This window comes from Segatella copri (genome assembly GCF_019249765.2).
GTDB classification, from domain to species: Bacteria; Bacteroidota; Bacteroidia; order Bacteroidales; family Bacteroidaceae; genus Prevotella; species Prevotella copri_K.
This window is the reverse complement of record NZ_CP152484.1, coordinates 3,383,701-3,441,371: the sequence shown is the minus strand read 5'-3', so window position 1 is coordinate 3,441,371 and position 57,671 is coordinate 3,383,701. Positions and strand designations below refer to the sequence as shown.

49 protein-coding genes and 2 pseudogenes are annotated in these 57,671 nt (G+C 44.3%); 21 read left to right on the top strand and 30 right to left on the bottom strand.

The window, feature by feature from the left end; all coding sequences use genetic code 11:
• Nucleotides 1-66: 66 nt before the first annotated feature.
• The 4 genes and pseudogenes from KUA46_RS14515 to proB form a co-directional block, all read left to right on the top strand.
• The gene (locus KUA46_RS14515; RefSeq protein WP_006847541.1) at nt 67-849 is read left to right on the top strand and encodes a pyrroline-5-carboxylate reductase family protein; all 783 of its coding nucleotides are present in this window, start codon (nt 67-69) and stop codon (nt 847-849) included.
• A gap of 196 nt (nt 850-1,045) precedes the next feature.
• Nucleotides 1,046-1,600, top strand: a complete 555-nt coding sequence (locus tag KUA46_RS14510) for a helix-turn-helix domain-containing protein (protein ID WP_218487857.1) — start codon at nt 1,046-1,048, stop codon at nt 1,598-1,600.
• A gap of 10 nt (nt 1,601-1,610) precedes the next feature.
• Entirely contained in the window at nt 1,611-3,272 is a 1,662-nt protein-coding gene (locus tag KUA46_RS14505) for an AMP-binding protein (RefSeq protein ID WP_218487858.1), read from the top strand.
• Between the two features lie 63 nt (nt 3,273-3,335).
• Nucleotides 3,336-4,106 (top strand): annotated as a pseudogene (gene proB, locus KUA46_RS14500) (glutamate 5-kinase); the annotation flags it as partial.
• Nucleotides 4,107-4,213: 107 nt separating this feature from the next.
• On the opposite strand, the gene KUA46_RS14495 reads toward proB, so the two are convergent.
• Nucleotides 4,214-6,394, bottom strand: coding sequence for an alpha-galactosidase (locus KUA46_RS14495; RefSeq protein ID WP_218487859.1), 2,181 nt, complete (start codon nt 6,392-6,394; stop codon nt 4,214-4,216).
• A gap of 350 nt (nt 6,395-6,744) precedes the next feature.
• Between KUA46_RS14495 and KUA46_RS14490 the strand changes: the two genes are divergently transcribed.
• The 10 genes from KUA46_RS14490 to KUA46_RS14445 all read left to right on the top strand — a co-directional run bounded on the left by KUA46_RS14490 (nt 6,745) and on the right by KUA46_RS14445 (nt 18,612).
• The gene (locus KUA46_RS14490) at nt 6,745-8,361 is read left to right on the top strand and encodes a DUF6377 domain-containing protein (protein ID WP_218487860.1); all 1,617 of its coding nucleotides are present in this window, start codon (nt 6,745-6,747) and stop codon (nt 8,359-8,361) included.
• Between the two features lie 118 nt (nt 8,362-8,479).
• A complete protein-coding gene (locus tag KUA46_RS14485; RefSeq protein WP_218487861.1) occupies nt 8,480-9,616 on the top strand; it encodes an AAA family ATPase in 1,137 nt (378 codons plus the stop codon).
• Between the two features lie 91 nt (nt 9,617-9,707).
• The gene (locus KUA46_RS14480) at nt 9,708-9,884 is read left to right on the top strand and encodes a hypothetical protein (RefSeq protein ID WP_006847554.1); all 177 of its coding nucleotides are present in this window, start codon (nt 9,708-9,710) and stop codon (nt 9,882-9,884) included.
• Nucleotides 9,885-10,358: 474 nt separating this feature from the next.
• Nucleotides 10,359-11,516 carry a PDDEXK nuclease domain-containing protein gene (locus tag KUA46_RS14475; RefSeq protein ID WP_254970255.1) on the top strand — a complete coding sequence of 386 codons (1,158 nt, stop codon included), beginning with the start codon at nt 10,359-10,361 and terminating at the stop codon, nt 11,514-11,516.
• A 233-nt stretch (nt 11,517-11,749) separates the two neighbouring features.
• On the top strand, nt 11,750-13,036 hold the full coding sequence (locus KUA46_RS14470) for a glutamate-5-semialdehyde dehydrogenase (protein WP_218487862.1): 1,287 nt from the start codon (nt 11,750-11,752) through the stop codon (nt 13,034-13,036).
• Entirely contained in the window at nt 13,017-13,139 is a 123-nt protein-coding gene (locus KUA46_RS14465) for a hypothetical protein (RefSeq protein ID WP_256625105.1), read from the top strand. The genes KUA46_RS14470 and KUA46_RS14465 overlap by 20 nt, the downstream gene beginning before the upstream one ends.
• Nucleotides 13,123-14,085 carry an acetylornithine carbamoyltransferase gene (locus KUA46_RS14460; protein WP_218487863.1) on the top strand — a complete coding sequence of 321 codons (963 nt, stop codon included), beginning with the start codon at nt 13,123-13,125 and terminating at the stop codon, nt 14,083-14,085. Before KUA46_RS14465 ends, KUA46_RS14460 begins: the two co-directional genes overlap by 17 nt.
• Before the next feature lie 175 nt (nt 14,086-14,260).
• The gene (locus KUA46_RS14455; protein ID WP_218487864.1) at nt 14,261-15,289 is read left to right on the top strand and encodes a Rid family hydrolase; all 1,029 of its coding nucleotides are present in this window, start codon (nt 14,261-14,263) and stop codon (nt 15,287-15,289) included.
• A 114-nt stretch (nt 15,290-15,403) separates the two neighbouring features.
• Nucleotides 15,404-17,098 carry a DUF6057 family protein gene (locus KUA46_RS14450; RefSeq protein WP_218487865.1) on the top strand — a complete coding sequence of 565 codons (1,695 nt, stop codon included), beginning with the start codon at nt 15,404-15,406 and terminating at the stop codon, nt 17,096-17,098.
• A gap of 38 nt (nt 17,099-17,136) precedes the next feature.
• Nucleotides 17,137-18,612, top strand: coding sequence for a TolB family protein (locus KUA46_RS14445; protein WP_218487866.1), 1,476 nt, complete (start codon nt 17,137-17,139; stop codon nt 18,610-18,612).
• 252 nt (nt 18,613-18,864) lie between these two features.
• Here the strand turns inward: KUA46_RS14445 and KUA46_RS14440 are convergent, their stop codons facing one another.
• From KUA46_RS14440 to KUA46_RS14395, 10 genes are all read right to left on the bottom strand, one after another.
• Nucleotides 18,865-20,322 carry a TolB family protein gene (locus tag KUA46_RS14440; protein ID WP_420377706.1) on the bottom strand — a complete coding sequence of 486 codons (1,458 nt, stop codon included), beginning with the start codon at nt 20,320-20,322 and terminating at the stop codon, nt 18,865-18,867.
• Nucleotides 20,323-20,440: 118 nt separating this feature from the next.
• Nucleotides 20,441-21,334 carry a DUF6057 family protein gene (locus KUA46_RS14435; RefSeq protein ID WP_434725802.1) on the bottom strand — a complete coding sequence of 298 codons (894 nt, stop codon included), beginning with the start codon at nt 21,332-21,334 and terminating at the stop codon, nt 20,441-20,443.
• A 15-nt stretch (nt 21,335-21,349) separates the two neighbouring features.
• On the bottom strand, nt 21,350-22,927 hold the full coding sequence (locus tag KUA46_RS14430; protein ID WP_218487981.1) for an IS1634 family transposase: 1,578 nt from the start codon (nt 22,925-22,927) through the stop codon (nt 21,350-21,352).
• An 81-nt stretch (nt 22,928-23,008) separates the two neighbouring features.
• Nucleotides 23,009-24,262, bottom strand: a complete 1,254-nt coding sequence (locus KUA46_RS14425) for a DUF6057 family protein (RefSeq protein WP_434725801.1) — start codon at nt 24,260-24,262, stop codon at nt 23,009-23,011.
• A 27-nt stretch (nt 24,263-24,289) separates the two neighbouring features.
• Complete coding sequence (locus tag KUA46_RS14420; RefSeq protein ID WP_218487903.1) at nt 24,290-25,759, bottom strand: TolB family protein; 1,470 nt, start codon at nt 25,757-25,759, stop codon at nt 24,290-24,292.
• Nucleotides 25,756-27,297 (bottom strand): DUF6057 family protein, encoded by a 1,542-nt coding sequence (locus tag KUA46_RS14415; protein WP_218487904.1) that lies wholly within the window; start codon nt 27,295-27,297, stop codon nt 25,756-25,758. The genes KUA46_RS14420 and KUA46_RS14415 overlap by 4 nt, the downstream gene beginning before the upstream one ends.
• Nucleotides 27,298-27,385: 88 nt before the next feature.
• Nucleotides 27,386-27,970 (bottom strand): DUF4369 domain-containing protein, encoded by a 585-nt coding sequence (locus KUA46_RS14410; protein ID WP_218487905.1) that lies wholly within the window; start codon nt 27,968-27,970, stop codon nt 27,386-27,388.
• 626 nt (nt 27,971-28,596) lie between these two features.
• Nucleotides 28,597-29,529 (bottom strand): Rpn family recombination-promoting nuclease/putative transposase, encoded by a 933-nt coding sequence (locus KUA46_RS14405; RefSeq protein ID WP_218487906.1) that lies wholly within the window; start codon nt 29,527-29,529, stop codon nt 28,597-28,599.
• A gap of 364 nt (nt 29,530-29,893) precedes the next feature.
• Nucleotides 29,894-30,064 carry a hypothetical protein gene (locus tag KUA46_RS14400; protein ID WP_218487907.1) on the bottom strand — a complete coding sequence of 57 codons (171 nt, stop codon included), beginning with the start codon at nt 30,062-30,064 and terminating at the stop codon, nt 29,894-29,896.
• Nucleotides 30,065-30,116: 52 nt separating this feature from the next.
• Nucleotides 30,117-30,452: a hypothetical protein gene (locus KUA46_RS14395; RefSeq protein WP_218487908.1), complete on the bottom strand. Its 336-nt coding sequence runs from the start codon at nt 30,450-30,452 to the stop codon at nt 30,117-30,119.
• A 206-nt stretch (nt 30,453-30,658) separates the two neighbouring features.
• Between KUA46_RS14395 and KUA46_RS14390 the strand changes: the two genes are divergently transcribed.
• Nucleotides 30,659-31,915: an ATP-binding protein gene (locus tag KUA46_RS14390; RefSeq protein ID WP_218416268.1), complete on the top strand. Its 1,257-nt coding sequence runs from the start codon at nt 30,659-30,661 to the stop codon at nt 31,913-31,915.
• Here the strand turns inward: KUA46_RS14390 and KUA46_RS14385 are convergent.
• From KUA46_RS14385 to rpmH, 13 genes and pseudogenes are all read right to left on the bottom strand, one after another.
• Nucleotides 31,873-32,871, bottom strand: a complete 999-nt coding sequence (locus KUA46_RS14385; protein ID WP_218487909.1) for a PDDEXK nuclease domain-containing protein — start codon at nt 32,869-32,871, stop codon at nt 31,873-31,875. The genes KUA46_RS14390 and KUA46_RS14385 overlap by 43 nt on opposite strands.
• A gap of 172 nt (nt 32,872-33,043) precedes the next feature.
• Complete coding sequence (locus KUA46_RS14380) at nt 33,044-33,748, bottom strand: hypothetical protein (protein ID WP_217326553.1); 705 nt, start codon at nt 33,746-33,748, stop codon at nt 33,044-33,046.
• 55 nt (nt 33,749-33,803) lie between these two features.
• Entirely contained in the window at nt 33,804-34,652 is an 849-nt protein-coding gene (locus KUA46_RS14375; RefSeq protein WP_022121104.1) for a hypothetical protein, read from the bottom strand.
• Between the two features lie 36 nt (nt 34,653-34,688).
• Nucleotides 34,689-36,494, bottom strand: a complete 1,806-nt coding sequence (locus KUA46_RS14370; RefSeq protein ID WP_022121103.1) for a RagB/SusD family nutrient uptake outer membrane protein — start codon at nt 36,492-36,494, stop codon at nt 34,689-34,691.
• A 13-nt stretch (nt 36,495-36,507) separates the two neighbouring features.
• Complete coding sequence (locus KUA46_RS14365) at nt 36,508-38,742, bottom strand: SusC/RagA family TonB-linked outer membrane protein (RefSeq protein WP_256625110.1); 2,235 nt, start codon at nt 38,740-38,742, stop codon at nt 36,508-36,510.
• 35 nt (nt 38,743-38,777) lie between these two features.
• Nucleotides 38,778-39,998 (bottom strand): hypothetical protein, encoded by a 1,221-nt coding sequence (locus tag KUA46_RS14360; RefSeq protein WP_434725800.1) that lies wholly within the window; start codon nt 39,996-39,998, stop codon nt 38,778-38,780.
• Nucleotides 39,998-40,243: a hypothetical protein gene (locus KUA46_RS14355; RefSeq protein WP_218487983.1), complete on the bottom strand. Its 246-nt coding sequence runs from the start codon at nt 40,241-40,243 to the stop codon at nt 39,998-40,000. Before KUA46_RS14355 ends, KUA46_RS14360 begins: the two co-directional genes overlap by 1 nt.
• Before the next feature lie 165 nt (nt 40,244-40,408).
• Nucleotides 40,409-41,416: pseudogene (locus tag KUA46_RS14350) on the bottom strand (TonB-dependent receptor plug domain-containing protein); the annotation flags it as partial.
• Nucleotides 41,417-41,835: 419 nt separating this feature from the next.
• Complete coding sequence (locus tag KUA46_RS14345; protein WP_218487121.1) at nt 41,836-42,984, bottom strand: 1-acyl-sn-glycerol-3-phosphate acyltransferase; 1,149 nt, start codon at nt 42,982-42,984, stop codon at nt 41,836-41,838.
• Between the two features lie 163 nt (nt 42,985-43,147).
• Nucleotides 43,148-44,143 carry a D-alanine--D-alanine ligase gene (locus KUA46_RS14340; protein WP_218487122.1) on the bottom strand — a complete coding sequence of 332 codons (996 nt, stop codon included), beginning with the start codon at nt 44,141-44,143 and terminating at the stop codon, nt 43,148-43,150.
• A gap of 5 nt (nt 44,144-44,148) precedes the next feature.
• A complete protein-coding gene (locus KUA46_RS14335; protein ID WP_218416314.1) occupies nt 44,149-45,207 on the bottom strand; it encodes an RluA family pseudouridine synthase in 1,059 nt (352 codons plus the stop codon).
• A 148-nt stretch (nt 45,208-45,355) separates the two neighbouring features.
• On the bottom strand, nt 45,356-46,090 hold the full coding sequence (locus tag KUA46_RS14330; RefSeq protein WP_218487123.1) for a PASTA domain-containing protein: 735 nt from the start codon (nt 46,088-46,090) through the stop codon (nt 45,356-45,358).
• A gap of 225 nt (nt 46,091-46,315) precedes the next feature.
• Nucleotides 46,316-46,471 (bottom strand): 50S ribosomal protein L34, encoded by a 156-nt coding sequence (gene rpmH, locus KUA46_RS14325; RefSeq protein ID WP_004351099.1) that lies wholly within the window; start codon nt 46,469-46,471, stop codon nt 46,316-46,318.
• Between the two features lie 221 nt (nt 46,472-46,692).
• On the opposite strand from rpmH, the gene efp reads away from it, so the two are divergent.
• The 5 genes from efp to KUA46_RS14300 all read left to right on the top strand — a co-directional run bounded on the left by efp (nt 46,693) and on the right by KUA46_RS14300 (nt 50,371).
• The gene (gene efp, locus KUA46_RS14320) at nt 46,693-47,259 is read left to right on the top strand and encodes an elongation factor P (RefSeq protein ID WP_022121096.1); all 567 of its coding nucleotides are present in this window, start codon (nt 46,693-46,695) and stop codon (nt 47,257-47,259) included.
• Nucleotides 47,260-47,322: 63 nt separating this feature from the next.
• Nucleotides 47,323-48,381: a glycosyltransferase gene (locus KUA46_RS14315; protein ID WP_218487124.1), complete on the top strand. Its 1,059-nt coding sequence runs from the start codon at nt 47,323-47,325 to the stop codon at nt 48,379-48,381.
• Nucleotides 48,382-48,433: 52 nt separating this feature from the next.
• Nucleotides 48,434-49,123 carry a RadC family protein gene (gene radC, locus KUA46_RS14310; protein ID WP_218487125.1) on the top strand — a complete coding sequence of 230 codons (690 nt, stop codon included), beginning with the start codon at nt 48,434-48,436 and terminating at the stop codon, nt 49,121-49,123.
• 101 nt (nt 49,124-49,224) lie between these two features.
• Nucleotides 49,225-49,545 (top strand): metal-sulfur cluster assembly factor, encoded by a 321-nt coding sequence (locus KUA46_RS14305; RefSeq protein WP_006847572.1) that lies wholly within the window; start codon nt 49,225-49,227, stop codon nt 49,543-49,545.
• Nucleotides 49,546-49,606: 61 nt separating this feature from the next.
• Nucleotides 49,607-50,371 (top strand): UDP-2,3-diacylglucosamine diphosphatase, encoded by a 765-nt coding sequence (locus tag KUA46_RS14300; RefSeq protein ID WP_117694662.1) that lies wholly within the window; start codon nt 49,607-49,609, stop codon nt 50,369-50,371.
• A 35-nt stretch (nt 50,372-50,406) separates the two neighbouring features.
• Here KUA46_RS14300 and KUA46_RS14295 read toward each other — a convergent pair whose 3' ends face one another.
• The 6 genes from KUA46_RS14295 to KUA46_RS14270 form a co-directional block, all read right to left on the bottom strand.
• The gene (locus tag KUA46_RS14295) at nt 50,407-51,453 is read right to left on the bottom strand and encodes a sugar kinase (protein ID WP_118154631.1); all 1,047 of its coding nucleotides are present in this window, start codon (nt 51,451-51,453) and stop codon (nt 50,407-50,409) included.
• A 75-nt stretch (nt 51,454-51,528) separates the two neighbouring features.
• The gene (locus tag KUA46_RS14290) at nt 51,529-52,731 is read right to left on the bottom strand and encodes an acetate kinase (RefSeq protein WP_022121092.1); all 1,203 of its coding nucleotides are present in this window, start codon (nt 52,729-52,731) and stop codon (nt 51,529-51,531) included.
• A 106-nt stretch (nt 52,732-52,837) separates the two neighbouring features.
• Entirely contained in the window at nt 52,838-53,884 is a 1,047-nt protein-coding gene (pta, locus tag KUA46_RS14285; RefSeq protein WP_118154625.1) for a phosphate acetyltransferase, read from the bottom strand.
• Nucleotides 53,885-54,129: 245 nt separating this feature from the next.
• Nucleotides 54,130-54,900 (bottom strand): diadenylate cyclase CdaA, encoded by a 771-nt coding sequence (gene cdaA, locus KUA46_RS14280; protein ID WP_006847577.1) that lies wholly within the window; start codon nt 54,898-54,900, stop codon nt 54,130-54,132.
• Nucleotides 54,897-55,742, bottom strand: coding sequence for a dihydropteroate synthase (gene folP, locus KUA46_RS14275; RefSeq protein WP_153084726.1), 846 nt, complete (start codon nt 55,740-55,742; stop codon nt 54,897-54,899). The genes cdaA and folP overlap by 4 nt, the downstream gene beginning before the upstream one ends.
• Nucleotides 55,743-55,863: 121 nt before the next feature.
• The gene (locus KUA46_RS14270; protein ID WP_089544490.1) at nt 55,864-56,085 is read right to left on the bottom strand and encodes a hypothetical protein; all 222 of its coding nucleotides are present in this window, start codon (nt 56,083-56,085) and stop codon (nt 55,864-55,866) included.
• 143 nt (nt 56,086-56,228) lie between these two features.
• On the opposite strand from KUA46_RS14270, the gene KUA46_RS14265 reads away from it, so the two are divergent.
• A complete protein-coding gene (locus tag KUA46_RS14265) occupies nt 56,229-57,530 on the top strand; it encodes a UDP-N-acetylmuramoyl-tripeptide--D-alanyl-D-alanine ligase (protein ID WP_153093530.1) in 1,302 nt (433 codons plus the stop codon).
• Nucleotides 57,531-57,671 lie beyond the last annotated feature (141 nt).

Here is a 57,671-nt window from a genome sequence, read left to right as displayed (position 1 = left end):
AACACGCTATTTTCAGATAAAAGTAGTATCTTTGCACCATAATTGCATTTTAACTATAAGACGACAATGAAAATAACAATTATCGGAGCAGGTGCTATGGGCGGTGCCATGGCAGAAGGACTCTTGCAGAGCGAGAAGTTCACTCCATCAGATATTACGGTATCTGACCATAACCAACCAGTATTGGATCACTTCGCAAGCGAAGGAGCCAGTGTAACCCTCGACAACCAGTTGGCTTGCCACGGCGCAGACATCATTTGCGTAGTAGTAAAACCTTGGTGCGTGGAGAAGACATTGAAGGGAATCAAGGATGCACTCAACTACAAGAGTCAGAAACTCGTAGTGGTAGCAGCCGGTGTGCCATCAGCCAACATCAAGGAGTGGCTGGACAAGGATGGCATCACCCCAACCTTCTTCCTCGTGATGCCAAACATCGCCATCGCCTACAAGCAGTCGATGACCTTCATCACTCCTGTAGATGCATCTGCTACAGAAATCCAGCAGATTACAGAAATCTTTGATGAATTGGGCGAAAGCCTCATCATGGAAGAACGTCTCTTCCCAGCAGCTACAGCTATGTCGTGTGCCATCGCTTACGCCATGCGCTATGTAAGAGCCAATGTAGAAGGCGGCGTAGAGATGGGCTTCAAGGCAAAGGATGCCCAGAAGATTGTCTTGCAGACCATCAAGGGTGCCGTAGAACTGCTTCAGGAAACAGGCGAACACCCAGAGGCTGCCATTGATAAAGTAACAACTCCTGGCGGCTGCACCATCAAGGGCTTGAATACCATGGAACAAGGCGGCTTTACCAGCGCAGTAATCAATGGTTTATTGGCAGGAAAAAAATAAGAAAATGATACAATGAATGCTGCACAGATTACTTTATTTGTGCAGCATTTTCGTTTTTATAAGCACAAAGAGTTATAAAAACGTAAGTTTTTTGAGCCGTTTTAAATATTTTTCGTATCTTTGCGCTTACATTTCGAAATTGCCCATCAGCAACTGTTCGATGTATTATCAAAGCAAACAATAAAAAGAATATTTTATGGACGAAGCAATCAAGCAAATCGGTGAAAGGCTGAAAGGTCTCCGCGAGGTTCTCAATATTCCTGCCGAGGAAATTGCAGAACTGTGCGAAATCAGTCTTGATCATTACCTCAAGATAGAATCCGGTGAGGCGGATCCTTCTGTTTATCGCCTGTCAAAAATTTCTAAGCGATACGGCATCGACCTTGACGTATTGCTCTTCGGAGAGGAACCTCGCATGAAGGGATACTACGTTACCCGCAAGGGACAGGGACCGGAGATTGACCGCAACAACCAGTATAAATACCAGAGCCTTGCCGTAGGATTCAAGGATAGAAAGGTGAATCCGTTCATGGTACAGGTGGATCCGTTGCCAGGCGACAAGAAGCCGAACAAGAACGGACACGACGGACAGGAATATGATTATGTGATTGAGGGACAGCTGGAAGTTACCATCGAAGAGAAGGTGATGGTGCTGAACCCTGGCGACAGCATCTACTTCGACAGCAAGAAGTCACACTGCTTCCGCTCACTCAACAATGAGCCTGCCAAGTTCCTTTGTATAATTATCTAGAAGAGTAACTATGATCGAGAGATTTCTAAAACAGACAAAATTTACTTCAGAGCAAGACTTCAAGGAGCATCTGGAGTTTATCATACCAGAAGATTTCAACTTTGCCTACGACGTGATGGACGAATGGGCTAAGATTAAACCAGACCACGTGGCACTGCTTTGGGCAAGCGAACGAGGTGAGGAAATCCGTTTCACATACAAGGACCTAAAGGAGCAGAGCGACAAGGCTGCCGCTTACTTCCAGAGTCTCGGTATCGGTCACGATGATAAGGTGATGCTGATTCTAAAGCGTCACTATCAGTGGTGGCTTGCCATGCTCGGTCTCCACAAGTTGGGTGCCGTAGCCATCCCAGCTACCCACATGCTTACCAAGCACGACATCGTTTACCGCAACAATGCAGCAAGCGTGAAGGCTATCATCTGCTGCGGCGATGATTACGTGGTAGAGCAAATTAAAGAGGCAATGCCAGAGAGTCCTTCTGTAAAAACTTTGATCAGTATCGGTCCGGATATCCCAGAAGGTTTCCACGACTGGATGAAAGAATGGAACGAATGTGCTCCTTTCGTTCGCCCAGAACATGTAAACTCTAATGAGGATACCCTGCTGATGTACTTCACATCTGGAACCACTGGCGAGCCAAAGATGGTGGCACACGATCACCTCTATGCCCTCGGTCATCTGACCACGGGTGTATATTGGCACAATCTACACGAGAACTCCATCCATCTTACCGTAGCCGATACCGGTTGGGGCAAGGCTGTATGGGGCAAGCTCTACGGACAATGGTTTGCCGGAGCCACCGTCTTCGTCTTCGATCACGAGAAGTTTACGGCTGATAAGATCATGCGCCAGATTGAGAAGTATCACATCACCTCTTTCTGTGCCCCTCCTACCATCTATCGCTTCATGATTCAGGAGGATTTCTCTAAGTATGACCTCAGCAGTCTTGAATACTGCACCACAGCAGGCGAGGCTATGAACCCATCCGTGGCAGAAACCTTCCAAAAGCTGACGGGTGTTCAGATTTACGAGGGCTTCGGACAGACCGAGACCACCATGACACTCGGCACCTTCCCTTGGATCAAGCCAAAGCCAGGAAGCATGGGCAAGCCAAACCCACAATATGATGTTCACATCCTGCGCCCAGACATGACGGAATGCGAGGATGGCGAAAAGGGCGAGATTTGCATCCGCATCGGCGACAACAAGCCTATCGGTCTCTTCAAATATTACTATCGTGACGAGAAGCAGACCAAATCGGTTTGGCACGACGGTTACTATCACACGGGCGATATGGCTTGGCGTGATGAGGAAGGCTACTTCTGGTTTGAGGGCAGAATCGACGACGTGATCAAGAGCTCGGGCTACCGTATCGGTCCTTTCGAGGTAGAGAATGCCCTGATGACTCACCCTGCCGTAGTAGAGTGCGCCATCACCGGTGTGCCAGACCCAATCCGCGGTATGGTTGTCAAGGCAACCGTCGTACTAAAGGATGAATACAAGAGTATGGCAGGTCCAGACCTCATCAAGAAGCTGCAGGATCATGTAAAGCACGAGACTGCTCCTTATAAATATCCTCGCATCATCGAATTCGTAGATGAATTGCCAAAGACCATCTCCGGCAAGATTCGAAGAGTAGAGATTCGAGAAAAAGACAATAAAAAGAAATAATGATTGTTGGAGCAAAGGATTTGAATTTTCAAATCCTTTGCTCCAACTAAATATCAGCATAAAATGGGAAAAAGAATCGTAGTAAAGGTGGGCAGCAACGTGCTGACCCGAGAAGACGGAAAACTGGATGTAACGAGAATGTCGGCAATTGTGGATCAGATTGTCTGGCTCAGAAAGCACGACTATGAGGTGATTCTGGTATCTTCTGGTGCCGTGGCTGCCGGAAGAGCAGAACTGCACGTTGACCACCATCTGGATAGCGTGGAGCAGCGCCAGCTGTTCTCTGCCATCGGACAGGTGAAACTCGTTGGTCTCTATTACAACCTTTTCCGCGAATACAAGATCAAGATAGGTCAGGTATTGACCATGAAGGAGAATTTCGGTGCCGAAGAGCAGTACAAGAACCAGGAGGCCTGCATGCAGGTGATGCTGGAAAACAACGTGCTCCCTATCGTCAACGAGAACGATACCGTATGCATCACCGAGCTGATGTTTACGGATAACGATGAGTTGTCTGGCTTGATTGCCAAGATGATGAATGCCGACACTTTGATTCTATTAAGTAATGTGGATGGCATCTACAATGGCGACCCAAGCGAGCCTACCACCCGCATCATCCCATCGGTTTATTACGACCGCGACATCAGCGAGTATATCCTTGCCAGCAAGAGCAGCCACGGCAGAGGCGGCATGACATCGAAGGTAAAGACCGCCCACGATGTAGCCAATGCCGGCATCAAGGTAATCATCGCCAATGGCAACACACCAAACATTCTCATTAATCTGAAGGAACATCCGATGGAGACCCTTCATACAGAATTTGTGGCAAGACCGTTAAACAAGTAAAATCATTAGGGATAAGAAATACAGAAACCTAAAAAAGCAGCAAGCCTATTTATAGACTTTGCTGCTTTTCGTTTTCATTATGAATAGTTGATACGTTATTCTAATACCAACACATGGCTGGTTCCATCGGTCTGACCGAATACATTCAAGCCGACCTTCATCAGATAGTCACCGCTGTACTGCTTGCCATTGCACTCCAAATCAGACTCTTTACCAGGCATCAGATTGGTTTCCTTTACGGTATAAACCTTATTGGCATCCAATCCCTGCATCTTTACATTCATCAGAGGTTCCTTGTAGCGTGGATGCAAGTCGTAAGCAAAGAGAACGGCACGCTGCTTGTCCTTACTTACATAGTTTATGGCACAGTGGTTGCCTTCGTATGGAGAAACCAGGCGATACTGGTCGCCCTCAAGAATCATCGGCTTCATGCTATCGTAGTTCTTGACTGCATTCTGCACAAACTTGTAGTCATCACCAGAAAGCGACTTGAGGTCGATATCAAAGCCCAACTTACATGAACTGCAAACATCGGTGCGGAACTTCACACTGGTATTCTTGTTCCAGTTAGTTACATGCGAACCCATGGTCTTGGCTGGGAAGAACGTTGACAGGCTCCACTGGATGTAGAGGCGCTCGTATGGATCCGTATCGTCTGAACACCAGAACTCGGTGAAATACTTAAGCATCTCGTAATCCATTCTGCCGCCACCGCCAGAGCAGAGCATCATCGGCAACTTAGGATACTTCTTATGAATACGGGTAAGCACCTTGTAGATACCACGCACATGATCGATATAGAAATTACCCTGATTCTCCTTATGATATGGAGAATAGATATTGGTAATCACACTGTTGCAGTCCCACTTGAAGTAAGCCACATCCGGATTCTCCGTCATGATGCGATCCACGATGCCGAACACATAATCCTGTACCTTAGGGTTACTGATATCAAGCACCAGCTGGTTGCGGTAATAATAGGTATCACGCTTTGGCTGCATGATCACCCAGTCGGGATGCTTCTCAAAGAGTTCACTCTTAGGATTCACCATCTCAGGCTCAATCCAAATACCAAACTTTACACCAGCCTTCTTGGCGTCTCTTACCAATCCAGGTATTCCATCAGGCAGCTTGCTCTTGGTAGCCTCCCAGTCGCCGAGACCTGCATGGTCGTCCTTGCGAGGATACTTGTTGGCAAACCAACCATCATCAAGCAAGAACATATCTACACCCAGGTCCTTGGCATCCTTCATCAACTCAGCAAGACTCTGCTGGTTGAAGTCGAACCCGGTATTCTCCCAGTTGTTCAAGAGCGTAAGGCGATCTTCCATACCCATGTTCACCTGATACTGGCGAGCCCAATTGTGCAAATTACGGGAAGCCTCCCCAATACCATTATCACTCATGGCAAAGATAAACTCAGGGGTAGTGAACGTCTCACCAGCCTTCAGTTTATAATTAGAGGCGTATGGATTGATGGCAGGGATAACACGAAGGGCTCCCACGTTATCTACCTCGAAGGTAAAGCGGAAGTTGCCAGGCCATCCGATGGTTCCAAGCATCACCTTGCCCTCATTCTCCTTGGCTGGCTCATCGAATCCCAGTTCAAAGAACGGCTCCTCCTGCATGGCTGCACGGGTACCCAACTTGGTATCAACAATCTTCTTACCAGCAGTCAACTGGCAAGTTTCAGGCTGGCCTTCCTTAGCCCAGTCGCTATGATAATTGGTAACGAAATACTTGTTTGCCTTGAAATAAAGCATTGTTGAGCTATATCTCCAAAGCGTAACCGGAGCTTTCTCCTTATGAGAAATTTCGCTCCACGCCTTGATGACGTTCTCCTTAGGATAAGCTGCATAGTGGAGCTTCACGGTCAGCGGATACACCTTGTCCTTAAGCGTGATGATGGTCTCAACACCTCCACTGATAGCCTTTTCTTCAGAAGACTGATAATACAAATAGGTAGTCATATTACCATCTGCATGGGTCACTGCCACTGCCGGCTCGAAGAAATCTTCAGCACCAGAGGTTGCATAAACCTCATGACCTCGCTGGCAGACGGAACCATCAGAAGCCGCATATACATCCCACTTCAGATGATTGTAATCTGAAGGATTCTTCAACTTGTCACCCAGATACACTTGGTAGAGGCGACCCTTAGGAGAAACCTGCATCACGAGGTCGGTCTTGTCGGTTGACACTCGGATGGTCTTTTGAGCAGATGCCATGATAGATGTCATGCACATCGCTGCGATAATCATAAATACCTTTTTCATCGTTCTTTGGTTTTTACGTTCCATAGAGAATGTACGGATTCTTAAGTTCATAATCTTACAGTTGTTTATTCTTAGTTTTACATGATTTCACTTGCCACCGAATGCGATTCGATTGCGGTTGCAAAGTTAAGGAGATTTTTCAGACATTGGCATCATGTGTAGGTTATAAGTAGATAAATATTAGGTTTATTAAGTCTATAACCTTCTAATAATCAAGCTATCAAAGATATTAATACTTTTTAATAGAGTAGATGGTAAAAAGAGAAATAAATGTAGTATCTTTGCAGAAAAATACAATTATAAGGCTTTCTTATAGCCTATCAGATAGTAACAATAACAATTAAATAGTTATGAAAGTAGTATTGTGGTTCTTAATGATGTTTATGCCATTAATGGCAAATGCTTCTTCCGTAAACGAGGAACAGCTGTTCCATCGTTTAGACAGTTATATCGCTCAGCGAAGCAAGTTTACCCAAAGAAAAGAAGCGAAACTGCTAAGACTCAAAAAGCAACTATACATGACTTCCGACAAGCGCAGCCAGCTTAGTCTCTATAACCAGATCTACAGAGAGTATTATACCTACCGTTACGACTCTGCCATGACATACGCCAAGAAGGGCTACCAGCTGGCAGTACAACTTCAGGATGATTATTTCATCAACCTGAATAAAATCAATCGTGCGGCAGTGCTGTCAACAGGCGGTTTCTACAGCCAGGCAGAAGACTTAATGCTCGCAATGGATGTGGAGAAAATGTCACCTAAGTTATTGCAATACTATTATTATACCTTGACTTGGGTATATAACTACTGGGAAACTTTCTGCAACAAGTCGGAGTTTCAAGAAGGATTAGAAGCCAAGAAACGTTTTTATTTAGGCAAGACTCTTGAACATATCGGCAACAAGGAATCCGCTCTTTATTACTATCTGTCAGGAGAGGTTGAATATCTTAAGCAGCGTACAAGCAAAAAAACACTTCAGTTCTACATGAAGGCACTTTCTGCCAGTCCCCTGAACAGCCGTGTGTATGCCTCATCGGCTTATTGCATAGCCCGCTATTATTATGATACCGACCAAAAGGATTTATACGAAAAGTATATTGTAGAAGCAGCCATCTCAGACCAGATATGTCCCCTGAAGGAGAATCTGGCCCTTCAGGAGTTTTCCACCTATCTATATAATAAGGATGCCTCCTATGCAAAGAGGGCTTCCAAATACATCTATTGCTCCATGGAGGATGCCCAATTCTACAACAACCGTCTCCGCATGGTTGAGATTTCACGCATACTTCCCCTTATCACAGAAACGAACCATCAGGCAGAAGTACGCAAGAACCGCATCGTAACAGCATCCCTCGTCATCGTGAGTATCCTGTCGCTAGGATTCCTTGCCATGGCTTTCTTTGCATTCAAGATGAACAAGCATCTAGCCAAGAGCCGTAGGGAGATAAAAAGCCAAAATACACTCTTGGACGAACTGAACCAGAAGCTGCTCAACACCAATAAGCGAAGAGAGACCTATATGCATTTATTTATGGACATCAGTGCCGTATATATCAAGAAACTGGATGATTATCGCAAATTGGTAAGCCGCAAAATCAAGGCAAAGCAAACTGCCGATCTTCTGACTGCCATCAACAGCTACAAGCTGGCAGAAGAAGAGGCAGCCAACTTCTATATTCGCTTCGACAAGGCATTCATTGACTTGTATCCGAATTTCGTGGAAGAGTTCAACCAACTGCTATTGCCAGAAAAACAGATTGTTCTCCCTGCCCCTAACAGTCTCACCAAGGAACTGCGTATCTATGCACTGATGCGACTGGGAATTACGGATGGTCAGGAACTGGCCACCCTCCTGTTCTATTCTACGCAAACCATCTATAATTACAAGGCAGCCATCAGAAAGCGAGCCAAAGACCTCACCACTTTTGATGCAGCCATCAACCGACTATGCAATGTGATAGGCTAATAAATGGCAGAAAGTTGAGAATGTTCCTCAATTTTCTGCCATTTTCTTTTGCCCATTCAAGAAATAGTTGTATCTTTGCCATTACATAAAAGTTGTAACACTAAAGATGTAATGGCGTATGAAACTAAGAAACAAGAAATTAGCAAATCCTTTCATCTATCAAGGTTATGAAAGTCCCGAGTATTTCTGCGACAGAGAGGCTGAAACAAAGACTTTGATATCACACCTGAAGAATGGAAGAAACGTTACCCTCATTTCTCCTCGAAGACTAGGAAAAACTGGGCTTATCAAGAACACTTTCTATCATCTGGAAAAAGATGAGAAGGATTCCGCATGCCTATACCTCGACATATTCGCTACCAAGAACTTGCACGACTTTGTGGAACAATTTGGAGTAATGGTTATCAATGACATCGTCCGCAAGAACACCTCATTCATAGAGAAAACCATCGCCTTCTTCAGTGCCTTGCGCCCTGTACTCAGCATGGATCCATTGACTGGTGAGCCTAGTGTATCAATCACAATTGAGCCATCCCAAGAAGACATCACCATCCGCAGCATCTTCAACTATCTCAACGAGAGTGGGAAAGAGGTATATATCGCCATCGATGAGTTTCAGCAGATTGCAGAATATCCGGAGAAAGGCACAGAAGCATTGCTACGTTCTTATATCCAGTTTGCCCAACATGTGCATTTCATCTTCTCCGGCAGCAAGCATCATCTGATGGCTGAGATATTCGGCTCACCGAAACATCCATTTTACCAAAGCACTGAGATGATGGGACTTAAACCATTGAGAAACGATGTTTATTATGAGTTTTGCCAAAACTTCTTCAAGCAGAAAGGTGGCAACTTATCAAAAGAAACCTTCGACTACATCTATCTACAATTCGAGGGCCACACATGGTATATCCAATGCATCATGAATCGCCTCTATGAAACCGAAATACAAGTTGATAGTATCAAGCAAGTAAATCCAGCAATTCTTTCAGTACTCGAAGGTAGAGAACCACAGTTTGAGAATATGGTACAGTTCTTCACAGAGAACCAGTTCTCGCTTCTGAAAGCTATAGCCAAGGATAGCATTGTTGCCCAGCCTACCTCTGGCAAGTTCATCAAGGAGCACAAGCTGAGTGGAGCCAGCAGCGTAAAGGCTGCCCTCAAAATCTTGGAAGACAAGGAATTAGTATATAGGACTAATGAAGGATACGTCATCTACGACAGATTCATGGATCTGTGGTTAAAGAGAATATAAACAAAGAAAGCCCTACATCTTACAATGATTACGACCATGGGATTATCCGACAATCCTTATGCCTGGGATGTTCAGTCGGTAGTAACAATGGATGACTTGTTTGTTCTCTAAACGTCCTAACTATATTAAGTTGGAGGAGATGGCAACAGAATCTGTTCTGAAAGCATTCTGCAAGGCATTAAAGATAAAGCTCGTAAAAGAGCGCCTCCCTTTACGTGATTTGAACGATGCTTGGGAATATCTTCACAACTACACTATGGATATGTAGATTCCCTAACTGCTTTAACAAGCCAGAGAATATGGTTGAATAAACTTACGGATATAGCATATCGGGTTAGCGGAGATAGTTTATCGGGGTAGCGGATACTGTTTCTTGGGTAAGAGGATACTGCTTCTCGGAGTTTGCCACTAGGCTCAGCAGCTCTGCTGAGCCTAGTCAGCAGGTCTGCCGACTGCAGTCAGCACATCTGCTGACTATAGTGACAACACCTTATAGTTGTACAACTTTACACCCTATAGTTGTACAACCTTACACCTTATAGTTGTACAACTTTACCCCCCATAGTTGTACAACCTTATACACTATAGTTGTACAACTACAAACTCTGATACAAAGATACTACTTTCTTCTGGAAATACAATTATTATCTGCAACTTTTTATCGAAAAAAGTGAAGAGAAAGATTGCTTTTTCGATATAAAATCGTATCTTTGCACTTTGAACGGCTAAAATCAGTAGCATCATGAAAGAACCCGAAAAGAAATATAACGATGAAGACAACATGCTCGTCAACGACTTGCGCTCCATCGTCAGCAAGGCTCGCAGCAAAGCATTTGCTGCCGTCAATTATTCTCTGGTGGAAAGAAACTGGAGAATAGGGCAACGTATTGTGGAAGAAGAACAGAACGGAACATCACGTGCAGAATACGGAAAGCATGTGATAGAGGTCGCTTCGGCTGCTTTGACCAAGGAATTCGGAAAAGGATTCTCATATACGAATATTGCCAACTATAAAAGATTCTATCTGACATTCAGTGACTTACAAATTCTTCAGACAGTGTCTGAAGAATTCAAAAAGCAAAAACATCAGACACTGTCTGATGAATCTTCTTTGCTACCCCAAAAAGGTCAGACACCGCCTGCCCAATTTGAGTTACGCTTTCTTCCTTGGTCTCATTACGAGCGTCTTATACGAGTAGAAGATAAGAAGGCTCGTGAATGGTATGCAAAGGAGGCATTCGAGCAAGGTTGGAGTTTCAGAACCTTGAACCGCAATATCAACACCTTATATTATGAACGTCTTCTTATGTCAACGAAGAAGCAACCTGTCGTTGACGAGATGCAAGACAAGACAAAGGCTTATCAGCAAGACAAACTCGAATACATCAAATCACCAGTTGTCTTGGAATTCCTTGGATTACCAGAAGACACCTCCCTCGCAGAATCAAAATTAGAGACTGCCATCATCAATAATCTAGAGAAGTTCTTGATGGAAATGGGAAAGGGATATGCACTCGTGGCTCGTCAGCAACATATCCGAACCGAGGAAAACGACTACTACATCGATCTGGTATTTTACAATTACCTCATCAAATCATTTATTTTGGTCGATTTGAAGGTAAATCGCATCACTTACCAGGATGTAGGACAGATGGATATGTATCTTCAGATGTACGACAAGATGAAAAAAGGACCAGACGACAACCCTACAATCGGCATCATCCTTTGTACCGAAACAGATTCGGATGTGGCACGATACTCTACCCTCGCCAAAAACGACCAGATGTTCGCAGCAAAATACAAGCTTTACCTACCAGACAAGGAAGACTTGAGAAGAGAAATCGAACGACAGAAGGAACTGTATCTAATGGCTCATCCTGAAGAAAACGATAAAGAGTAATTCTTCTGGATGTATCAGAATAATTAGAAGGAACCATTACAAAAAGGTCAGGCACTGCCTGACCTTTTTAAATCTCATTTCCGTATAACTATACATTTATCTATTAAACTATCACTTTTTCTTGCATAAAGTTTGCATTTTCCGATATTTATGCTTACCTTTGCCGTTGTTAAGAGGGAACTCGTAACACATTACAAAATATCTTATCATAAAAATAAGAAAGGAAATAGCGAATGGAACTGAAAGAAACTTTCCAACAGGTGAAGAAGGCTAGCAAGACTCTGGGCTTGCTGACCGATGAACAACGTAACGAAGTGCTAAAGGCGGTGGCTGATGCCATCATCGCTGAGACTCCTGCGCTCTTGAAAGCGAATGCAGAAGACTTGGCGAAGATGGACAAGGCGAACCCGCTCTACGACCGATTGCAACTCACAGAGCAACGACTCAAGGATATTGCTTCGGATATGAGACACGTAAGTACCCTGCCCTCACCGCTCGGAAGAGTTCTCAAAGACAAAACACTCGAAAATGGTTTGCATCTGCAGCGAGTTGCCGTTCCATTCGGAGTTATCGGTATGATTTATGAAGCCCGTCCTAATGTGACTTACGATGTTTTCTCACTCTGTTTCAAGAGTGGAAATGCGTGTGTACTGAAAGGAGGAAAGGACGCAAACGCCTCAAACTCAGCGGGTGTCGAACTTATCCACAGGGTGTTGATAACTTTCGGTATTGACCCGAATGTTGTTACACTGCTCCCTGCTACCCATGAAGCTACCGGCGAAATGCTGAATGCCGTGGGCTATATCGACCTCTGTATTCCTCGTGGTGGAAAGAAGCTTATCAACTTCGTCCGTGATACTGCCAAAGTTCCGGTTATCGAGACCGGAGCCGGCGTGGTACACTGTTACTTCGACAAGGATGGCGACCTGGAGATGGGCAAGCGCATCATCACCAATGCCAAGTGCCGAAGAGTGAGCGTATGCAATGCGCTCGACTGTCTGCTGATTCACGAAAGCAGATTAAGCGACCTCCCTGCCCTCTGTGAAGGTCTCGCAGAAAAACAAACCAAGATTCATGCAGATGCCAAGGCTTACGAAGCTTTAAAGGGTCACTATCCTGACACCTTATTATATAAGGCGGAGGAAAGCGAAGCGAAGATGAAGGAAACTGATACTAACGTGAAGAGCATCTGGAACACCGAATGGCTCAGCATGCAGATGGGTATCAAGACCGTGGCTTCGGAAGATGAGGCGCTCGAACACATCGCTACCTACGGAAGCGGACATAGCGAGAGCATTGTTTCCAACAAAGAAACTGCCCAGAAGAAATTCCAGGCGATGGTAGATGCAGCCTGCGTTTATGTGAATGCTCCAACCAGTTTCACCGATGGCGCACAATTCGGACTGGGCGCAGAGATTGGCATCAGTACCCAGAAGCTTGGAGCCCGCGGACCAATGGCGCTAGAAGAAATTACCACCTACAAGTGGCTGATTACAGGAAATGGACAAACAAGGAAGTGAAGAACAAGGAAGTGAAGAACGAAAAGTGAAGAGTGAAGAATTCAATAGCTTTATATTAGAAATAACAAACAAAAAACGAAATAACAATGAAGACATTCTTTAATGTTGAAGACCTTGGCGACCTGAAAGCAGCGCTCGCCGAGGCACAGGAAGTAAAATCAAACCGTTTCGGTTATCAGGAGTTGGGCAAGAACAAAACCTTGCTGATGATATTCTTCAATAACAGCCTCCGTACCCGTTTGAGTACACAGAAGGCAGCGATGAACCTGGGCATGAATGTTATCGTGCTCGATGTTAATGCCGGTGCATGGAAACTGGAGACAGAGCGTGGCGTTATCATGGATGGCGACAAGAGCGAGCACCTGCTGGAGGCTATCCCAGTGATGGGTAGCTTCTGCGACCTTATCGGTGTGCGCAGCTTTGCCGGTTTGAAAGACCGTGACTACGATTATGCCGAGACCATCGTCAACCAGTTCGTAAAGTACAGCGGTCGCCCAGTCTTCGCTATGGAGACTGCTACCGTTCACCCTCTCCAGGCATTTGCCGACCTCATCACCATCGAGGAGCATAAGAAGGTGGCTCGTCCTAAGGTAGTCCTGACCTGGGCTCCTCATTGCCGTGCCTTGCCTCAAGCTGTACCAAACTCATTCGCCCAGTGGATGAATGCAGCCGATGTAGATTTCGTGGTTACTCATCCAGAGGGCTATGAACTCGACCCTAAGTTCGTGGGCAATGCCAAGGTGGAGTACGACCAGAAGAAGGCGCTGGAAGGTGCAGACTTCGTTTACGCCAAGAACTGGAGCTGTCCGGGCGTGAAAGACCCAGCACAGTATGGTGAGATATTGAGCAAGGATATGAGCTGGACCATCGACGAGGAGCACATGAGCTGGACCAATGACGGTTGCTTCATGCACTGTCTGCCAGTACGCCGCGGACTGATTGTTACCGATGATGTCATTGAAAGCAAGAACAGTCTGGTAATTCCAGAGGCAGCCAACCGTGAGATTTCAGCCGAGGTTGTGATCAAGCGCATGCTTGAATCTCTCTAAAGCAGGATATAAGAAAGAGATTAAAGGTGTGTCATAAGTCATGACACACCCTCTTTTTCGTTCTATCCCACATCATCCCATCCCCATTTCTCGGTATTTTCATCTTTTCATCCAGTCTATATTCTTATATCTCAGATATTATCCGTACCTTTGCTGGCGAAAAAAGAAAAACAAGATGGACAAATACATAATATTATCACCAGAAGCTAAGGGGACGTTCAATGACCGTCTCAATTTTCTGTATCTGAAACTAGGTAACTATCTCGACACCGAGAAACTGGAAAATCGTACTTTGCAATATTGTAAAGTATTCCTCAGCGACGCCCAGAACCAGACTCAGGATCTAGAAGAGTCACTCCTTTATCAGGAGTATCTTAAGGATACCCATCTTACGGTTGTGGAGCAACCTCCGCTCAACGGGAGCAAGATTTCACTTCTTATCAAGACCACAGACGATAATACCCCTATCCTGTTCCACAGTCTCCGACTGACTGAGGAAGAAGCGAAGGGAAAGGATTCATACGAACAGACCCGAATGCTATTCGACAAATACCTGCAACTTATCGCCGGTACAGATATGACGATGGAGCGCAACCTGGTAAGAACATGGATATACGTAACTCATATCGATGTAAACTATCAGGGAGTAGTAGAAGCGCGCAATGATGTTTTCGACCAGCAAGGTCTGACGGCAGAGACCCATTATATAGCCAGTACGGGCATCGGCGGAGCAACATCCGTACGTCATGCATCTGTAGCTATCGACTTTCTGACCGTTCCCGGCATCAGGGAAGAAGACAAGAAATATCTCCAGGCACTCAACCATCTGAATCCTACTCACGAATACGGAGTAGCCTTTGAACGGGGAACCAGCCTTTCTCTGCCCCAGAAGAAACAATATTTCATATCAGGAACAGCCAGCATAGACAAGCATGGAGCGGTTGTATACGAAGGCGATATTATAAGACAAACCGGCAGATTGCTCGAGAACATCGGTGCTTTATTGAAGGATGGCGATGCGATGATGAACGATATCCAATACTTTATCATCTACCTGCGCGATATCTCAGACTATCATACCATAGAGCAACTGATGAATCAGTTTTACCCTCAGATACCACATATCATAGTAGAGGCAAGAGTATGCAGACCAGGCTGGCTGATAGAAATGGAATGCATTGCAGAAAAACAAGAACAGAAATAAATGCTGATAAATGCAGAAATTTACTTTCAAAGAGTAAGTTTCTGCATTTTTTATGATTCATTCTAATATATTTTTACTACCTTTGCAGATATAAAAACTTATAAACCGACAAAAATGAGTGAACAGCAAACAAGCCAATCTAATTTTGGCATATATTCGTTATATGTATTGGGAGCCATCGCATGCTTTGTGTTCTTCCAATTCTTCTATCCCTACCATCTGTTTTATCAGGAGCAGAACCAACTGTTTCTGTCATCATGGGATTATCTGACTACTTATCTGGACAAACCGGGATGGCTGGCCTGTCTGGCAGGCGATTTCCTGACCCAGTTTTATTATTTCCGCTATGCCGGCCCTATCATCCTTACCCTCTGTATTCTTATTACGGGACATAATGTAAAATGCGCAGTAAGAGATGCAGACATCCAAGGGAAAAAGACGGCACATATCGTAGCCTTCATCATGATGATCCTATTGGTATGTTTCAGTTTTCACTACGACTACCGGCTTTGCAGCATTCTGGCAATAGCAGGTGGTGCCAGTGTGTTCCGTGTCAGCACCAAGCTGCTCACTTCCACCCGAATGTTTCTCAAGAAGATAGAGAAGATGGACGACAATCCTTCTGCCGCAGCAGGCTTGGGAGCAGCGCATTGGATTACCGCCTTCAGTATCATTGTTTCCGTATTCGTATGCCACTGGTTCTTTGGAAATGGAGTATGGATCTACGGAGCGCTGGTATTTACAGGCTGTCTTTCCCACATCAAGAAAGTGGGAACCTACTATCGCCTGACTGCCCTCGTGATTCCTTTCTTCCTGCTGATGCTGTCCAAGCGACTCTACTTCTGCGATTTCCAGACTCTTTATACCTATCCGGGTTTCGGAAAACTGGTAAAACCGCAAATGGACTTGGAGAAAACATTCGCGGTAGACTGTGAATATTACTTCGGTAATTATAATAAGGTTATCAACATCGTAGAAAAGACAGAAAATCCAGACCAATACATGAAGTTCTACTATAACCTCGTGATGGCGCAAAACGGATATCTTCCAGACAACCTGCTGAGATTCCAGAGCAACAACCTAGGTACATTCGAGAAACTGGGACCAGACACCCCAACCCTCACCATCAAGACCCTGAACGAACTGTATTGGGTTCTGGGCGACATGACTTTCTGCGAACGTGCCACAATGCTTGCCAATGTCTGCTCTCCGAACAACCGGAATATCAGAATGGTAAAGCGACTTGCCGAAATCAATCTGGTGAAGGGCGACTACGCTGCAACCCGCAAATATCTCCGTATCCTGCAAAAAACCTTCGTATGGAGCAGATGGGCAAACCGTGCTTTCTCATCACTTGGCAGAAAAGCAACAACTGATGAAAAAGCCCTCTTGCAACAATACATAGAAAAGCGCCCGTTCATCAACCGGAAGGATACGCTACGACTGAACGAGAATTGCCACACCATCATGTGCGAACTGGCAGAAAGTAATCCGAACAACAAAATCGCCATCGACTACATGCTCTGTAGCGATCTCCTCCTGAAAGACATGGAAACCTTCAAGCGGGATTATGATACTTATTATCTCAAACAGAAAAACGTTTCCTACGAACGCCTGTATCAGGAGGCTCTCATGATTTATCTGGCGGGAACCAAGGCTAAGCCGGAAGAATGGGCAAAATATATCAAGCGTCAAGATATTCTGAAACGTTTCTATCAGTATAATGAAGAACGGGGCAACCAGGCATTCAGCGATACCTACTGGTATTACTTCGACAAGGCAGAGGTGCCTAAGTTGAACATCAACTGAGGAAATAATTGACGCTAACTGTTTATTAAAGAAGAAAAATGAAATACAAGAATATCCTATACAGTGCCATGGCGGGCATACTGCTGCTCGCCTCATGTGCCCAGACTCACGAGAATGCTGAGCAGGTAGACCATCTGCCCAACATGTATCCCGACTATGCCGATGTAACGATTCCGGTCAATATCGCTCCTCTCAACTTTGAGATACGCGACAAGAACCTTACCAACATCGAAACCACACTCACGATTGAGGGAGCAGATGCCAACGATGCAGCCAACACTCTTACTGCCACCAGCAACAGCCAGAATCTGAAATTTGATATGGACGACTGGAAGGCTTTCCTACAAAAGGCTGTGGGCAAGAATATCAAGGTTCAGATATATTCAAAGAGCAATGAGGGAGAATGGACGGCGTTCAAACCCTTCACCTGGCAGGTAGTGGGCGACAGTCTGGATGCTTATCTCACCTACCGACTGATAGAACCCGATTACGAAGTATGGAACAAGATACAGATTAAGCAACGCTGCATAGAGAATTGGCAGGAGAAGATTCTCGCCGACCACAATCTGCAGGAAAACCGCTGTATGAACTGTCATGCTTTTGGCAACCAGGATCCTAACCTCAGTATGGTATATATAAGAGGTGAAAGCGGAGGAGCCATTCTTAACCGCAATGGCAAGCTGCGCAAGCTGAACCTGAAGAACGCCAACATGGTTTCCTCAAGCGTATATTACGGTTTCAGTCCATCGGGCAAATACGTCACCTTCTCTACCAATATCATCATTCCTGCCTTTCATGCCAACGCCGACAAGCGACTGGAAGTATATGATTCGAAGAGCGATGTATATGTAGCCGATTTAGACAACAACCGCATCATCTCCTCACCGCTTACCTCCGACAGTACACATCTGGAGACATTTTCTACTTTCTCGCCGGACGGGAAATACGTTTATTACTGCGTAGCTAACAGAAAGGGACTTGAAAGTACGAACCTGAAGGGATTGAAATATTCGCTGGTCCGCATCCCGTTCGATGAAAAGACAGGGAGTTTCGGAACCGAGGTAGATACTCTTTACAAGGAGCGTTCAGTCTGCCATCCTAAGATAAGTCCTGACGGCAGATACTGTCTCTTTACGGTAGCCGATTACGGCACCTTCCCTATCTGGCATCCCGAGGCAGACCTCTATATGATGGACTTGCAGACAGGGAAAGTGGATAGCCTCAGCATCGTGAACAGCGAGAAGAGCGACACCTATCACAGTTGGTCGCATACCGGCAGATGGTTTGTCTTTGCCAGCAAACGTGACGACGGACTTTACGGCAAGCCTTACTTCTGCTATGTAGACCGCCAGGGCAAGGCTCACAAGCCTTTTGTTCTTCCACAGAGGGAACCAACCTTCTACGATGATTGCCTGAAGAGTTTCAACATACCGGAGCTGAGCCGCGGCCCCGTTCCATTCGATGCCATCGATATAGAGAATGTAATGAAGCAAGATGCAGAAAAGTTCAAATAAAAAAACGAACTTTAGAAAGTAATCCCCCACACGCCCTGAAAGGGCAGAAGCTCCTAGCCCAGGGCATCGCCCTGGGTAATTACGGACGCAAACCTGTCGCCCTGTAAGGGCAAAAGCTTTAAAACGCCAATATTTTGACGAAGCTTTTGCCCTTACAGGGCGCATTGCATAATCTCTATATTACCCAGGGCGATGCCCTGGGCTAGGAGCTTTTGGGCCTTCAGCCCGTACATAAACCACTTATAAATTCTGTTATCTAACCTTCGTCGGAATTCTCTTATCACTCATGATTTCATTTCCTGCCGCACGGGCATCCAGTTCTACAGGCTTCGATGTGAAATCAGGGGTATTATAGGAATCCAGCAACTCATCGTAGTACTTCTTCGGATTGCGCTGTGGCAGCAGGAACGGCTTGCTTACATTGCCCTTGTCATCGATGCAGGCAAGGTAAAGACGGGTATAGAGTCCGTCGCCACGGCGGGATGTAAAGACAAACCAATGTGAATCCTTGCTCCAGTTGTGCCAACTGTCCGTATTCTTACTATTGGCTGCAGCCAGAGGCTTAGCCTGACCTGTCTTCAAATCCAGCAACCAGTTATCCGCTTCCTTATGCCAGATAGGGAAACAGCCATAATCGCTCATCGTAAACAGGATGTACTTGCCATCATACGAAGGACGAGGATGGGTGGCACTCTTCCCCAGTTCACGGGCATTGAAGATGGTATCCACCTGGTTGCCAAACTTACCCGTAGCGGCATCGAAACCTATCTTGCAGATATTATACTTGATATCCTTGTAACCGCTTGGGATAGGCTCTGCGGTAGAAGAGCAGAAATAGAGCGTCTTGCCATCTGGTGAGAATACCGGATAAGTCTCGTAATGGTCTTTCGTCATCAGGAGCGAATCCAATATCAACTCATGGGGTGATGGCTGATAAACGAAGACATCCGATGCCTGGTCGAAAACTTCAATTCGCTCATCCTTCACGGCATGGAAACTCTGATGGGTGGTATTGGTACTGTAGGCGCAATACTTGCCCGACGGATGCCAGTAAGGATAAACCATCGAACCCTTCAGGGAATCATTCTTCGCCTTCAGCCACTCCCGCTTACCGTTCTGAGAAACCAAGGTAGCACCATGGTCACCACGCACATGGAAGGTAAACTGGTCAGGATTGGTTCTGTTTGCCGTATGACAATTGAGACAGGCACCCGGTGCTGCGGTATTCTCTAGAATTGCCGTTTCCTCAAAGTTACTCAAGTTGCGCTGATAGATGCCCAATTTGCCATACACCTCATAACCAGGAGCGATGCGACGATAAGTCACCCCCCAGTCATCAAGAGCGTATGGACTGACATGGATATCGAAGTCCTTATATTGCGTCCAGTTACCCTTCTTTTCCACATAAACAGTAACTTTCAAATCTCCACCCCTATTTTGAGCAAGCAGATGATGCCATTCATCGATATCGAAATTTGCGTAGTCGCCTTCACTTTGAAGTTCACCTATCTTTGATCCTTCTACCACGACATTAACAGATTCCGCATCTATATCCTCCACATTGAAGTTGAGAGGAGCAATCGTTGCGGGCACAGTAACTCCAATATAATCAGGATAAATCTTTGGAAGTTGATTTGCTTGGATGGGATTGGTGGGCACAAGAATTCCCGGTTTGGACATACAAGAGCCAAGTCCCAACATGCCCCCCATGAGCAATAATCCCATAAAATATTGTCTGATATTCATCATTAATCTATATTATAATCATGCCAAATGTCCAATCAGCAAGAATGCCAACTTAACATTTAACACTTAACATTTAACATTATCAATAAACCTCTTTCATTCCCTCCTTCTTTCCGGCAGCCTCATCAGCTCCTTGCACCATCACATAGTGCCAGGCATTGGATACATACGGCTGCTGACCAAGTTGAGGATCCTTCGGATTCTGCATATAGAGCTGGATGAAGTTGAGCGTATTGTTCACGTTCTGTGCATCCACACTATATGGGATGGTACGTGGATTGCTATGTGTCTTCATCCAGTTGCCGATGAGAATCTCCTGGAAGGTACGTGGAATATGGTCGTAACCCACAAATCTGCCCAGCGGATAATACTGCATGAACTTCTCCATATCGCGCTGCAGGAGTTCGTAGCACATCAGATATTCGTATGCCATCCTGTTATGGTTATCATTTAGGAAGAGCAAGCCCAACATCTGGTCCATCTCCCGGTCGCTGAAGAGGAAGTCCTGCTTTTTCTCACGATACTTGCGCAGCTTGCCATAGATAGGATGCTGGTTGATAGCCTTCTCATTACCCAGCAGCGCCATGGTCTGGTTGGCCCAGTTGCTATAGAAGAGCGTCTTCTGCAGTCGGCGGAGCAACTTGGCAGCTACCTGATAGTTGCCGTTGATGATTTCGCACTCTATAATCCTGCGGGTCAAGCGGGCACTCTTGCGATAATTCGGTATCGCCTCCTGCGCCTCGAACATATATCTTTCGGCATCATTCACCATTCCCAGACGGAAGAAAATTTCTGCAGTAGATACCGGCGAAGTCATATCACGGGTAAAGGTAGGGAACAAGCCCTCGCCTCCATTCTGATAGAACTCGAAAAGGCGGTCGGCAAGAACACCCTTCTGACTCAAGGCAAGATTCACACACGAAACACTGAGCGGTGTGGTTGCCGGTTTCTTCTCCTGACTTTGACTATGCGTCACCCATCTTGGATTTTTCTATTTTTCGGGGGCAGAATCGTCACTTTTGCCCCCGTCTAGTATCTTTTGAACATCAAACAAGGGCTTGATAGAGTGTTGGGCAGGAGTCAGCAGCAATGTTTCTTGCCTGACCTTCCCATTATTCGGCATGTTGATTCTGATAGTAGCTATGGTCTTAGCAATTTTCAAAACTGAATCTACACTTTTGTTTATCTTGGCAATTTTTAAGATACGCTCCAGTTCTTTATACACCTTGTATGCAATGAAGCATATGCAGATATGTGCCTCTATTCTTTTCTCTGTGAAATGAAAGATGGGGCGTGCCTCCAAGTTCCCTTTGGTTACACGAAAGGCTCGTTCCACGACCCATAGACCGTGGTATTGTTCGACAACTTCCTTTGGTGTGATGGAAGTATTGGTTATATAACCTTTCAAGCCATCCCACTGTGAATCTTCCTTGATTTTGTCTTCGCTGATAACTACATCTATGTCTTTGCTGATTTCCAAGAATTTATTATAGCCACGCTTATTTACGGAGGCTTTTGTGATTTTTCCATTTGCATATGCCTTCTTGAGCCTTGCCACTCCCTTATCACGATTATGTGCATCCTTCTTTGCTCGTTCTTCGGAATAGCCGAGGATCAATCTTGCATTGTCACCATATCTGTATTCGTGAAATTTTCCAGGCATCTTGTCTTGCTGCAAGATCCATTCTTTTATCTGCTCAGACTCTGTATGAATACGAGCACCTATTATATATTTGTATCCTGCATCCTCCAGTAACTTTACATTGCGCTTACTCATGAGCCCTGCATCAGCCACCACTACAAAATCGTCCAGAAAGAAGCGTTGTATGAAATCATCTATGATAGGTAGCATGGTGTATCCCTCGTATTGGCTTCCATTGAAAATACAATACGACAGAGGATAGCCATCACGGCTGACCAAGAGGCCTAGCACTATCTGCGACTCTGATGTCTTGCCATCCTTTGAAAAACCAGACTCTCGCAGCACATCTGTTCTACTGGTCTCAAAATACAGTGTGGTCACATCATAGAACATCAGACCTACATGTCCACCGAGTATGCGCTTGGTGTGCTCTACACTGATGCGTTGTACCTCTTCTTTTTGGGTATAGTACAACTTGTCCATGTAGCGATAAAGCTTATACAACTCGACATCTTCATCAAAGTATGACTTCAGGTAATCTACTGTTGCGTGTTTGCTCATGGGTTGAGAGATGCGAGCGATAACCAAATGGCGAAGTATGGAATCTTGAATTTGGTTGAAACCTATGCTGTCATATACTTGGTTTAGGATAATTTGGTGTCCATTTAGAAGCAGGGAGTCTATGTTAGACAGTACTCGTTCTGTCTCTTCCTCTTCGTTTTGCTTGATGTCTGGTTCTGTGAAGTTAATCTCTTGCTGTCCACCATAAGTTCTTATCCATTTGTTCGCTTCTAGGCACAGAGCATCCGCTTCGGCATCTGTCTTCGCAACACCGAAACTCTTGATTTCACGGAACTTGCCATTGCTCTTGTCCACCACAAGCACTCCGATATGCCCACTGCGGTGCTTCTTCTTACGTACAAACATGGTGCAAAGATACAAAAAATAGTCGTTGCGTCACCCATTTACAGAGATTATTTTTGCTAAATGCCTGAAAATTAGGATATGTTATTTTATAGGTACACATTTTGTCAAAGTCAGGAAGCGGGCACTCTTGCGATAATTCGGTATCGCCTCCTGCGCCTCGAACATATATCTTTCGGCATCATTCACCATTCCCAGACGGAAGAAAATTTCTGCAGTAGATACCGGCGAAGTCATATCACGGGTAAAGGTAGGGAACAAGCCCTCGCCTCCATTCTGATAGAACTCGAAAAGGCGGTCGGCAAGAACACCCTTCTGACTCAAGGCAAGATTCACACACGAAACACTGAGCGGTGTGGTTGCCGGTTTCTTCTCGGCCTTCTCTATAATCTTATCCCACTGTTCGGTGCGAACCAGGAAATCATAATCTATCAGGTCGTAGGTCATTTCATCAAAAGAAGCCTTGATACCAAACCATGAAGCCACAATCACCAATACATAGCTCAAAGCCATGACCACTTTGGATTGCTGCAACTTCTGCAAGGATTTCCGGTGGCACGGTATCATCCCCAGGAAAGGAATCACTACTGCCCATACCATCACAACAAAAGGCAACGGAGATACAGCACCCGGATAGCGATAATAATTAAGTCCGGCAAAGATGCGATACAAAGGATATTGCAAAGTCTGCGTGGTCAATAATATCCAGGCGATAGTAAGAATCAGAATGCAGGCAGAATAGCCTATTCCGGAAAAAACATTTCCCTTCTGCTTGGCATTCTTCAGCGTATCACCTATCATCAGGGCGGCATAAAGGAATACCACCGGACCCAGGAACCAATAAACCAATGCCGTGCTAACCAGTTCGAACACCACCTTTACCAACCGGTTGTGGAATCGGTTATGAATCCATCCTATTACTAAGGCTCCGAAAAGTGCAACCACAAAAGAGAGCAACACATTCTGGTCGCCCATGGCACACCATAAGGCGATACTTGGAAGGAAACTCAGGAGATAACCCGGGAAATCGTGCCTTGCTCCATATTGTTTCATCAGTCCCCATACGGCAGCCTGTATGCCCATCAAGAGCAAAGCGATGATGGCACCGCCCAATACAGGCATATAATAGAACTGTACCAGAAACTCACTGATATAGTCAGCCAATCCTCCCGGCAGTACAATGCGCTCCAGGAAATAGCCGGTATCAAAGAGAAACATCTGATACTGTTCCTGAAAGCAGAGTCCGCCTACGAATGGCACTGCCCAGAATATCACGACCGCCACACCAAAGAGCAGCGACAGCAGCGGTTTCCAAGTTTTAATCATCAAATTCTTCATGATTCTCCAATCTAAATTTTTATTCGTTTATTCTCTCACAGTCACTTTCGGACGATCATCCGAAAAAATCTGATTGCGGGTTTCCTTTATATCCAGTTCCACCTTAGTCTTTGTGAAATCCGGTACATTATAGGCATCAAACAGCCCATGATAATATTTCCACGGATTGCGCTGCGGAAGAAGGAAAGGTTTGGTTGCCTTACCCTTATCATCAATACTCGAGATGTAGAGACGGGTATAGTTTCCGTTACCACGCTTGCTGACGAAGACAAACCAATGCGAGTTGCTGCTCCAGTTATGATAGCTTTCGCTCATCCTACTGTTCACCGCTGTCAGCGGATAAGTCTGCCGGGTCTTCAGGTTCATCATCCACAGATCAGCATCGGGTTGCACGATAGGGAAATTGCTTCTGCTGCACTGTGTATACATCAGCCATTTTCCATCATACGACGGACGAGCCAAGACGTAACTCATATTCGTCTTCGGACCATTCAGCAGCGTATCCACTTTTTCTCCAAACTTCCCCGTTCTGGCATCGAAAGGAATACTTACCAGCGAGCACTTCACTTTCAGATACTCAGCCGGTACACGGCAAGCTTTCGAAGTACTATAATATAAGGTATTGCCATCTGCACTGAAAGCAGGGAATATCTCCAGCCAATCGGGAGTCATCAGTTTCTGGTCTGTTACCAGCTGATTGTTACGCGTATCCAGTATCACGATATTACTGAAGTCGTGATAAACTTCTATCGGCTTGTAAGTTCCCACGAAGAAACACTGGTGAACGGCATTGGCAGCATAAGCCACATAATTGCCTTCCGGATGCCAGTAGGCATAGCTTCCAGCAGCCTTGGTAGAATCGGTCTTGGTATCTATCCATTGCTGCTTGCCATCCTTCATAATCAGGGTACCTCCACCCTCACCACGTATCTGGCAGGTCAGTTGTCGGGCATCAGTACGATTGGCTGTATGGCAATTGAAACATCTACCCGGCAAGGCGGTTTCTGTCATGATAGCCGTTTCATCAAAGGTATGGATATCGCGCTGATAGATGCCGATGTTGCCACCCACTTCGTAGCCGGGAGCGATACGGCGATAGGTCAAACCGTAATCATCCAACCGATAAGGACTCACCATCATCCGGAAATCCTGATATTGCTTCCACTTGCCATCCTTACGGGTAGAGACGGTAAAAGAGATGCTGCCACCGACGTTCTGCTCAGTAAGCTGATGCCAGTCTTCCACATCGAAGTCAGCCCATTCACCACAGACATGCAGTTCTCCGCCCTTGCTTCCTTTTGCCACGACATCCACCACATCTACGGTATCACCTTTGATATTGAAGTTCATCGGAGCAATATCAGCAGGAATGGTCACCCCAATATAGTCTGGATAGATACTAGGCTTACGATTCACCATGGTAGGATTCTCAACCGATGGAGTACATGCGGTTATCCCCATCCATACGGCGATGAAAGCATAAATTATCTTTTTCATTCTTCGCCTCCTTTCTGTTTACTCATCATTCGTTTTACGTATTCTGCGTATGGCGAACCCGGCACATTACCTTGATTCTGTATGCACTTCACAGCATCCTGATAACCCACAGGCATCTGCATATAGCCACCATATTGCTGTACCCAACTGCCATAACGCATGAATCCCTGGATATCTCCCTTCAAGAGCATCTGCCCCATGAAATAGTCGAGCGCCATTTTGTTTTCCGGATTGTTGATGAAGAGCAATCCCATCATCTTGTCAATCTCATTATAACTATAAATCATCTCCGTCTTGAAGCGCATTCTTCTAGCCCTTCCCAAATCAGAATCATGACTGATAGCCGTATCATTGCCCAGCATCGCTTCCATCTTCACAGCCCAGTCATGATAGAAGAGCGACTGTTTCAAGAGATTGATATTCTTACGTGCAACGGCATACTTGCCATTCACAATCTGACATTCGGTAATGCGCTTCATCAATCTGCCACTCATCTTTCCATTCAGGATGGAAGCCTGCAAATCGCTGGCATAGCGAAGAGAAGAATTCACGAGACCCAGACGCCAAAAGGCTTCCATCGTAGGATACATCGACATGTTATCGCGGGTACGGGGAGCCAGCAAGGCATCTTCCCCACTCTGATAGAAAGAAAACATGCGGTCGGCAAGCTGACGGGTCTGAGCAAGAGCAAGATTTACGCAGTTGCTGGTATAGAACACCTGTACCTGATTCTCCTGCGCATCATTGATGATATCTTCCCACTTCCCGTTACGCACCTGTTCGTTCTGCTTGAGCAAAGCATAGAGGTCCTTGTCATATCCCCATTTCTGCCCCGGATACCGCATAGGCACGCGATAATAGTTGATACCTGTCATCACAGACATCAATGGATATTGAACCAGAAGGGTACTATAGCAAATCAGCTGGATAGCCAGGAGATAGAGAATAGACAAAAGATAGGTAATCGAAACGGAAGGGAGTTTGCCTTTCTTTACTTGTATCAGGAAAGAAGCCACACGGAGGAAGACATAAAGCCAGGTTGCCCCGCCTCCAATCAGCCAGAATATGACGGGTATCAGAAGTACATCTGCCCACGCTATCCTTGCTCCCCATCTCCGGGTAGCAAGATTCATGAGCCATGTTGACAGCAGGGCTAAGGTCAGAGCTACCGGGAAAGACAGGAGCACTTCGATATCTCCCATCACTTCCAGCAACAGGATAGAAGGAAGAAGAGCTATGAGCATTCCATACCACTTCAACGGTTTGGCTGTATAACTCCTGATTACCTGATAGGTAAGCGACAGGAAAGCCACGAAGAGAAAAGCCAGAATGGCAGCACCCAAAACTGGAACATAATAGAACTGTACCAGGAACTCGCTGATATAATCAGCCAAACCACCTGCCACACTCAGGTCATGCCAAAAGTAGTAGGCAGACCAGAGAAAGAGCTGGTTCTGCTCCTGGTAACATAAGGCTTGTGGATAACCACAATACCAAAAAAGGAAGATGCATAAGCCAAACAATGCGACCAGAGTCATTTTCCCATATCTAGAAATGAACTTTTTCATGTACTCAATAGATTAGTCCGGATACCCATTTTTATCAACATCTTCTACAGCAGGCAACCTACTTGGCAGAAGGATACATGTTCTGAAGAAAATCCTTAAACACTCCAGCAGGCTGACGCTTGAGGAAGGAGATGTTATATTCCTTCAACTGGTTCTGTATCTCCTTACCCTTGGTCATCAGCAACTGGTCAGAGCCTTCCTGACGGGCCTGCATACGAAGCTGGTTGTAGGCGCTGTTAAACTTCATGATCTGATCTTTCCAGACCTGGAGAGAATCGTTCTGAGGAGTTCCCCCAGAAATACTGTTGGCACCGACCGTAACTTTGATATCACCCGGTTCGGAAACAACCAGCAAGTCCTGAACCCCATCACGATAGTGATAATCTACGCGAATCACCTTCATCTCAGTAGTATCGGCAACAAATTCAAACTTGCCGTCCTTGATGACAACAGAGTCTACATGGGCAGCATCCTGCTGTCCGAACATAGGCACAAGGAAAATCTTCTTGCCATCCCATCGGTTCGATTCCATCGTACCATGGATACGGCAAATTCCCTTTTCGGCAGACTTACAACCTGCCATTACTACCATACTCGTAACGGTCATCAGAGCGATAACCATCAATAAAATCAATTTCTTCATTATACTCTTAGGTTTAATGTTTATCATCGTTGTTTACTTACAGTTCCATATTGGTTTATGGACTTGTATCAGAAGTTTCTCTATTCACATACAAAAGTACAATAAAAACTCGTAAACACCAAATTTTTTCTGCATTTATACAAGATAGTACAGAAGAAAAGCAATAAAAGTCAAATCCTGCTAACGTAATGAAACGAAAAACCCCCATTCTCTATTTCGCCCCCAACTTGGGGGTGAAGAACCAAAAACTCTTCACTCTTCACCTTATGCCCTGAAACGCCCATAAACAGGGCGTTTCAAGGGGTGAAGAGTGCCCAAACACTCTTCACCCCTCGGAATACCGATAAACACAGGGGATTCCAGGCGAAAGGTGAAGAGTGAAGAGTATTTCTACGTAAGCCTTGTATAAAAACAAAACAAAGCCATTTGGGATGGCTGTTCTAGGCAAACAGCCCCCTAGCAGCTAAAGCGCCAGTAGGCTGTCTGTGGTTTGCCAGTTAACTGTCTGTATTAAACAGCCTTCTTTTTACCAATTCACAACAGGTTAAAACAGACAAATAAGAACAGCATTCAGTATATCAAAAAAAGAAAAGCCCCGACTACAGAACGGCAGTCGGAGCTAAGACTTATTTATTTTTTATTTCATCTACCAATTTTTCAACTTCCTCTAGAGGGAGCATGGTACCATCTGCAACTTGTTGTGGAGAAAGTCCCATAGCAAGTAATCGTTTAGCGGTTTCTTTTCTTTCTTCTGCACGACCTTCAGCACGACCTTCAGCGCGACCTTCAGCACGACCTTCAGCACGACCTTCAGCACGACCTTCCAGCTTTGCATTCCCCAAGACATCATTCTGAATCATGATGGCATTGACATGCTCATCATAAGCATGACGTTCTGCATCCGACATAGAATAATATCTCAACTTCTCACGTGCCTCCTGCAAACCTGGAGCTGTGGTATCTGGTTTGATAACGCCATTTTTCAGATAATCCACCCATTCCTCAATTGGTGACACAGCTACCTTGTTAAACTCATTCACTCTTACCAACATATAAGTTGGGAAGATTTCGGCTGGAGATTTTCTTACGATAGTATCCTTCTCCTTTGTGCTGATAATAAGATTATCTTTCGTATGCAGACCTACAAAATTGTTCTGCCCTACATAGATATAATCAGAGCCTTTGCCAAGATCAAAATACAGGATACTGATGGAATATACCTTCTTCACTTCCTTGTAGGTATTTCCAAGATTGATATGTTCCGTAATAGCCTTAGCCACACCATAGAGTACACGTTCAAGATAATACAATTCACTTGTATTCTGAATTTCTACTATAATGATATCGCCCTTGCTGTTTTTTGCCTTGATATCAACTCTATTGAACTTGTCATCTTCAGCCTGCTGGTTACCTTCGCTTTCCAGTATATCTACGATTTTGATTGGTTCCCCTATAAATACGGTAAGGAAACCCTCCAAAACGCCAAAATTAGCCTTTTGACGCAACAGTCGTTTTATCGCCCAATCAAAGCGTATAAACCTATCTCTTAATTCTTCCATTTTCTAAACCTCCTTAATTGTTTTGATTCGCTTGCAAAGTTACGACTAATTATCGTAACCGCCAAACATTTCCGATAATATTTCAGGATATCCAAAAAGAAAAGCACCGACTGCAGAACTACAACCAAGGCTTACCTTTATTAATATTAGTTTCATTTTAAGAATTTCATATCAAAATATTTCTGCCGAGTTATAATCATTGTATTCCGATTTTTTGTGCAGTTGCACAGATTTTCGGAACAAAGGTAAGAAATACTGCTGAAAATCAACTAATAAAGCATTAATAATTAAGAATAATTATCATTTGAATGTATCTTTTCTGTAAGAACACTAAGTTTACAATTATCTTCTAAGAATCCCATAATTACTTTATCATTTCTGCCCACATTTTACGTGCAGCTAATACACCTGGATTCTTATTCCAATCTATTGCAGGCTGAGCCTTGAACTTACGTTCTACCTCATCTGCACGTTTTTTGAAATTCACAGCCTCTTCACCAAACAAGGTTGGAATTGCTTTTATTGCTGTTGCCATATAAGTATATTTTGAACTTCTTTCTTAAACTTACTTGGATAAAGAATCTGTTTCAATCCTTCATTAAATCAGCCATTAAATCATCAACGTTATCAAATACGTCTTTCTTTGCCCATTCTTCACCTCGCTTATATGCTTCCATGTGAGCCTGGGCTTCACGAATAGCCGCTTTCGTCTCTTCATTTGGCTCATACTCCTCTCCTGCCTGACATTTCTTTGCCAAGCGGGCAACATAAGAATTAACCTTAGCCACAAATTCCTCCAGACTATAACCTGCAGGAACGTTATATTGTAAATTAACTGTCTGCATAAAACTAAATTTTAGAACCGCTGCAAATTTACGACTAATTATCGTAACCGCCAAACATTTCGGATAAAATTTCAGCATAGGGCAAAAAGAAAAAGCCCCGACTGTAATCACTACAGCCGAGGCCTAACCTTATTTATATTATAATCACAACGATTGATTCTATTTAAGCGTACTTGAGATTTTTCATACATTACATAAAAAAATCGAAAGAAGAGCGTATATTTCAAGAAAAAAGCGTATCTTTGCACTCGATATTATTCATACATTACATTAAAGAATCGAATATGGAAATAAAGCGCGACATACATCTCAATCGAATTATTGCCCGAAAAGGCAATGGAATGATAAAAGTCATCACCGGAATACGCCGATGCGGAAAGTCATATTTATTGTTTACCTTATTCACAAATTATCTCAAAAGCCAAGGAGTAGATGAGCAGCATATTATCAAGGTAGACCTGGAAGACCGCCGAAATGCATTCCTAAGAAATCCTGATGCGCTCCTCAAACATATAGACTCTAAGTTTGTAGATAGCCAAATGCACTATATACTGTTAGACGAAGTACAGCTAGTGCCAGAATTCGAGGATGTCTTAAATAGCTATCTCAAAATCACCAACGCAGACGTATATGTTACAGGAAGTAATGCAAAATTCCTCTCTAAAGATGTAATAACACAATTTAGAGGCAGAGGAGATGAAATCAAGATTACACCTCTCAGTTTCCAAGAGTTTACATCAGTAAAAGAAGGAAACCGAGAAGACCTTCTGAACGAATACCTAACATATGGTGGGCTGCCACAAATAGTTACAATGAACGAAACCAACAGAAAGGTAGAGTACCTCAAGAATCTGTTTACCCACACATATCTACGTGATATCAAAGAAAGATATACTATTTTAAAAGACGACGACTTGGAAGAACTCATTACGCTTGTGGCCTCCAACATTGGCAGTTTAACAAACCCTGCGAAACTGGCCAATAGTTTTAAGTCTATCAAGCAGAGCAACTTAAGCCAAGATACCATCAAAAGTTATCTTGATTTGTTGCAAGATGCATTTCTGATAGAGAAATCTGTAAGATATGACATCAAAGGCAAAAAGTATATTAGCACACCCTCCAAATATTATTTCTCAGACTTAGGACTGCGAAATGCACGGCTCAATTTTCGACAAACAGAATTTACGCACCTATTGGAGAACGCCATCTACAATGAGTTAAGACTCAGAGGTCTATCTGTAGATGTTGGTCAAGTTCCAATCAGCAAGACAGATGCAGATGGCAAACGCAAGCAATCTATGCTCGAAGTAGATTTCGTATGCAACCAAGGATTCAAGAGGTACTATATTCAAGTTGCATATGCTTTGCCCACCCAAGACAAAATAGACCAAGAAATGAACTCTCTTCTGAAAATTAAAGATGGATTTACTAAATATGTCATTGTTGGAACTCCAACACCAACATATCAAAATGACGACGGAATCATTATTATGAACGTCTATGATTTCTTGATGAATTCAAATAGTCTCAATATATTATAATTGCTGTGACAGAGCAAAGAAAAGCCCCGACTGTAGAACGACAGCCGAGGCTTTACCTTATAGTTGTTCACCAAGTCTGGATAATAATACTCGTCATCTATCACTATACGTTTTTGACGAGACTCAAAACAGAAGCCTTTACCTAGCTCCAAGATAAATTCTTGCAAATGAGTAATCAAAGCATCCTCTATATCCTGTTCTGTAACGACCTCTTGAGCCCTCAATCCCAAGAATTCAAACGTAAAAGGCTCTCGAATCTGCAGTTCATTAGAATCATGCCCTTTCATACTTGGGAGAGACAACATCTTTTCGGGATTAGTACTAATACCAGCTCGAACATAGAGATTGGTACTTATCTGTCGACGCAACTCACGAACAGACCAAGTACACTTGATGCACTCCTGTTCGTAGTAGTAACGAGCAAGGGGATCGTCTATCGCCATAATCTCACGTATATGACTATAGGATAGCCTTGAAATCAAAATAGCTCCCGGGGTCATAAAATTATGAGACGCTGTCGCACTTTTTCTAGCTATAAACTTGATTCCCTCAGATTTATGCGACGCTGTCGCACAAATTCCTTTATCCTTAATAAAATTCATAGGAGCTAGATTATCTGCCATCTGAGGATAAAGATTATAAAACTTTCGTGCCCATTGGAACAAAGTCACATTTAGACCTTTACGTTCCACCTTTTCCTCCAACTTCTTAAGAAGACGCGAACCATACTCAGCACGGTCTTTACCATGCTGTTCAAACTCCACGATATAATAGCCAATGAGCCAATTGCGCATCGTTTGCATACGATTGATAGCTTTGACGGCACAAGTTTGTGCTGCATCATGAGTACTTTGAATCACATGCGTCAACTCCACGAAAGAGTGTTCTCCATGCTTCCAATCATCAACAGGAAGTTCCATCCCATCATGATTATAAATAATAGAATCTTTTGCCATAGCAGCCAACATTTAAACCATTCCGCAAATGTACGACAAATAATTGAATATACCAAACATTTCGGATAATATTTCAGTATAGGGCAAAAAGAAAAGCCCCGACTGTAATCACTACAGCCGAGGCCTAACCTTATTTATATTATAATCACAACGATTATCATTTTTTGCATTTCTATTTACTAAAGGCAACAGAACCACTATCTAAAAAAGTAACCTTAAAACCTTGATAAGCAGTGAATCCATTAATCTTAGTCTTATAGTCGGAGCCTACACTCACAACTTGGTAATCACCTTTTGGTATAAAATAATACCATTGCTGATAATAAGTGGCACTACCTAAAATCCTATACAAATTACCATCAGAAAGGCGCTTCAAAGAAACGACACCATTTATATAATCTTTACTAGAGTCTACTATAATCTTTGAATAACCAGAAGGTATTGCCTTTTCATAATGCATCGGATATGGTCCATAAGATTTTGCATACTCAACAACTGGAGTGTCAAACTTAGACTCCAAGGTAAAATATCCAACGGAAGGAACATCGAAAGAATCTCCATTTTTCAATTCTCCTTTTGCTGTATTACAACGCTTAACATTACTCATTGATACCACAGTATACTTTCCATTCGGAATAAAATACATATAAGGAGCTCCATTAGATTCCTTGGCTACCAGCACAAAAGTTTCACCTGATGCATCCTTTATCACCATAGAAGGTATTGCAGCACATGAAGTTCCATTAACAAACACAACCTTTGTGCATCCTTCAGGAGTTGGAGTAGAAGTATCAGAGGCTAATATTCTCTGTAATTCACCAGCATTAACGGAAAGTAAATTGCATAACAAGAATAGAAATAAAAATATCTTCTTCATAAAACCTTATATTTAAAGGTGTTGGAATTGGAAAATAACTCCAACACCCATATAATTACTTATTAGGAATCTTCTTGAATGACAAGAACCAACCTTCAGTACCAGATGATGACTGGGCTGCGAGGATAAGTTTATCTCCCGTTGCCTTGATAATCTGATACTTGTAACAACGTGCATTACCATCGTTTGGAAGTACACCCAGCAAAGGAACAGTACCAGAGAATGTCATAGTACCAATATCCCAACCTTGCTGAGAAGGTTCATCGTTAACGGTTACAGTACCTGTTTCACCACGACTCGTCTTGACACCTTCGCTCAAGCTAAGAGAGAACCAAGCATCAGGTAAGCCATCACCAGCTAAGCCCTTACCACTGGCCTGACCTTCCAAATCGGCTCCAGCATTGAAGCCCCACCAAGAAGGCCCCTGGTCGCTTCCCCAGCCACCATTGCCCCAGCACTTATCGGATGAATCATCCCAAGTCCATGTAGAGGTAAGATAATTACCATTGGCATCCTTTCCAAATACTTGGTCAAAGATAGCAGGTAACTTAGTATAGTTATTAACTGTTACGCCTTTACTTGAAGACTTCACAATAGAACCATCTGGGTTAATTGCCTCAACATAGTAATTTGCAGAAGTAACAGGAGGAACCACCTGGGTAGTCAAAGAACCAGTACCTTGAGCAACAAGACCATTATTGTCGGCATTATAAATCTTCACATATCTTGCAGGAGAAATATTGAAAGTAAGGTTATTATTACCATCACTCTCCTGAGTTATAGTAAAACCATTATTCAGTTCCTCTGCACTTATATTTGCACCAGGACCATTATCTTCGCTTGTAGGATCACATGCAGTGAACAATAAAGCCAATAATGGTATCATAAACAATATCTTTTTCATAATTCCATTGTCTTTAAAACATTAAACGAACAAATATTACTCCTTCCAACCATTATACTCACCAGATGCATCAGTATAACCAGCATTCTGCTGAAGCATACCATGATTCAAAGTGATTTGGTTCTCTGGAATCTTAGCAAAGCCGGCAGTTGCATTATAACGAGTAGTATAGCCACCATTCTGAGCTACATTCTTCGATTCTGCACCTGAAGTATAAATTGGCTGATTTGTCTGCTTATCAAGAGCTGCAGCTGCGATGTGCCAACGACGGATATCATTCCAACGGGTACCCTCGAAAGCCAACTCCCAACGACGTTCTTTCTGAAGATCTGCCAAAGAATAAGAAGTATAATAGTTTGCTACTCCTGTTGCACGCTTATGAACTTCATTCATACCAGCCACATTTTCTTCCAGCTCCGACTGCATCAAAAGTACATCGGCATAACGAATCAATACCAGGTCACGGATGTTACCAGTCTGCATATAGTTATCATTCAGCCAACCATCCAATCCATACATAGCCAACTCAAAGACCTCCATATATTCTTTACTATAGGCAGAACCCACAGGTGTCTTACAAGCGACTGGTCCTAACTTCATCTGATAGTAATCAGTTTCCTGGATAAAATCAGCCCAACTTGCACCACCATGCTTATAAGCAGGCATATCGTTGACATTTTTTACAGATGCGTCCTCTCGAACATCCGTATTCTTAGGGTTAGCCACCTTCCAGTCATTAACAAGATTAGGAGCTACAGGACCTGCACCCCAACCCTGACCGAATGGGAATGTATCAGCATAAGGCTGGCCACCACGAACACCGAAGTGAAGAGCATAACCATTACAAGTTCCAATACCCCAACCTTTATTCCAGCTGGCAGTCTTGTTGAACTTAATAGCAAACATAGACTCAGGATTAGCCTGATTATCATCCTCTGCCCACTTTAAGTTCTGTCCCTTTGTATAAGGGAAGTCCTCAACTGTATATTTATTGGTATAAGCCCATAACTCACGGTAGTCTGGAACCAAAGCATAGCCAGCAGACTTGCCATTATTGACACAGTCATCAATCAAATCGCTAACCATCTTCTTTGTCAGAGTGGTACCATTAGGCAAGGCGACCTCTGTCATTGGAGAATAATTTGTACTGGTCAAGTCCTTGATTTCTTCACCATTGCAATAGAAACCTGTATAGAACAACCAAGCACGACCCAACATAGCCTCTGCAGCATACTTGTCAACATGACCATTGGTCAAACGCTGAGCAGGCATTGTTGTTGATGCTTCATAAAGATCCTGAAGAATCTGACCCCAAATCTCGGCTGCAGATGGAGGAGTAGTATTGTCTGGAGCCGTAGATGTAAGGTTCAATGGAACACGACCATACATAGATGCCAACTCATAATAATAGAAAGCACGCAAGAACTTAGCCTCACCCAAAGCCTGAGCTTTAGCCGTAGCCTCCATCTCTACATTTTCCAAAGCCTCAATTAAAGTATTGGCACGGTTGATACCCTGATATCTAGCCTTCCAGAAGTTCTCGGTCATATTGGTACCATAGTTGCAAAGCAAGTCACAAGCCTGCATCAACTTATCATTGAGACCACCACCACCCAGCATATCATCACTGGCAAGAAGAGACCAATACAAGTATGATTCTTGTGGATTCTTGGATATCTCATTCAAATTCTGATATACACCAGCCAAAGTCTGGTTAATCTGCTCAGTAGTCTTAGGGAAGTTGGTTGTATCAGCTTCCTTCATGCTTAAAGAGTCTAAGTCGCAAGACGACATGCTCAAGGCAACAATCGCCGCACTTATATATAATGATATTTTTTTCATTGCAATTTCGCTTTTAGAATTTAACATTAACACCCACCATATAAGTACGTGGCTGTGGATAGTTACCAACATCTACACCAGTAACCCATGCCTCATTACCATTAAGGGACATACCATTTTCTGGATCCATACCCTTATAACCTGTTATTGTAAAGAGGTTCTGAGCAGTGAAGTAGAGACGAAGCTGCTGGAATGGACAATTCTTCCAGATATTCTTGAAGTCATAACCGACTGTCAGGTTCTGCAAACGGAAGTAACTTGCATTCTCAACATAAATATCAGAAACCTGCTGCCAGTTTACACCCGTATTACCTGGGGCAAGAAGTGGATACTTATTAGAAGTACCTTCACCATGCCAGTAGTCATAAACCTCTGTGGTATAGTTTTCGTACTGACCATCGGTAAACTTACGCCAAGAACGAGCTACCTGCTGACCAAAAGCGCCATAAGTAGTAGCGCTCAAGTCGAAGCCCTTATAGCCGATATTGAAAGAGAAGCCCATTGTGACATCAGGATGAGGATCGCCAATATCGGTCTTATCATCCGCATTGACAACACCATCACCATTGACATCAACAAACTTCAAGTCACCAGGCTTGATACCTGTACCCTGAAGAGAGTTAGCGGCATTGCCCTTGCAGTTCTTGTCAAGGTAAGCCTGAACGTCTGCCTCATTCTGCATAACGCCTTCTGTCTTGTAACCATAGAAACATCCAATAGCATGTCCCTTCCACATACGAGCCATATTACCAGTATTCTGAGCCAAGAGATCCTTACCACCCTCAATGAAGTCGGCATCACCCTTAATCTCAGTCACCTCATTCTTATTGATAGCCATATTCCAGTTCAAGCCATAAGTGAAGTCCTTACCCACTTTATCATTCCAATTAAGTGCAAGCTCCACACCCTTGTTCTCTACAGTACCTCCGTTTACCCACTGAGTACTGAAACCAGAAACAGCATTAGCCTGGACATTAATCAAGAGATCTTTGGTCTTCTTACTATACCAGTCTGCAGTAAAGCCCAAGCGACCATGCAAGAAACGGGTATCGATACCAATGTTCAACTGCTCAGAAGTCTCCCAAGACAAATCTGGGTTTGAAAGGCGGTTTGGATAAGCACCTGTAGTATTGCTTGTCTTGTCGTTGAAAGGATAAACACCATACTCACCAAACTCAAAACCAGCACGCCACTGGCTACTTGGCAAATTACAGTTACCATTCTGTCCCCAACCTGCACGAAGTTTCAAGAAGTCCAACCAAGAGGCAGTACTTTCCATAAACTTTTCATTAGAGATTACCCAACCAGCAGATACAGAAGGGAAGTAGCCCCAACGCTTATCTGGAGAGAAGTTAGAAGAACCATCAGCACGGATAATTGCAGTCAACATATACTTCTCATCAAAGTCGTAGTTGACACGAGCAAAGTAAGACAACTTGCTCTCATAACCAGCAGGTTCACCTGTAACGACAGATGCCACAGCATTGCCATCAGCCAAGCTAGGATAAGCATGTGCAAAATCCTTAAAGATAGAACCATTAACTGTCGCATTAACAGTCTCTCCATAGTCTGGTCTAGACTTGTAATACTCCATACCTACCAAAGTATCGAAGTGGTGTAACTTGGCTATATTGAACTTATAATTCAATGTGTTAGTCAACGTCCAATTCCATCCCAAGCCAACATTATCAGACAACTGATCCTTATCACGGCTAGCACCCTGGTCATTCAAACGATATTCAGCCAAATAGCATCTCCATGAATTAGACCACTGCTTATAAGCAATCTGGCCACGATAGGTCAGACCTTCAATAGGTGAAATCTCTGTATAACCTACAGCATTCAAGTTAAAAGACTTGCTCTTATTTGCACCAGACTGGTTATTAAGCATTGAAGCAATAGGGTTGCTTGTATATGAATTGAAAGCAAACCAACCGGCAGAACCAGAGTTCTTCAAATCGTCATACATAAAATAATTACCATCCTTGTTATAAATAGGTACACAAGGATTAGCGCGAAGCATGTCAGAGAGAACATTTGAATATTGGTTACCAATCTGAACACCCTGATTCTGCTTGTGCTGATAGTAAACATTCTCACCGATCTTAATTACATCACGCTTACCTACACGGTAAACAACATGCTCAGAGTTCAAGCGGAAAGTGAAACGGCGGAAATCAGACTTAACGACATTGCCGAGAACACCATCCTGATACTGATAACCTACACCCATAGAGAATTTAGACAAGTCGTTACCACCTGTCTAGGGTGTTCAAAATCCGTTTAAAATCCGACGCATTTATTCCCTAAGGTATTGATGCGTTTCACGGTCAAATTAGGAGAGAGGTTTGTACTAGTCCATTCTTTGATGTGACGATGTCTTCCTTTCTCCAAACGTTCTTTAAATTCGAAACCAACTCGCCTATTTTTGTCAGCCAAGGCTATGCGCAGAGGTATTATAAGAATCATTGGGGTAACACCAGTAAGTTTGTCGTTAGACATTCTAGCCTTAGTCACTCCAAATGTTGATTCTATTGGGTCAGAACTTGCATTGTGTACATCTCCTTCATTTAAGAGAGAGAGCTCACGTTCTAAATATCCCAAGATATAAGAGCCAACTTTTCGCTGTCGCTCATGCTTCAACATCAAGCTTTCTGTCACGAGTTTTTTGCAACGGGCAATAGAGACTTGAGACCACCCGTTGTTTTTTATGTCTTTTTCAATCTTCGTTATACAGTCCATCGTTTCGGCCAATTCATCAACCAGAGAAGCATTCTGCGGAATAAAGGCATATATGCTCTTTATATCCTCTTGCAATGTATGATATACATACTGCATCCTGCTTATCCAGTCAATCCATTTTGACATGTTCATAAAACGTGCAATACTTCGTTGCGATGGAGGTTGTATATAAGCAACATCTTGCATGTTATATTTAAGACGTGCCATCTGAACATTACTTGAAAGCTCCTGAAAATCAAGATCATTCTTGTAAACTCTTTCAAGAAACATGCCAAGAGTATGACTAATATCATGGTGATGTTTATAGCCAGCATCTCTAATGGCCTTACATATACTGGAGCCGTTGTCGCTGATAACATATTCTGGCTCATGCCCAATTTTAGCTGCGACTTTCTCCAATACTTCCTGAATAGTTTTTCCATTCCAACTCTTAGCGATAGATATGTCTACAATGGATATGTCTTTTTCAGTAATAGCCATTCCTATATTATCTGCCGCAACAGCAAGTGTAAGCAGCATCTTCTCACTGCCAATCATCATGCTTTCATCGACAATCAAGGCATAACGCTTACCCTTGAAAAGGGTACACGATTCCTTATAGACACTAAGCCCTAACTCTTGTGCCCAATAGCCAATTGTCGTATAAGCTGGTACTTTACCGAAAATATTGTCCATAAACTCATTCAGGATATTGAATATTTCAACAATCTGACGTGAACCTATAGACAGACGAGCATAAAAAGCCGTACTCAAAGCAACCATTAAGGATGAATAATGATGTCGTCTAATAGACTCATCATTTGTTCGTAAGTCTCCTTGTCCAATCCTACGTTCGGCTTTTCTTTTTTTTTAAGTTCAGAACGATACTTATTGGACTTATTCTGAGAGGTAGACAATCTTCTCTCAAGATTACGTTTGTCCCTTTTTAGAGACTTATTTTCCTTCTTTAGTTTTTCGGCATACTTTTGAAGCTCTTTTGGCTCCATATCTTTGACTGATTTTTTCATATCTTATGTATTTGTTTTTATTTGCAAAGATACTAAAAATCAGCGAGTTATACAAATTTTTAAAGAACTATTTTGTATATTAAAGTGTTAAATATCAGTAACTTAAATACACCTATATAACACCATTTTTTTATACCAGATTTTGATTCGGATTTTGAACAGCCTACCACCTGTCACATTCAAAGAATGGTTGGTTACGATGGCATTCTTATTGCGAATTGCATCAATCCAATCTGTACCTGCATTAGAACCATCCTGGTATGCATTCAACAAATCTGCATCAATATACTTAGACCAATCATAAGCAGAGCCTCCATTATTGTAAGATACCTGGTCTTGAACAGCCATATACTGCTTTGCTGTCAACAACTGAGGCTTCTTATACATATTCTGCCAACCCACGTTAGCATCATAAGTAACCTGAACCTTGCCCATCTTACCTTGTTTGGTAGTTACAAGGATTACACCATTGGCTGCGGCAGAACCGTAGATGGCACAAGATGCGGCATCCTTCAATACGTCGATACGCTCGATGTCGGCAGGATTCAAAGCATTGATGTCACCACCAGAAACTCCATCAATTACATAAAGAGGAGCGGTAGAGCTGTTGGTACCGGCACCACGGATAGAAATTTTAAAGCCATCACCAGGCTGACCGGAAGCCGCCTGAATGTTAACACCAGGAGTCTGGCTCTGCAAAGCGCCGAGCACCTGTGTGGTATTCATCTTCTGAATATCATCACCCTTTACCTCGATGGTAGCACCGGTAACGAGCTTCTTCTTCTGAACACCATAACCTACGACAACAACTTCATCGAGAGTCTTGTCGTCTGTCTTCATTGTGATTTTGAGACTAGACTGGTTACCCACAGCAATTTCCTGTTTTTGGTAACCGATATAGGTAATTACAATAGTAGCGCCCGGCTTTACGTTCAAGGTAAAGTTACCATCAAGATCTGTAACGGTACCATTACCAGGGTTGCCCTTTTCTACTACACTTGCACCGATAATAGGACCTTCTGCATCGCTCACATTACCGGTTACTTTCTTTGCCTGCTGTACAGCATTTACGCTCTGACTAGGAGATGCCGCCCATGCTTCAGTTGTATAACTCAAGCCTAACGATGCTAACGCTCCCACAAGCAGCATTGATTTTTTTAAGTTCAAATTCATACTTTAGTACTTTCTAGGTTGAATAGAATTAAACGTTTGTTGACTCAGACTATCAAAAATAGTCATTCTTTTAGTTCCCGACATATCTATCAGATACGAAGGAAACAAACAGGTTAAGTTGAATTCAATTTCATAATGGTTATTGTTTATGTTGTTTATTATTGTTTCATTTCATCACCAATCTGAAGTCATTTTTTATGGAAGTATAAGTGGCAAACAGATTTTCGATTGCAAAGTTACATTTCTTTTACGAAAAAAGCTGATACTATTTTGCTGATTTTAAGTATTATTTTGATTTTAGTTATTTTTTTTAATAAATCCCGACAAACACTAAAGATTTATTAAAATTCAGTGTTTTCCTTACACTTATTATATATGTATGTTTTGTTAACTCGGAGCAAAAAAGTATTACCTTGCCGCTATTGAGCAGCAAGGTAATTACGTACTGGATTGGCATACATCTCGAGAATTCTCTCTCTCAAGTAAGCTTCATCCTTATTTGGAAGGTCTATTTTCGCAAGTTGACCAGCCATATATTTTTCAAACTTTGCCTTATCTTCGGCAGTATATTCTGCCTGATGAGCAGTTGAGTTTTCAAGCAAATCAAGAGCCACATAGTTGCCAGGATAGAGACGATAGTTCTTGAATATCTGCTCATCCATGTAGGCGGCTACCTTATTATATATATCCTGCTTAGGCATATCAGGATCCAGACTGTCCAGATAATCATCAAGACATGGGGCTGCATGGTAATGAACATGACCCTTATAACCGAAGATACCGGTCTGCATGCTTACCAGATCATCCATTGGTCCCTTCTTCCAATCGGCATTATCGCGCTTCTGCTGGAACTCCTTTGCCTTCAGGAAATCACATGGATCATATTCGTAACTGATAGAGAGCGGTACGAGATGAAGCTGTTTCAGGCGATCGATAATGCTACCCTCGCCTCCCATCGACATCATCTGGAGGATACTCTTTTGGGTGCGGTCATTACTGTCCTTAGCTCTACCCTCGCGCTGGGCTATCCAGATATTCTCGTTCTTCTCCTTGATGGCAAAATGCATATAGTCGGAGAGGCGCTTGCTCGACATCAGCATCTGGCGCATGCTCAGGGCACGCTCTACGATAAACGCCTTGTTGACACGTACCAGGTCCTTGACCCAAGGAAGAGAAAGGAGATTATCACCGATGGCTATCTCGCAAGTGGTCTTAAACCCGTTATCGATAAGAAGGACATCGAGAATGGCTGAATCGAGCACGATATCACGATGATTACTGACGAAAGTATAATTACGGGTATTATCGAGCGATGTGCAATCCATCTCACAACCTGTTGCTGCCTTCTTCAGAATGCCATGAACAAAATCGTAAGCCAAAGCCAGCTGGAAATCCAGATTGGTCTTACATGCCTTCAACTTCTGGGCAATCATCTCGAAAGGTACTTGTGGATAGAGATAGGCAAGCACTTGTTTAAACTGATCGTTTGAAAGCAAACGGTCGAATACCTCTGGGAGATCTTCAGGCTCCCAAGGACGGATGGTATCAAATTCTTGAGGGATTTTCATAACTTTATGTTTTTATGGGAAGTTAGAGAAGTAAAGAGAAGTTATCACTCCCTACGGTCGTTTGGGAAGTTAAGGGACAAATGTTTTTTCAAACCAATAGGCTTCAAAGCTATTGTCCCTTAACTTCTATAAATTCCCTTAACTTCAATAAATTCCCTAATTATTAGAACTGATTCTCCACGATGTCGCTGAGCACATCCTTGATATCAAGACCTGCTGCACGAACCTGCTGAGGAATGAAACTGGTAACGGTCATACCTGGAGTGGTATTGATTTCCAGCATGTTCACCTTGTCTTTACCATTCTTATCCTTAGAGATGATATAGTCGATACGGATGATACCGTTGGCATGAAGAATGTCGTAGATGCGGGATGTGGTCTTGGCTACCTCTTCTGCAGTCTCTGGAGAGAGACGGGCTGGAGTGATTTCCTGTACCTGACCGTTATATTTGGCATCGTAATCGAAGAACTCGTTGGTGGTCACCACTTCGGTAGCCGGCAACACAACGGTCTTCTCGGCTGTCTTGTAGATACCCTGTGAAATCTCTGTTCCATCAAGGAATCCCTCAATCATTACCTCATTGCTCTCCATGAAAGCCACACGGAGGGCTGGAGCCAGCTGGTCAGCATTCTTCACCTTGCTCACACCAAAGCTACTGCCGTCAGCAGCAGGCTTTACGAAACAAGGCATACCGATGCGCTTGGCAATCTCTTCTTCATCATAAGCTTCACCGCGACGGAGCAAGATACTGTCTGCTACGTTTATACCGAAACCGCGCAGATAATTATTGAGCACATACTTATCAAAAGTCATTGCCTCTACCAGAACACCGCTTGTAGAGTATGGCAGATGGATGAGGTCGAAGTAGCCCTGCATCACACCATTCTCACCAGGCTGTCCGTGGATGGTGATATAAGCATAATCGAAATAGACATGCTTGCCGTTCATAACGAAAGAAAAATCGTTCTTGTCAATCTCGATAGTCTCACCATTATTCAAAGCAACATGCCAGTCGGTGCCCTTCACATCGACGAGATAAATATTGTAGCGCTCTTTATCAAAGAAAGAGTACAACCCCTGTCCTGAGCGCAATGATACGTCGTGCTCAGAAGAATCACCACCGCATACGATGGCTATCGTTCTCTTGCTATTTTCCATAATTACTAAATATTTTTGAATGTATCTTGTGTGGTGCCAGCGATGAAGCCGCGCCACTTTTCTATTAATTGTCTAAAATCTTCCGGCCACTCACTGTCAAAATCCATCTGCTGCTTGGTTGTAGGATGCACGAAGCCGAGTGTCTTGGCATGGAGAGCCTGACGCGGACAGAGTTTGAAGCAGTTCTGGATAAATGCCTTGTAGCTGCTACTGCGCTGACCTCTCAGAATCTCTGTTCCGCCATACGTTTCGTCCATAAAGAGCGGATGACCGATATGCTTCATGTGGGCACGAATCTGATGGGTACGGCCCGTTTCCAGCACACACTGCACCAAGGTGGTATAACCGAAACGTTCCAACACCTTGTAATGAGTAACCGCCGTCTTGCCTATTCCGCTGTCCGGATCGAAGACCTTCATACGGAGGCGGTTCTTCGGATCACGGCCGATATTGCCTTCTATGCGACCTTCATCTTCTACCATGTTGCCCCAAACGAGCGCATTGTAACTGCGATGGGTAGTCTTGTTGAAGAACTGCTTACCCAGTGCGGTCTTTGCCGTAGGAGTCTTTGCCACAACGAGCAATCCGCTGGTATCTTTATCAATGCGATGCACCAAGCCCACTTCCGGATCATTGGCATCAAACTCAGGCATATCTCTTAAATGCCAGGCTACCGCCTGAATCAAGGTTCCATGAAAGTTGCCCGCACCCGGATGCACCACCATACCGGCTTCCTTGTTAACCACCATCAGCTGGTCGTCTTCATAAACCACATTGATAGCGATTTCTTCAGGTTTGATACTCGTTTCGTGACGAGGACGGTCAAGCATCAGAGTAACCAGATCATTAGGGCGCACCTTATAGTTGCTCTTTACCGGTTTACCATTGACATGGATGAATCCGGCATCAGCAGCCTGCTGAATACGGTTACGGCTCTGATAGGCCATCTTATCAGCCAGGTATTTATCGATGCGGACCGGATCCTGGTTGGCATCCACCTGCACCTTCCAGTGCTCATAGAGTTCATCTCCTCCTTCACCAGAAGCAGCGGTTCCTTCCTCCATCTGGAGTCCATCATCCAGTTCGTCCATATCTCCTGCATCATCAAACCCGAAGTCATCCTCTACAGGAGCATATACCTTATTATATATATAATCTAAAAATATCATTCGTATTACTATTGAATTCTTCACTCATCACTTTTCATTTCTCCTACTCCACCACTTCCTTCTGGTGGTGTTCATGCAAAGGAGCAGGCTCTGTGGTTTCCGTACCAGGAACCACCTCGAAGTTGTCTTCATGAGTTTCTCCGCTCATGTCACCTTCGCCTTCCATCACATCTTCTTCGCCGTGATAAACCGGATCTACCACATCGATGGAATCATCAACACTCCGTTTACCATTGCCAACCTGTATGACAAGCACATCATCGATAGAAACTTTATCACCAGCCACAACATGCTTACCCATTACGAGGATACCATAAACCCAATCCTCTTCGCCAGGAATATATTCAGGTGTACCCAGTTTGAATCCCATAGCTGTAAGTTTAGCCATTGCCTCTCGCAACGAACTGTTGTCAATGACATCAGGAATGGTGATACGTGGAGAATGATCAGAATTGATGGTAACATAGATAACATGTCCCGACTTTACCACTTCTCCGAAAACCGGAGTCTGCTCCAGAATGACATCAGGCGGCAAAGAGCGGACATATCCCGTATCCGTTACAACAATTTCCAATCCCGCATCGTCGAGGATATGTGTAGCATCATCGATATTCTTATATCGAATATCCGGCACACGGATGGCCTCACCATGATGGGTATAGATATCGATGCCGTACTTGACACCGACACAGAGCAACACCAGTACCAGAATCATGGCACCGATATTCCCCCAAAGGTACTTACTCTTAAACTTATTTATAAACTCTGATGAAGTCATATATTATTTTTTGGTGCAAAGATACAAGTATTTGGGGGAAGAACAAAATAAAAAGGAAAGTTTTTGCACTCTCACCACCTATTTTATGATATAAAAACAAAACATCTTTGTTCCCAAAAGAGCAATCTCTGAAAAGGAAGGGGCGTTATAAACAACAAAAAGCAGCAAAGAATACCTCTTTGCTGCTTTCAATGTCATCGTCAACAGACGAATCTTTCCTCGGAATTACTTTCCGTGGTGCTCGTCAGATACAGTTAACTTCTTACGGCCATGAGCACGGCGAGAAGCCAATACGCGACGACCATTCTTAGTTGCCATACGCTCACGGAAACCATGCTTGTTTACGCGACGACGATTGTGAGGCTGAAATGTTCTTTTCATTTTTCTTATTTATTTTTTAATTAATATTCTTCACAAAAGTGCAAAATACGCCCTTTTTGGGCTGCAAAATTACGCATATTTTCTGAAATAACCAAGAAAACTACCAAATTTAGCTTAAATATTTATGTTTTTTTCGATATTTCCTTTGATTTTTCATGTTTTTGCCGTAACTTTGCACTCGATTTTGAGATTATTGTAATAACATTCAAGATAAACAAGAAATGATTAATTCACAGGAAATTAAGATTGGTACTTGCATCCGCATGGATGGCAAAGTATGGGTTTGCATCGACTTTCAGCACAGAAAGCCAGGTAAAGGTAACACCGTAATGAACACTAAATTGAAGAATGTTGCCGACGGTCGTGTGTTGGAGCGTACATTCCAGGTAGGTTTCAAATTGGAGGATGTTCGCGTTGAGCGCCGTCCTTACCAGTACCTCTACGAGGACGCTACTGGTTGCATCTTCATGAACCAGGAGACTTTCGAGCAGGTGCCTATCGCTAAGGAGAACGTTACTGGTGGCCAGTACATGAAGGAGGGTGACGTTGTTGAGGTGGTTACTGATACAACTGATGGTACTATCCTCTTGGCTGAAATGCCAGTGAAGACTACTTTGAAGATTACTCACTCTGAGCCAGGTGTAAAGGGTAATACTGCTACCAACGCTACAAAGCCTGCTACATTGGAGACTGGTGCTGAGGTTCGTGTTCCTTTGTTCGTCAACGAAGGCGAGACTATCCAGATCGACACCCGTGACGGTAGCTACCTCGGTCGTGTAAGCGAGTAATACATCCTCCAACAGGAAGATTGTGCTCTTATTGAGTAAAACTAACCCTTAATAGTAAGAAGAATGAAATATTCCATCATAGTACCTGTATTTAATCGTCCTGACGAAGTGGACGAACTTTTAGAGAGTCTGACTCATCAATCAGAGAAAGACTTCGAAGTTGTCATCGTTGAGGATGGCTCACAGACTCCCTGCGAGGAGGTGTGCAAGCGATATGAGCACATGATGGATATACATTATTACTATAAGGAGAACTCTGGTCCGGGCCAGAGTCGCAACTATGGTGCCGAGCGCGCCAAGGGTGAGTATCTTCTGATACTCGATAGCGACGTGGTCTTGCCAGAAGGTTATCTGAAGGCTGTAAGTGATGAGTTGAGCCGTGAGCCAGCCGATGCTTTCGGCGGTCCCGACAAGGCGCACTCATCATTTACAGATACTCAGAAAGCCATTTCTTATTCCATGACTTCTTTCTTTACCACCGGTGGTATCCGTGGCGGAAAGAAGAAGATGGATAAGTTCTATCCCCGTTCATTCAACATGGGCATCCGCAGAGATGTTTATCTCAGGTTGAATGGCTTTTCCAATATGCGTTTTGGTGAGGACATAGATTTCTCTATCCGTATCTTCAAGACAGGCTGCCGTTGCCGTCTGTTCCCTGAAGCATGGGTATGGCATAAGCGCCGCACTGACTTCCGCAAGTTCTGGCGACAGGTCTACAACAGTGGCATCGCCCGCATCAACCTCTACAAGAAATATCCAGAGAGTCTCAAACTCGTGCATCTCCTTCCTATGGTCTTCACCGTGGGCGTAATAGGCACGCTGCTTCTGCTCTTCTTCGGCTTCCTGCCATACATGCTTGGCACCGTTCACGTATTCCCAACCTTGGGCAATGCGATGGCAGCATTGGGCAGCATCGGTCTCGCCGGCATCATTCTCTATACCATCGCACTGTTTATCGACAGCAGCAGAGAGAATCACAGCGTGAAGATAGGCTTGCTGAGCATTCGCGCTGCCTTCACACAGCTGATGGGTTACGGATGCGGATTCCTTTCTGCATGGTGGAAGAGATGCGTACTGGGACAGAGCGAATTCAGCGCATACAACAAGACTTTCTACAAATAAGACTTCCCCGCCAAAAGAGAAGCCAATAATAATCTACTAATCAGTTATTATTATGGCAGAGAAACTAACCATTGCCAATTGGGCAGAAGAAGACAAGCCCCGCGAGAAACTGGAGCGCTTGGGAGCCTCAACTTTATCCAATGCCGAGCTCTTAGGTATTCTGATTGGTTCGGGATCTACAGACGAAAGTGCCGTAGACCTGATGAAACGCATTCTGAAGGATTGCGACAACAACCTGAACCAGCTAGGAAAGAAGTCCATCAGAGAACTGACGCAATATAAAGGAATGGGACCCGCAAAAGCCATCACCATTCTTGCAGCCTGCGAACTGGGCAAGCGCCGTGCTCTCGATAAGATTGGCACACGTCCCGACTTAGGCTCATCCCTTGCCATCTACAACTATATGCTTCCGAAGATGCAGGATTTAGATACAGAGGAAGCATGGCTCCTGATGATGAACCAGAACTTCAAACTCATCAAAGCGAGCTGCATCTCAAAAGGCGGCATTACAGAAACGGCAACCGACATCCGGCTCATCATAAAAGAAGCGGTGCTCAACAACGCTACCATTATCGCCTTCTGCCACAATCATCCCAGCAACAATCCTCAGCCAAGCAAAGCCGATGATGTACTTACCCAGAAGATTGCCAAAGCCTGCGAAATCATGCGCCTCTTCTTTATGGACCATGTCATCATAACCGATGGTGCCTTTTATTCATATCACGATAAAGGTAAATTGTAGTCTATTTGGGGTATATTAGACCTTCTGCAAGAAAAAAACAGCTTTTCTTTTTGTTTTGTCTGCAATAATTATTATCTTTGTAGGCAAAAACAAAGATTATTATGACACAAGAAGAAAAGACAAAGATAGAAGAAAAGATCGTAGATGTGCTTAAGACCGTTTACGACCCAGAGATTCCTGTCAACATCTGGGACCTCGGTATGATTTATAAAATAGATGTGAAGGACGATGCCACCGTAGATCTCGACATGACCTTCACTGCCCCTTCATGCCCTGCTGCCGACTTCATCCTGGAGGATGTAAGAAGCAAGGTAGACAGCGTGGAAGGCGTAAAATCTGCCAATGTGAACCTTGTATTCGAACCGGCTTGGGATCAGAGTATGATGAGCGAGGAAGCTCGCGTAGAACTCGGCTTTGAATAAAGACAAAGCCGTTGAATTCTTCACTCTTCATTCTTCACTATTCATTTAAAAAGAATCGCTTATGAAAAATGTATATTTCCTCTCAGATGCGCACCTTGGCTCATTAGCCATTCCGCATGCCCGCATGCAAGAACGCCGCCTGGTCCGTTTCCTGGACAGCATCAAGACGAAGGCTGCGGCAGTTTATCTCCTGGGTGACATGTTTGACTTCTGGAACGAATATAAATATGTCGTACCAAAAGGCTATACACGCTTCTTAGGTAAGCTCTCGGAGTTGACCGATATGGGAGTGGAAGTACATTTCTTTACGGGTAACCACGACCTCTGGACCTATGGCTACCTGGAGGAAGAGTGTGGCGTTACCGTACATTACAAGCCTCAGACCGTAGAGATATACGATAAAGTATTCTATCTGGCACATGGAGACGGACTGGGTGACCCAGACAAGAAATTCAAGTTTCTGAAAAGAATGTTCCAGAACCAGACCTGCCAACGCCTCCTTAATGCGATTCATCCTCGCTGGGGAATGGCTTTGGGCTTGAACTGGGCTAAGCATAGCCGACTGAAACGTGCAGACGGAAAGGAAGAGCCTTATATGGGCGAAAAGAAAGAGTTCCTGGTGCGCTTTGCCAAACAGTATATGCAAGGTCACAAGGATATAGATTACTTCATGTTCGGCCATCGCCACATCGAACTGGATTTGATGTTGAGCAAAAAGACCCGACTGATGATTCTGGGCGACTGGATATGGCAGTTCACCTATGCCGTGTTTGATGGCGAACACATGTTTATGGAAGAATATGTGGAAGGCGAAAGCCAACCATAACAATAAAGGGCAGCTTTATGAGCTGCCCTTTATTGTTATCGCTGTATGCGACCTCCTGAAGAAGTCATGTTATTGATGATTTCTTCTTCTGTAACCAGATTCTGATCACCCGGAACCGTATTCTTTATCGCGCTTGCTGACAGTGAGAAATCCAGGCAATACTGGTTCTTGTCGCCCCACTTCTGATGGGCATGAATATAGGCAGCAATAAAGGCATCACCTACACCCATCGGATCAACAATCGGCTCAATATCATAGATTCTTGTAGTATAGAGCTGATCCTCCACTGCATCATAGAGCAAGCCGCTCAAGGTATGATGACTGCTGGCAATCTGATTTCTTACCGCCATCAGCATCTTCTTACACTTAGGGAAGAGCTGATGCATCTTGCGGAAATACTCCAGATAAGCCTCCTTGGCTATCTCATAGTCTGCATCCAAAGCCTCGAAAGGAATATGAGGCACACCGCTGGCTATCTCCCACTCATTCTGGTCACCAAAGATGATGTCGCTATACTGCATCATCTGGAATAGCACATCATGAGGCTCCAGACCATATCCCCAGAGATTCTTACGGTAATTAATGTCGCAGGCAATGGTTAACCCGTCAGAAACAGCAAGTTTGATGGCATCCATAGTTGATTCCATCGCATCGCGGCTGATAGCACAGGTAATGCCGGAGCAATGGAATACAGCTGCATCAGCCAGCACCTTATCCCATTTCACCATTCCGCGCTTCAGCGTATAGAAAGAAGAATTCTTGCGGTCGTAAACCACACGGGAATTGCGCATAGCTACAGCTTCCTCGAAATAATAAGTTCCGAGACGTTCACCGCCACGCACAACATGAGAAACATTCAGACCGTACTCTCTGAGATGCATCAACGCGGCCTCACCCATCTCACCGTATGGCACACGGGTTACATACTCTACATTATCGCCTAAATAAGCCAAAGAGATGGCTGCATTAGCCTCACTGCCACCATAATTGCCAAACATATGATGTCCCTGAAATAAACGTTGATAACCAGGCTTAGAAATCCTAAGCAATATTTCTCCGAAAGTTACAATCTTTGTTTTCATAATTCTAAAAATTTAAAAAGGTGAAGACTATTCACTTATGTTTCTAGTCTTCACCTTATTATATATAGCGTATGATTACTTGTTAGCAACCAACTCCATTGTATCGCGAGCGATAACAATCTCCTCGTCGGTAGGAACTACTACTACCTTCACCTTACTGTCGTCAGTAGAGATGATAGCTTCCTCACCACGAACCTTATCGTTCACTTCCTTGTTGATCTTGATGCCAAGATACTCCAGGTTCTTGCAAGCTTCCTCGCGTAGGTCGGTCTGGTTCTCACCTACACCTGCTGTGAATACGATAGCGTCAACGCCACCCATAGCTGCTGTGTAAGCACCGATGTACTTCTTGATGCGATACTCATACATACGGAGAGCCAACTGAGCCTTCTCGTTGCCCTCGTTAGCTGCCTTTTCGATGTCGCGCATATCAGAAGAAATACCTGTAATACCGAGCACACCACTCTTCTTGTTCAGGAAGTCAGCCATCTCCTGTGGCTTCATGTTCAACTTCTCCATCAAGTAGGTAACGGCAGAAGCATCGATGTCACCACAACGTGAACCCATCATCAAACCAGCCAATGGGGTCAAGCCCATTGAAGTATCCAATACCTTACCATTCAATACAGCAGCTACAGAGCCACCGTTACCGATGTGGCAAGTGATGATCTTAGAGTTGTTCTGGTCGAGACCGAGAATCTCGCAAACACGCTTAGAAACATAGCGGTGAGATGTTCCGTGGAAACCATAACGGCGTACGTGATACTTCTCGTACAACTCGTAAGGAATTGCATAGAGGTAAGCGTAGTCAGGCATTGTGCTGTGGAATGCGTTGTCGAATACGCAAACCTGAGGAGTGCCAGGCATCAAAGAGTCAACGGCACGGATACCCTTCAGGTGACCTGCGTTGTGAACAGGAGCGAGGTCGCAAAGTTCCTCGATACCATCCTCTACGCTCTTGTCAACGATAACGCTCTCCTTGAACTTGTCACCACCCTGTACGACACGGTGTCCTACAGCGTCGATTTCTTTCAAATCCTTGATAGCGCCGATTTCCGGGTCGAGCAAGCACTTGAACACGAAGTTCACACCTTCCTTGTGGTCAGGCATGTCGTGCATGATCTGCTTCTTCTCGCCGTTAGGCAATTTCACCTTGATGAAAGCGTTATCAAGACCGATACGCTCTACACCACCCTGTGCCAATACAGACTCATCGTCCATATTATATAATTTGTACTTGATAGATGAACTACCGCAGTTCAGAACCAATACTTTCATTTTGCTTTCAATTTAAAATTTATAGTTTACAGTCTATAGCATAAACCATCCATCTTACAGCAGCTTAGCCCTATAAACTGTTAACTGTTAACTATTAACTATATACTTACGCCTTCTTAGCATCCTGTGCCTGGCAAGCTGTGATGGCTACCATGTAGTAGATGTCATCAACAGAGCAACCACGAGAAAGATCGTTAACAGGACGGGCAATACCCTGGAGGATAGGACCGATAGCGATGGCACCACCCAAGCGCTGAACGAGCTTGTAGCCGATGTTACCAACCTCGAGGTTTGGAACTACCAATACGTTAGCCTTACCAGCAACGTCAGAACCTGGAGCCTTCTTGGCAGCTACCTCAGGAACGAGGGCTGCATCAGCCTGAAGTTCACCATCGAGATGAAGCTCTGGGAACTTCTCCTTAGCAATAGCTACGGCATCCTTTACCTTGTCAATGATATAAACGCTCTTGCCAGTCTCCTTGTTGATAGCATCCTTTGCGCTACCCTTTGTAGAGAAGCTCAACATGGCAATCTGTGGATCAGTAATACCTGCCACTGACTGAGCTGTATGAGCTGTAGTATAGGCAATCTGAGCAAGCTGGTCTGCTGTAGGGTTTGGAGTTACAGCAACGTCACCCATTACTACAACGCCATCCTGACCATACTGCTTCTGGTCTGAGATGAGCAACATAGCACCACTTACGCAAGTGATACCTGGACTGCACTTGATGATCTGAAGAGCTGGACGGAGAGTATCGCCAGTAGTGCTCAATGCACCAGAAATCTGACCGTCAGCGCCCTCTGTCTTGATAATCATACAACCGAGGTAGAGGTTGTTCTTAGTTACGAGTTCACGAGCCTGCTCTACAGTCATGCCCTTCTTCTTGCGAAGTTCAGCGAGCTTCTCAGCATACTCCTCAGTCTTAGGGTTGTTTTGTGGATCAACGATAGTAGCCTTGTCGATGTTGTTAAGACCCCACTGAGCAGCGAGATTCTTAATATTGGCAGGGTTACCGATGAGGATGATGTCTGCGAGATCATCAGCCAAAACTTTATCGGCTGCTTTCAATGTACGCTCCTCTTCTGCTTCAGGGAGCACGATGCGCTGCTTGTCAGCTTTAGCGCGAGCTACGATTTGCTGTAATAAATCCATTTTACTTTTTAATATTTTATATATTTTGTTGTTTCCTAAGTAGATCTGTCAAAGTGTTAGGTGATGTTATCTTGTTTTTCACCTTTTTGCCACATCGACTTTGCAAAAGTACACATTTTCTTTGAAATAGCAGCGATTAAAATGTGTAAAAAAAGCTAAATCGGGAGATTATTCATATCGTAAAGGTTTACGTAGCAGGAAAAGTGATGAATTCTTCACTCTTCGTTCTTCACTCTTCACTTAACTTATATCATTTCCAGAGTAAGGATGCTTTCCAGTTCCTCGGCAGAGAGTCGGAGTTTGAACTCGCCCTTGATGGCCACGCTGATTCGTCCGGTCTCCTCGGATACAATGACGGCGATGGCATCACTGCTCTGTGATATTCCGAGAGCGGCACGATGGCGGAGTCCCAGTTCCTTCGGAATATCGAGGTTATGACTCACAGGCAGAATACATCCGGCTGCCATGATGCGCTTATTGCTCACCACCATGGCTCCATCATGAAGCGGCGAATTCTTGAAGAAAATATTCTCTATCAGCCGCTGGTTAATCTTGGCGTCTATCTCCTCACCCGTATCCATGATGTCCTTCAGTGGAACGCCTCGCTCTATAACGATAAGAGCACCTACGTATTTCTTCGCCATACTCATACACGCCATCACAATCGGCATGATGGTCTCCTTGTTAGCCTCCTTCTGGCTCTCCTTGCTGGAGTGGAAGAACCGAACCAACCGGCGCATACCTTTCTGCGAACCTATCTCATAGAGGAATCTACGGATATCCTCCTGGAAGATGACGATGAGGGCGATGACTCCCACGCTCACCAGTTTATCCAGGATAGAACCCAGCAGGCGCATTTCCAGTATCTGACTCACAAAGAGCCAGATTAGCACGAAGAGCATGATGCCCACGAAGATGTTCAGTGAGCGCGATTCCTTCATCAGACGATAAACATAGAACAGCAGCGAGGCTACCAGGAGAATATCGAGAAAGTCTTTGATGCCAAATTCTATCATGTGCGTCCCTCCTTCATTGCTTCTATTATCTTCACAGCCTCAGCAGCTTCTTTCACATCGTGCACTCTGAGGATGCTGGCGCCCTTCATCAGAGCGATGGTGTCGAGCACGGAAGTTCCATTGAGCGATGTCGTAGCATCTCCACCCAACAGCTTATATATCATACTCTTGCGGGAGATACCTACAAGAACCGGAAGTTCCATCACGTTCAACTTCTCCATCTCATTATAAATCTGATAATTCTGGATGAGATTCTTGCCGAAGCCGAAGCCCGGGTCGAGGATGATGTCCTTGGCTCCCAGGTCACGCAACTGCTGTACCTCTCTGGCAAAGCCCTTCATCATCGTTTCGAGCGTAGGCTGCACCGACATTAATATATAAGGTACCTTCAGTTCGCCCACCACACGGAACATTTCAGGATATTCCTCCTGTCTCTGCTCCAGCGGCACATTGACGATGCCTGTGATTCCACCTTCTGATACATCGTTGATGATGTCAGCTCCCCACTCCTCGATACACTTACGTGCCAAAGTTGGGCGATAGGTATCTACGGAGACGGCAGCATCCGGTTGTTCCCTGCGAACGATGTCGAGAGCGAACTTCAGGCGTCTTCCCTCCTCCTCTTCCGATACTTCATCAGCACCGGGACGGGTGGAGAAAGCGCCCACATCAATGATGCTTCCACCTTCTTCTATAATCTGATTAGCTCTCTGAGCTATCTCCATTTCTGTCTGTTTTCTACTGCCAGAGTAGAAACTGTCGGGCGTAACATTCAGGATGCCCATCACCTGAGGGGTACTCAAATCCATCAAGCGCCCCTTGATATTGATTGTATATTCCATCGGATTATAACTCCTTAAGCCATTTTTTACCGGGCTTAGTATAAGTCCAGGCAAGAAAGCTTCCACCTATGATTGTTCCAACCACAAAGAAAAACAATAGTCCATTGTAAACTTCCATAACTTAATATTTTAAAATTCGATTAGCAATGCCCGCAAAAATGAAGGTCATTACTATACCAAATATAATTACTACATAATTTTTAACTCCAAACTCTCCTTGCAGAATTGGAGCAATACCACCAACCCCAGTTCCAGTAAACGTTAACTGAGATAAATTAAAGAAATAGCCTGCCAGCTTTTCCTTCCTTACTTTCGTTTTATCTTTTTCATCTCTACTACCCATAAAGAGACTCACTTTCTAAAGATTCATCGAATATTTCTGCAAAAATAGAAAGAATATTCGAGATTACCATCATTTTTTGGGAAAATTGTTTGTTATGTCCATAATTTAGATTACTTTTGCACCCAAAATAACAGTTATAGACTATGGATATTTCAGAACTCTATCAGATTTACCAAGCGCACCCAGTGATTACCACTGACAGCCGCGACTGCCCAAAGGGCAGCATCTTCCTGGCTTTGAAGGGCGCATCGTTTGATGGCAACAAGTTTGCCGACATGGCTTTGGAGAAAGGCTGTGCCTATGTGATTGTTGATGAAAAAGAGTATGCCAAGGAGGGCGACGAGCGCTACATCCTCGTAGAGGATTGCCTCACTACCTTCAAGGAACTAGCCCGTGAGCATCGCCGCCACTTCGATATTCCTGTAGTAGGAATCACCGGAACCAACGGCAAGACCACCACCAAGGAACTCGTCTCTGCCGTTCTCGGCGAGAAGTTCAACGTGATGTTTACCCAGGGCAACTTCAATAATGACGTAGGCGTACCAAAGACGCTCTTCCGTCTCTCACCAGAGAATGAGATTGCCGTTGTAGAGATGGGCGCTTCCCATCCTGGTGACATCCGAAAACTCGTGGAATACGTGGAGCCAACCTGCGGTATGATTACCAACGTAGGCCGTGCCCACCTACAGGGATTCGGCAGCTTCGAAGGCGTGAAGAAGACCAAGGGAGAACTCTATGATTACCTCGCAGCCAACGATGCCCTCGTCTTCATCAATGCAGACAACGAGCATCTGATGCAGATGGCAGAGCAGCGCAACATCAACCGCCTCATCACCTACGGCAAGGATGAAAACTGCGATGTATGGGGAGAAGTCATCTCCTGCGCTCCTTTCCTGAAGTTCCGCTGGCGCACCGAGAGTTTCGACTGGCATGAGGTTCAGACTCATCTCATCGGCTCTTACAATATCGACAACATGCTTGCCGCCATCACCATCGGTCTTCATTTCGATGTGAAGCCTCAGCAGATAGATCATGCCCTGGAGAACTACATCCCAAGCAACAACCGTTCGCAGTTGGAAGAGACGGCGCACAATAAGCTGGTGGTGGATGCCTACAATGCCAACCCATCAAGCATGGCAGCTGCCATCGAGAACTTCCGCGTGATGGATGTGCCTCATAAGATGGCGATTCTCGGACAGATGGGCGAGCTCGGCGAAGTGAGCCACGAGGAGCACCAGAAGGTAGTAGACCAGTTGCAGGCAGCCGGTCTGGAGAATGTATGGCTGGTAGGCGATGAATTCAAGGATATTCCATGCAGCTACCGCAAGTTCCAGAATGTAGAGGAAGTGAAGGAAGCACTCAAGGCGAACCAGCCTCACGACCATTACATCCTCATCAAAGGCAGCAACAGCGTGAAGCTCTTCCAGCTTCCGGAATTGTTATAAACGGTTATTATCGTACAACTAAAAGGTGTGTGGTTGTACGATTATAGGGTGTTGCCACTAGGCTCGGCAGATGTGCTGACTGCAGTCGGCAGACCTGCTGACTAGGCTCAGCAGAGCTGCTGAGCCTAGTGGGAATCTCTT

Coding starts and splice junctions, on each gene's coding strand:
- efp (WP_022121096.1), top strand. CDS start 46,693: ATGATTAATTCACAGGAAATTAAGATTGGTACTTGCATCCGCATGGAT.
- KUA46_RS14495 (WP_218487859.1), bottom strand. CDS start 6,394: ATGAAAAAGGTATTTATGATTATCGCAGCGATGTGCATGACATCTATC.
- KUA46_RS14430 (WP_218487981.1), bottom strand. CDS start 22,927: ATGTTTGTACGTAAGAAGAAGCACCGCAGTGGGCATATCGGAGTGCTT.
- KUA46_RS14355 (WP_218487983.1), bottom strand. CDS start 40,243: ATGAAAAAATCAGTCAAAGATATGGAGCCAAAAGAGCTTCAAAAGTAT.
- KUA46_RS14440 (WP_420377706.1), bottom strand. CDS start 20,322: ATGGGGGGCATGTTGGGACTTGGCTCTTGTATGTCCAAACCGGGAATT.
- KUA46_RS14490 (WP_218487860.1), top strand. CDS start 6,745: ATGAAAGTAGTATTGTGGTTCTTAATGATGTTTATGCCATTAATGGCA.
- KUA46_RS14265 (WP_153093530.1), top strand. CDS start 56,229: ATGGATATTTCAGAACTCTATCAGATTTACCAAGCGCACCCAGTGATT.
- KUA46_RS14385 (WP_218487909.1), bottom strand. CDS start 32,871: ATGGCAAAAGATTCTATTATTTATAATCATGATGGGATGGAACTTCCT.
- KUA46_RS14465 (WP_256625105.1), top strand. CDS start 13,017: ATGGACAAACAAGGAAGTGAAGAACAAGGAAGTGAAGAACGAAAAGTG.
- KUA46_RS14450 (WP_218487865.1), top strand. CDS start 15,404: ATGAGTGAACAGCAAACAAGCCAATCTAATTTTGGCATATATTCGTTA.
- pta (WP_118154625.1), bottom strand. CDS start 53,884: ATGGATTTATTACAGCAAATCGTAGCTCGCGCTAAAGCTGACAAGCAG.
- KUA46_RS14360 (WP_434725800.1), bottom strand. CDS start 39,998: ATGGTTGCTTTGAGTACGGCTTTTTATGCTCGTCTGTCTATAGGTTCA.
- cdaA (WP_006847577.1), bottom strand. CDS start 54,900: ATGATAGAATTTGGCATCAAAGACTTTCTCGATATTCTCCTGGTAGCC.
- KUA46_RS14290 (WP_022121092.1), bottom strand. CDS start 52,731: ATGAAAGTATTGGTTCTGAACTGCGGTAGTTCATCTATCAAGTACAAA.
- KUA46_RS14380 (WP_217326553.1), bottom strand. CDS start 33,748: ATGAAGAAGATATTTTTATTTCTATTCTTGTTATGCAATTTACTTTCC.
- KUA46_RS14470 (WP_218487862.1), top strand. CDS start 11,750: ATGGAACTGAAAGAAACTTTCCAACAGGTGAAGAAGGCTAGCAAGACT.
- KUA46_RS14485 (WP_218487861.1), top strand. CDS start 8,480: ATGAAACTAAGAAACAAGAAATTAGCAAATCCTTTCATCTATCAAGGT.
- KUA46_RS14475 (WP_254970255.1), top strand. CDS start 10,359: ATGAAAGAACCCGAAAAGAAATATAACGATGAAGACAACATGCTCGTC.
- KUA46_RS14390 (WP_218416268.1), top strand. CDS start 30,659: ATGGAAATAAAGCGCGACATACATCTCAATCGAATTATTGCCCGAAAA.
- KUA46_RS14405 (WP_218487906.1), bottom strand. CDS start 29,529: ATGGAAGAATTAAGAGATAGGTTTATACGCTTTGATTGGGCGATAAAA.
- KUA46_RS14340 (WP_218487122.1), bottom strand. CDS start 44,143: ATGGAAAATAGCAAGAGAACGATAGCCATCGTATGCGGTGGTGATTCT.
- KUA46_RS14420 (WP_218487903.1), bottom strand. CDS start 25,759: ATGAAAAAGATAATTTATGCTTTCATCGCCGTATGGATGGGGATAACC.
- KUA46_RS14505 (WP_218487858.1), top strand. CDS start 1,611: ATGATCGAGAGATTTCTAAAACAGACAAAATTTACTTCAGAGCAAGAC.
- KUA46_RS14510 (WP_218487857.1), top strand. CDS start 1,046: ATGGACGAAGCAATCAAGCAAATCGGTGAAAGGCTGAAAGGTCTCCGC.
- KUA46_RS14415 (WP_218487904.1), bottom strand. CDS start 27,297: ATGACTCTGGTCGCATTGTTTGGCTTATGCATCTTCCTTTTTTGGTAT.
- KUA46_RS14375 (WP_022121104.1), bottom strand. CDS start 34,652: ATGAAAAAGATATTGTTTATGATACCATTATTGGCTTTATTGTTCACT.
- KUA46_RS14425 (WP_434725801.1), bottom strand. CDS start 24,262: ATGAAGAATTTGATGATTAAAACTTGGAAACCGCTGCTGTCGCTGCTC.
- KUA46_RS14410 (WP_218487905.1), bottom strand. CDS start 27,970: ATGAAGAAATTGATTTTATTGATGGTTATCGCTCTGATGACCGTTACG.
- KUA46_RS14300 (WP_117694662.1), top strand. CDS start 49,607: ATGAAAAATGTATATTTCCTCTCAGATGCGCACCTTGGCTCATTAGCC.
- folP (WP_153084726.1), bottom strand. CDS start 55,742: ATGGAATATACAATCAATATCAAGGGGCGCTTGATGGATTTGAGTACC.
- KUA46_RS14295 (WP_118154631.1), bottom strand. CDS start 51,453: ATGAAAACAAAGATTGTAACTTTCGGAGAAATATTGCTTAGGATTTCT.
- KUA46_RS14395 (WP_218487908.1), bottom strand. CDS start 30,452: ATGCTGAAATTTTATCCGAAATGTTTGGCGGTTACGATAATTAGTCGT.
- KUA46_RS14270 (WP_089544490.1), bottom strand. CDS start 56,085: ATGGGTAGTAGAGATGAAAAAGATAAAACGAAAGTAAGGAAGGAAAAG.
- KUA46_RS14330 (WP_218487123.1), bottom strand. CDS start 46,090: ATGACTTCATCAGAGTTTATAAATAAGTTTAAGAGTAAGTACCTTTGG.
- KUA46_RS14515 (WP_006847541.1), top strand. CDS start 67: ATGAAAATAACAATTATCGGAGCAGGTGCTATGGGCGGTGCCATGGCA.
- rpmH (WP_004351099.1), bottom strand. CDS start 46,471: ATGAAAAGAACATTTCAGCCTCACAATCGTCGTCGCGTAAACAAGCAT.
- KUA46_RS14335 (WP_218416314.1), bottom strand. CDS start 45,207: ATGGAGGAAGGAACCGCTGCTTCTGGTGAAGGAGGAGATGAACTCTAT.
- KUA46_RS14305 (WP_006847572.1), top strand. CDS start 49,225: ATGACACAAGAAGAAAAGACAAAGATAGAAGAAAAGATCGTAGATGTG.
- KUA46_RS14345 (WP_218487121.1), bottom strand. CDS start 42,984: ATGAAAATCCCTCAAGAATTTGATACCATCCGTCCTTGGGAGCCTGAA.
- KUA46_RS14370 (WP_022121103.1), bottom strand. CDS start 36,494: ATGAAAAAAATATCATTATATATAAGTGCGGCGATTGTTGCCTTGAGC.
- radC (WP_218487125.1), top strand. CDS start 48,434: ATGGCAGAGAAACTAACCATTGCCAATTGGGCAGAAGAAGACAAGCCC.
- KUA46_RS14400 (WP_218487907.1), bottom strand. CDS start 30,064: ATGGCAACAGCAATAAAAGCAATTCCAACCTTGTTTGGTGAAGAGGCT.
- KUA46_RS14455 (WP_218487864.1), top strand. CDS start 14,261: ATGGACAAATACATAATATTATCACCAGAAGCTAAGGGGACGTTCAAT.
- KUA46_RS14315 (WP_218487124.1), top strand. CDS start 47,323: ATGAAATATTCCATCATAGTACCTGTATTTAATCGTCCTGACGAAGTG.
- KUA46_RS14460 (WP_218487863.1), top strand. CDS start 13,123: ATGAAGACATTCTTTAATGTTGAAGACCTTGGCGACCTGAAAGCAGCG.
- KUA46_RS14480 (WP_006847554.1), top strand. CDS start 9,708: ATGACTTGTTTGTTCTCTAAACGTCCTAACTATATTAAGTTGGAGGAG.
- KUA46_RS14445 (WP_218487866.1), top strand. CDS start 17,137: ATGAAATACAAGAATATCCTATACAGTGCCATGGCGGGCATACTGCTG.